At 42.0% G+C, this 57,671-nt stretch carries 45 protein-coding genes and 1 riboswitch (1 of these 46 cut by a window edge); of the genes, 33 read left to right on the top strand and 12 right to left on the bottom strand.

What is annotated here, in order from left to right:
• Positions 1-44: 44 nt before the first annotated feature.
• From N483_RS00890 to N483_RS00900, 3 genes are all read right to left on the bottom strand, one after another.
• Positions 45-1,130: a methyl-accepting chemotaxis protein gene (locus N483_RS00890; RefSeq protein WP_023398109.1), complete on the bottom strand. Its 1,086-nt coding sequence runs from the start codon at positions 1,128-1,130 to the stop codon at positions 45-47.
• A gap of 240 nt (positions 1,131-1,370) precedes the next feature.
• Complete coding sequence (locus tag N483_RS00895) at positions 1,371-2,213, bottom strand: GGDEF domain-containing protein (RefSeq protein ID WP_023398108.1); 843 nt, start codon at positions 2,211-2,213, stop codon at positions 1,371-1,373.
• A gap of 292 nt (positions 2,214-2,505) precedes the next feature.
• Positions 2,506-2,928: a DUF3429 domain-containing protein gene (locus N483_RS00900; RefSeq protein WP_023398107.1), complete on the bottom strand. Its 423-nt coding sequence runs from the start codon at positions 2,926-2,928 to the stop codon at positions 2,506-2,508.
• Positions 2,929-3,166: 238 nt separating this feature from the next.
• Between N483_RS00900 and ahpC the strand changes: the two genes are divergently transcribed.
• The 5 genes from ahpC to N483_RS00925 all read left to right on the top strand — a co-directional run bounded on the left by ahpC (position 3,167) and on the right by N483_RS00925 (position 9,354).
• Positions 3,167-3,736 (top strand): alkyl hydroperoxide reductase subunit C, encoded by a 570-nt coding sequence (gene ahpC / locus N483_RS00905; RefSeq protein WP_023398106.1) that lies wholly within the window; start codon positions 3,167-3,169, stop codon positions 3,734-3,736.
• 107 nt (positions 3,737-3,843) lie between these two features.
• Complete coding sequence (gene ahpF / locus N483_RS00910; RefSeq protein ID WP_023398105.1) at positions 3,844-5,412, top strand: alkyl hydroperoxide reductase subunit F; 1,569 nt, start codon at positions 3,844-3,846, stop codon at positions 5,410-5,412.
• A gap of 278 nt (positions 5,413-5,690) precedes the next feature.
• The gene (locus tag N483_RS00915; RefSeq protein ID WP_023398104.1) at positions 5,691-7,565 is read left to right on the top strand and encodes a motility associated factor glycosyltransferase family protein; all 1,875 of its coding nucleotides are present in this window, start codon (positions 5,691-5,693) and stop codon (positions 7,563-7,565) included.
• A 22-nt stretch (positions 7,566-7,587) separates the two neighbouring features.
• Complete coding sequence (locus N483_RS27205; protein ID WP_023398103.1) at positions 7,588-8,349, top strand: hypothetical protein; 762 nt, start codon at positions 7,588-7,590, stop codon at positions 8,347-8,349.
• Positions 8,350-8,610: 261 nt separating this feature from the next.
• A complete protein-coding gene (locus N483_RS00925) occupies positions 8,611-9,354 on the top strand; it encodes a hypothetical protein (protein ID WP_023398102.1) in 744 nt (247 codons plus the stop codon).
• 47 nt (positions 9,355-9,401) lie between these two features.
• Here the strand turns inward: N483_RS00925 and N483_RS00930 are convergent, their stop codons facing one another.
• Positions 9,402-9,869, bottom strand: coding sequence for a DM13 domain-containing protein (locus tag N483_RS00930; protein WP_023398101.1), 468 nt, complete (start codon positions 9,867-9,869; stop codon positions 9,402-9,404).
• 661 nt (positions 9,870-10,530) lie between these two features.
• Between N483_RS00930 and N483_RS00935 the strand changes: the two genes are divergently transcribed.
• The 4 genes from N483_RS00935 (at position 10,531) to N483_RS00950 (ending at position 20,937) form a co-directional block, all read left to right on the top strand.
• Positions 10,531-13,701, top strand: a complete 3,171-nt coding sequence (locus N483_RS00935; protein ID WP_023398100.1) for a glycosyl hydrolase family 18 protein — start codon at positions 10,531-10,533, stop codon at positions 13,699-13,701.
• A gap of 66 nt (positions 13,702-13,767) precedes the next feature.
• Positions 13,768-15,378 (top strand): lytic polysaccharide monooxygenase, encoded by a 1,611-nt coding sequence (locus N483_RS00940; protein WP_023398099.1) that lies wholly within the window; start codon positions 13,768-13,770, stop codon positions 15,376-15,378.
• Positions 15,379-15,401: 23 nt separating this feature from the next.
• A complete protein-coding gene (locus N483_RS00945) occupies positions 15,402-18,044 on the top strand; it encodes a glycosyl hydrolase family 18 protein (protein ID WP_023398098.1) in 2,643 nt (880 codons plus the stop codon).
• Positions 18,045-18,165: 121 nt separating this feature from the next.
• Entirely contained in the window at positions 18,166-20,937 is a 2,772-nt protein-coding gene (locus N483_RS00950; protein WP_023398097.1) for an Ig-like domain-containing protein, read from the top strand.
• A 52-nt stretch (positions 20,938-20,989) separates the two neighbouring features.
• Here N483_RS00950 and N483_RS00955 read toward each other — a convergent pair whose 3' ends face one another.
• Positions 20,990-22,180, bottom strand: a complete 1,191-nt coding sequence (locus N483_RS00955) for a DUF418 domain-containing protein (protein WP_023398096.1) — start codon at positions 22,178-22,180, stop codon at positions 20,990-20,992.
• A gap of 176 nt (positions 22,181-22,356) precedes the next feature.
• On the opposite strand from N483_RS00955, the gene N483_RS26820 reads away from it, so the two are divergent.
• Positions 22,357-22,530 (top strand): hypothetical protein, encoded by a 174-nt coding sequence (locus tag N483_RS26820; protein WP_023398095.1) that lies wholly within the window; start codon positions 22,357-22,359, stop codon positions 22,528-22,530.
• 77 nt (positions 22,531-22,607) lie between these two features.
• Here the strand turns inward: N483_RS26820 and N483_RS00960 are convergent, their stop codons facing one another.
• The gene (locus N483_RS00960) at positions 22,608-23,855 is read right to left on the bottom strand and encodes an alpha/beta hydrolase-fold protein (RefSeq protein ID WP_023398094.1); all 1,248 of its coding nucleotides are present in this window, start codon (positions 23,853-23,855) and stop codon (positions 22,608-22,610) included.
• Between the two features lie 171 nt (positions 23,856-24,026).
• Here N483_RS00960 and N483_RS00965 point away from each other — a divergent pair, with 171 nt between their 5' ends.
• Positions 24,027-26,084, top strand: coding sequence for a winged helix-turn-helix domain-containing protein (locus N483_RS00965; protein WP_023398093.1), 2,058 nt, complete (start codon positions 24,027-24,029; stop codon positions 26,082-26,084).
• Positions 26,085-26,130: 46 nt separating this feature from the next.
• Here the strand turns inward: N483_RS00965 and N483_RS00970 are convergent, their stop codons facing one another.
• Positions 26,131-26,688 carry a TetR/AcrR family transcriptional regulator gene (locus N483_RS00970; RefSeq protein WP_023398092.1) on the bottom strand — a complete coding sequence of 186 codons (558 nt, stop codon included), beginning with the start codon at positions 26,686-26,688 and terminating at the stop codon, positions 26,131-26,133.
• Positions 26,689-26,767: 79 nt separating this feature from the next.
• Here N483_RS00970 and N483_RS00975 point away from each other — a divergent pair, with 79 nt between their 5' ends.
• Positions 26,768-27,301: a dihydrofolate reductase family protein gene (locus tag N483_RS00975; RefSeq protein ID WP_023398091.1), complete on the top strand. Its 534-nt coding sequence runs from the start codon at positions 26,768-26,770 to the stop codon at positions 27,299-27,301.
• A gap of 50 nt (positions 27,302-27,351) precedes the next feature.
• Here the strand turns inward: N483_RS00975 and N483_RS00980 are convergent, their stop codons facing one another.
• Positions 27,352-28,299, bottom strand: coding sequence for a LysR family transcriptional regulator (locus tag N483_RS00980; protein ID WP_036975173.1), 948 nt, complete (start codon positions 28,297-28,299; stop codon positions 27,352-27,354).
• A 123-nt stretch (positions 28,300-28,422) separates the two neighbouring features.
• Between N483_RS00980 and N483_RS00985 the strand changes: the two genes are divergently transcribed.
• Genes N483_RS00985 through N483_RS01000 form a run of 4 tightly spaced genes read left to right on the top strand, consistent with a single transcriptional unit; the run spans position 28,423 to position 35,200 of the window.
• Positions 28,423-29,595 (top strand): efflux RND transporter periplasmic adaptor subunit, encoded by a 1,173-nt coding sequence (locus N483_RS00985; protein WP_023398089.1) that lies wholly within the window; start codon positions 28,423-28,425, stop codon positions 29,593-29,595.
• A 9-nt stretch (positions 29,596-29,604) separates the two neighbouring features.
• Complete coding sequence (locus tag N483_RS00990) at positions 29,605-32,733, top strand: efflux RND transporter permease subunit (protein WP_023398088.1); 3,129 nt, start codon at positions 29,605-29,607, stop codon at positions 32,731-32,733.
• A 2-nt stretch (positions 32,734-32,735) separates the two neighbouring features.
• A complete protein-coding gene (locus N483_RS00995) occupies positions 32,736-34,154 on the top strand; it encodes a TolC family protein (RefSeq protein WP_023398087.1) in 1,419 nt (472 codons plus the stop codon).
• Between the two features lie 38 nt (positions 34,155-34,192).
• A complete protein-coding gene (locus N483_RS01000; RefSeq protein ID WP_036975295.1) occupies positions 34,193-35,200 on the top strand; it encodes a zinc-binding dehydrogenase in 1,008 nt (335 codons plus the stop codon).
• Positions 35,201-35,233: 33 nt separating this feature from the next.
• On the opposite strand, the gene N483_RS01005 is transcribed toward N483_RS01000, so the two are convergent.
• Positions 35,234-35,755, bottom strand: a complete 522-nt coding sequence (locus N483_RS01005; RefSeq protein ID WP_023398085.1) for an acyloxyacyl hydrolase — start codon at positions 35,753-35,755, stop codon at positions 35,234-35,236.
• Between the two features lie 238 nt (positions 35,756-35,993).
• On the opposite strand from N483_RS01005, the gene N483_RS01010 reads away from it, so the two are divergent.
• The 16 genes from N483_RS01010 to N483_RS01095 all read left to right on the top strand — a co-directional run bounded on the left by N483_RS01010 (position 35,994) and on the right by N483_RS01095 (position 49,890).
• Positions 35,994-36,632, top strand: coding sequence for an ABC transporter substrate-binding protein (locus N483_RS01010; RefSeq protein WP_023398084.1), 639 nt, complete (start codon positions 35,994-35,996; stop codon positions 36,630-36,632).
• 982 nt (positions 36,633-37,614) lie between these two features.
• Positions 37,615-37,938 (top strand): DUF5992 family protein, encoded by a 324-nt coding sequence (locus tag N483_RS01015; RefSeq protein WP_023398083.1) that lies wholly within the window; start codon positions 37,615-37,617, stop codon positions 37,936-37,938.
• Positions 37,939-38,698: 760 nt separating this feature from the next.
• On the top strand, positions 38,699-39,319 hold the full coding sequence (locus tag N483_RS27415; protein WP_023398082.1) for a hypothetical protein: 621 nt from the start codon (positions 38,699-38,701) through the stop codon (positions 39,317-39,319).
• A gap of 452 nt (positions 39,320-39,771) precedes the next feature.
• A complete protein-coding gene (locus N483_RS01025; protein ID WP_036975171.1) occupies positions 39,772-40,227 on the top strand; it encodes an NUDIX hydrolase in 456 nt (151 codons plus the stop codon).
• Positions 40,228-40,283: 56 nt separating this feature from the next.
• Positions 40,284-40,514, top strand: a complete 231-nt coding sequence (locus N483_RS01030; RefSeq protein WP_023398080.1) for a hypothetical protein — start codon at positions 40,284-40,286, stop codon at positions 40,512-40,514.
• A 216-nt stretch (positions 40,515-40,730) separates the two neighbouring features.
• Positions 40,731-40,940 carry a hypothetical protein gene (locus N483_RS01035; RefSeq protein WP_023398079.1) on the top strand — a complete coding sequence of 70 codons (210 nt, stop codon included), beginning with the start codon at positions 40,731-40,733 and terminating at the stop codon, positions 40,938-40,940.
• Between the two features lie 484 nt (positions 40,941-41,424).
• Positions 41,425-41,952, top strand: a complete 528-nt coding sequence (locus N483_RS01040) for a hypothetical protein (RefSeq protein ID WP_155250721.1) — start codon at positions 41,425-41,427, stop codon at positions 41,950-41,952.
• A gap of 588 nt (positions 41,953-42,540) precedes the next feature.
• Entirely contained in the window at positions 42,541-43,578 is a 1,038-nt protein-coding gene (locus tag N483_RS01045; RefSeq protein ID WP_023398077.1) for an alpha/beta hydrolase family protein, read from the top strand.
• A gap of 712 nt (positions 43,579-44,290) precedes the next feature.
• Positions 44,291-44,485 (top strand): hypothetical protein, encoded by a 195-nt coding sequence (locus tag N483_RS01055; RefSeq protein ID WP_023398075.1) that lies wholly within the window; start codon positions 44,291-44,293, stop codon positions 44,483-44,485.
• A 153-nt stretch (positions 44,486-44,638) separates the two neighbouring features.
• The gene (locus tag N483_RS01060; protein WP_023398074.1) at positions 44,639-45,229 is read left to right on the top strand and encodes a class I SAM-dependent methyltransferase; all 591 of its coding nucleotides are present in this window, start codon (positions 44,639-44,641) and stop codon (positions 45,227-45,229) included.
• A gap of 711 nt (positions 45,230-45,940) precedes the next feature.
• On the top strand, positions 45,941-46,459 hold the full coding sequence (locus tag N483_RS01070; RefSeq protein ID WP_036975166.1) for a hypothetical protein: 519 nt from the start codon (positions 45,941-45,943) through the stop codon (positions 46,457-46,459).
• 235 nt (positions 46,460-46,694) lie between these two features.
• Positions 46,695-47,288, top strand: a complete 594-nt coding sequence (locus N483_RS01075; RefSeq protein WP_023398071.1) for a Crp/Fnr family transcriptional regulator — start codon at positions 46,695-46,697, stop codon at positions 47,286-47,288.
• Between the two features lie 175 nt (positions 47,289-47,463).
• Positions 47,464-47,904: a hypothetical protein gene (locus tag N483_RS01080; protein ID WP_036975165.1), complete on the top strand. Its 441-nt coding sequence runs from the start codon at positions 47,464-47,466 to the stop codon at positions 47,902-47,904.
• A 130-nt stretch (positions 47,905-48,034) separates the two neighbouring features.
• Positions 48,035-48,550: a GNAT family N-acetyltransferase gene (locus tag N483_RS01085; RefSeq protein WP_023398069.1), complete on the top strand. Its 516-nt coding sequence runs from the start codon at positions 48,035-48,037 to the stop codon at positions 48,548-48,550.
• 76 nt (positions 48,551-48,626) lie between these two features.
• A complete protein-coding gene (locus N483_RS01090; RefSeq protein ID WP_023398068.1) occupies positions 48,627-49,133 on the top strand; it encodes a hypothetical protein in 507 nt (168 codons plus the stop codon).
• A 424-nt stretch (positions 49,134-49,557) separates the two neighbouring features.
• Positions 49,558-49,890, top strand: a complete 333-nt coding sequence (locus tag N483_RS01095) for a hypothetical protein (protein WP_023398067.1) — start codon at positions 49,558-49,560, stop codon at positions 49,888-49,890.
• A gap of 504 nt (positions 49,891-50,394) precedes the next feature.
• Here the strand turns inward: N483_RS01095 and N483_RS01100 are convergent.
• The 3 genes from N483_RS01100 to N483_RS26515 are packed head-to-tail and all read right to left on the bottom strand — an operon-like array spanning position 50,395 to position 56,630.
• Positions 50,395-51,621: a DUF1552 domain-containing protein gene (locus N483_RS01100; RefSeq protein ID WP_023398066.1), complete on the bottom strand. Its 1,227-nt coding sequence runs from the start codon at positions 51,619-51,621 to the stop codon at positions 50,395-50,397.
• A 29-nt stretch (positions 51,622-51,650) separates the two neighbouring features.
• Positions 51,651-54,821, bottom strand: coding sequence for a DUF1592 domain-containing protein (locus N483_RS01105; protein ID WP_023398065.1), 3,171 nt, complete (start codon positions 54,819-54,821; stop codon positions 51,651-51,653).
• A gap of 12 nt (positions 54,822-54,833) precedes the next feature.
• Positions 54,834-56,630 (bottom strand): cellulose binding domain-containing protein, encoded by a 1,797-nt coding sequence (locus tag N483_RS26515; protein WP_023398064.1) that lies wholly within the window; start codon positions 56,628-56,630, stop codon positions 54,834-54,836.
• Positions 56,631-56,861: 231 nt separating this feature from the next.
• Positions 56,862-56,944, bottom strand: a riboswitch (cyclic di-GMP riboswitch).
• A 240-nt stretch (positions 56,945-57,184) separates the two neighbouring features.
• Between N483_RS26515 and N483_RS01115 the strand changes: the two genes are divergently transcribed.
• On the top strand, positions 57,185-57,671 hold the beginning of the coding sequence (locus N483_RS01115) for a DUF3320 domain-containing protein (protein WP_023398063.1). The gene runs 4,286 nt beyond the window's last position; 487 of the gene's 4,773 nt are visible here — the first part of the coding sequence; its start codon is at positions 57,185-57,187; its stop codon lies beyond the right edge, outside the window.

The following is a 57,671-nucleotide window of genomic DNA, read 5'->3' on the forward strand; positions in this document are numbered from 1 at the left end:
TATAAAAGTCGTCAATCGAAGGAAAAATATATCGTCTAACTGCATTAAGTGTTTCTAAGATCATCCAACAAATGCATAACCTCTACGCTGGCTTGCTCCATTCTATTGAGCTGTTGTACTGCCCCCTGTTTGTCACCATCTTGGAACTTTTTAATAGCCTCTACACCGGATCTGTGTACTTCTTTGTGTGGCTGCTCTAGGCGCTTATAAGCAGAGTTGTTTGAATATTGTTTAGAGCCATCTCCTAGGAACCATTTACCAAGGCGACACGATGTATGATCGGCAAAATTGCCGACAGTTTTATTACTGCTTCCCATGATCACGGCGTAGACTTCGCTTTTCCAAACGACGTGATCAAGTTTCACTGTTTGAATAAAAGTCTGCTGGGTAGCATTGGTGATAGTTTGCTTCATTGAACCGCACGTATTAACAATGTCTCCATATTCATCATTTAGGTGCTCAATACTGTGAGATAAATTTTTATTTGACTCTTGGATCACTGACACATCTTTCACTGTAAGTTGGGTTGTATCAATGATCTTGGTGACTAACTCTGATACTTCGTTAGCAGATGCGCTGGTGTTATTTGCCAAAGCTCTAACTTCATCTGCTACAACACTGAATCCTCTGCCAGCTTCACCCGCTCGTGCAGCTTCAATTGCAGCATTAAGTGCTAACAAATTAGTTTGATCTGAAATTTTGGAGATCGTTGCGACAAAAGTGTGAATATTGTCAGCCATATGAGATAGGCCTGAAATATTGTCGGTCATACTCGACATATTTTCAGAAAGCTGGCTCATACCAGCCAGAATGTTTGCTAGTGACTTTTCTGACGTTTCGAACGACTGATTAACTTCTGCTATGGCTGCGCTGTCTTGCTCTATATTTTGAAAGCTGTGAAGTACCGTCTCTCTGATCCCTTCTACTTGGCTCATACCGGATAGAGCACACTGCAAGAGCTGATTGTCGGTATTATCATTTAGCTGCTGTTGTGCTTCTATCAACTGTGATTGTAGTTGGTTGTTTTCAGTTGTAAGGCGCTCATTTTCTTGTACTTGTTGTGCCAACTCACGTTTTAATTGCGAAAGTTCTGCTTTTATTTCTGAGCTGGAGAATAAGTTGGTTAGCACGAGTCAATCTCCTTTGTAATATGAGTGCATAGTGTATTAGGTATGTGTCTGAATGATTTGATAATGACACATCAACAAGCGACGGTTTGCTATGAATTTTTCGCAATACGCCAGCTTTAACATCTTAATGATGCCATTTAACCATAAATGTTTTAATAGTACTCTATTTTTTAAGCCTTAAATCAAAGGGTTTTATGTTGGGACTGCTTTTATTGTACTAATGAAAGGCATGGTAAGATGTTAACTGACCCGAGGTTTAGAGCGAACAGACTTAAGGCGTTTGTTACTGTACATGGCCGCATCAGCGAGATGTAGTAATTTATCAGGGGCAATTTCTGTGTCTGTAGCAGTGAAACCAATGCTAATACCGACACCGTATTCAAAGACTTCTTCTAAAAGCTTTTTGCGAAGTTGCTCGTCATTGTCTGTATCAAAACTACCAAATGCGACAAACTCATCACCCCCGATCCTAAAACAACGTTCTTCGCCAAACTGTGTGCTCAAAGAGTGTGCTACTTTTTTCAAGATTAAATCGCCACAGCTGTGCCCAAATTTGTCGTTGGCGCATTTAAAATCATCTAAGTCAAAATAAAATAAAGTTGTATGTTGCTCGCAAAGTGTCTTGAATTGGGTAAAGCAGGCTCTGCGATTTCCTATCTGAGTGAGTTCATCATGGGTTGCATCAAATTTAAGCTTTTCTTCCAGTCGTCGTCTTTGCACAATTTCATTGTTGAGTTGAGATATGGTGTCTCTTTGTCTGACTATCATGGTGTACAGTGCATAGCATATGAGTAAAAAGCCAATCTGTTTAAGTGACGTGTCTAGCGCGATAACTGGAAATATGTCCACGGCGATAAAATCGTCCAGCAGATCCAGCAGTAAACCCAAACAGTATATAGACCATGCCCATATTAAAATGTTGTTCTTTAAATGCGGTGCTGAATAAACGATCATCGTTGAGGCGATAGTAAACCAAAACAACTCCTCTAGTGAGTCCAGCAGATCACCAGGTTGCTCTCTCATCCAAAGATAAAAGGTGAACACAAATAGCCCTATCACCCCGTAAAGCAGCTTTTGAATCATGTATGCACTCCTAACGCTACTCTTTAACTTATAGCAGTATTATTATTGATCTGCTTAGTTGCGAACTAATTTACCGCACTGATTCAAATCTTTGAATTAAATAGTTGTCAAATGCTCAATAAGAACCTTGCAGTACTTCGGCAGGTACCGGATTTTAAAAGAGGATTGTTGGGCCGGCACCTGAACACTGTTCGATAATGTTAATTGATTACACTCGAAACGTGTAGCTTTTTTACATTGCATTAAAGGAATAGTTATGGTGCCGCCATGATTGTGAGGTTAAACGTTTATTCTATCTCGTCAATTCAATTGCTTGTGAAATCATAAATAGGTGCGATACAAAAACAACAGAGGTAATGACAAAGCGCATTTGTTTGTAGTCTTTATGTGTTTCTTGCCACTTAGGCATACTTTTTTCAAACCAAAGTACCAGCCAATAGCTAGCGGCAAGGTAGCTAAGTTGTGCGGTAAAAGAAACCAAATAAAGTAAAGGAAATGGAAGTACAACCACCACCGCCAAAATTGCGTGGGCCTTTGGTTGTTCCCCTGCGCGCCACATGGTCCCTGCCATAAACGCCAGAATGCCCATACTGTAAAAACTGAAAACACCGACCAGGGATTCCGAGCTTCCCAACATTAGTGTTGCTGCAATGCAAAGTAAAAAAGGCACAAAGCCCAAATAGCCTAATTGAATATGGTTAAAGTACGGGTGCATAAAAACTCTTAATTAGTTTGATTTAGTCAAATATGTGGGTCCATTGAGGTCACCACTATTACTACGAGTAGATTATACCTAAGGTTTACAATGGGGTTGAGTTTATTTAATCAAATTTATCGATAGCAATGATAGTTTTAATCAATTTTATTTAAAAGTGCTAAGTCTATATCTTTGTATTCAAGCAAGGCGAGGGTACTCGCAAAGACAAAATACAAACTTAATATAGAGGATAGCCATGAGCACTTCATTGATTAATACAAAGCTTTTACCTTTCAGCGCAACTGCATACCACAAGGGTGATTTTGTTGAAGTTTCAGAGCAAAATTTACTTGGTAAGTGGAGCATTGTTTTTTTCTACCCTGCGGACTTTACTTTTGTGTGTCCGACAGAGCTTGGCGATTTGGCTGACCACTATGCACAGCTTCAGGAAATGGGTGTTGAAGTATACTCTGTATCAACAGACACTCACTTCACACACAAAGCATGGCATGATGCTTCTGACACCATCAAAAAAATTGACTTCCCGATGATTGGCGACCCGACAGGTAAAATCACCCGCAATTTCGGTGTGATGATTGAAGAGGAAGGCCTCGCACTTCGCGGCACGTTTGTTATCAACCCAGAAGGTGAAATCAAAGTTGTTGAAACACATGATTTAGGGATTGGTCGCAGCGCAAAAGAGCTATTGCGTAAAGTTCAAGCTGCTCAGTACATTGCAACACATGACGGCGAAGTTTGCCCAGCATCATGGCAGCCAGGTGAAGAGACATTAGCGCCTTCTTTAGACCTTGTGGGTAAAATCTAATTTGACTCACACCATACCTGCCAGCATTTGCTGGTAGGTATCACTTGAATTTGCATCCCTTAAATCAAGCAACCATGTGCGTAGCGTTTCAATGAGGAATTATAAATATGTTAGATGCGCAAATTAAAAGCCAACTAAAAGAGCACTTTAAGAATATTAACTCGCCTGTGGAGCTGAGAGTCGCGCTGGACAGCAGTGATAAGTCCAATGAATTGAACTCACTCGCACATGATCTTGCTGCTTTGAGTGAACACCTAACAGTGGTTGAAAACTATGATATTAACGCGAGAAGACCTTCTATGGTGGTCAGCTCCGTTGAATCAAAAACACAACTCAGTTTTGCGGGTGTACCTATGGGTCATGAGTTTACCAGCTTGGTTCTTGCGTTACTGCATAGTGGCGGTCATGCAAGCAAATTGGACCATGATGAAGTTGAGGTAATTAAGGCAATTGATAAAAACCTGAATTTCGAAGTGTACATATCGTTGAGCTGCCAGACTTGCCCACAAGTTGTGCAAGCTCTCAACACTCTGGCGGTAAACAACCCCAAAATTACAACAACTATGATCGATGGCGCACTATTCCAGCAAGAAGTTGAAGAGCGCAACATTATGGCCGTTCCGAGCGTCTATCTCAATGGTCAGCTATTTAGCCAAGGTGCAATTGGTTTGTCAGACATATTGAAAAAGCTAGATCAAAACTCAGCTCAAAAAGAAGCCGAAAAACTGAGTAGCAAAGCTCCTTTTGATGTTTTGGTGATTGGTGGCGGCCCAGCAGGAGCATCAGCCGCGGTATATGCCGCGAGGAAAGGCTTAAATACTGGCGTAGTTGCAGAGCGGTTTGGTGGACAAGTTGCCGACACAATGAGTATCGAAAACTTTATCTCTGTTAAAGAAACAGAGGGCCCCAAATTAGTCGCCCAATTGGAGCAACACGTTAAACAGTACGATGTGGATGTTATGACTGGTAACAGAGTTACGCACATTGAAAGAAGTAATTATTTGGATATTGAGCTAGAGAATGGGGCTAAATTAAAAGCGAAGTCTGTAGTGATATCAACGGGTGCACGTTGGCGTAATGTTAATATACCAGGAGAGCAGGAATACAAAGGTAGAGGTGTTGCATATTGTCCGCATTGTGATGGACCTTTATTTAAAGGCAAACCTGTTGCGGTTATTGGTGGGGGTAATTCTGGTATCGAAGCGGCAATAGATCTCGCAAATATTGTTGAACATGTCACCGTGCTTGAGTTTGCCAGTGAACTTAAAGCAGATCAGGTATTGATCAATAAAGCTAAGAGTATTCCAAACATTGATATACGCACGAATGTGCAAACGACGGAAATACTCGGCGATACGAATAAAGTGACCGGTTTACAATATTTAGATCGGGATTCAGGCGAAGCGCACTCAATTGTGATTGCAGGTGTATTTGTACAAATAGGATTAGTGCCAAACTCAGAATGGTTGCAAAACAGCGATGTTGAAATAAACCGGTTTGGTGAAATAGAAATTGATAATAAAGGGTCTACAAGTATGCAAGGTGTTTTTGCGGCAGGCGATGTGACCACAACCCCTTTCAAACAGATAGTCATTGCTATGGGAAGTGGCGCGACTGCTAGTTTAGGTGCGTTTGAGTATCTAATTCGAGAATTGGACCCAGCTGTCGCTGCATAGATTTCCCTTTATAGCTGATTGTTCAGCTAGGCTTTATTCATTGCAATATACCCATGCAATGTTTCTCCAGCCACGCAATTGCGTGGCTTTTTTTATTAATAAAATAAAAATTATTATTTTATTAATAATTTCAGTCTTCAAATCCCTCGTTTTGTGTAGCAATTAAGTCAGTGTAAGTTAATGAATTTTAAAAATTAAAATTAAGTTATTAATTCTAAATTACTAACTGATATGTTTGGTGGCCTTCCTCTATTTTTTATTGACGAAAAAGCAGATTGGTGGAAAAATTATTAGGCTATAACTATTTGGAATTTATAAACTATATGGAACTATTTGAGCAAAACTTGGCGTACCTTAAAAGGTATTTTCCAAATCCTTTCTATAATCGCATTTGTTCTAAAAAACTTTCCCAGATATCTGAATTCCAAAGTAGCTTTTATGGTGAACACGCTGAAGGTAAATGTTACAAACAAGTTGATTTATTCCTTCAACACCCGGCCCATTTAAGCCTTAGTTTTTCAACCAATACTTACGAATATACACATCAACTTTGTATTAATAATTTAAATAGTATTGCGGATAATTTGGGAAGAAAAAGTAACTCAAAACCGCAACGTGGTACATTGATTGTTTTAGGACTCGGTGCGGGCTATCACATTCCAAAGCTTCTTTCAAAAATACGATACACGGATGTGATAGTCGTAGAATCGAGTGCCGAGCATTACGCGATGGCATGTCAACATATTAACTTTGCAGCTTTACATGCAGAGTGTGAAAGTAGAGCGGGTTCAATCAACTTTTTCAATATAGAGAGTTACGACCAGTTTCTTAGCGAAATGAAAGGCCTCATAGACCAAAATGGCGTTCATTTACTATCCGATATCAGCCTGTATCGTCATTACAGTACGCCATTGACGGACCAAATATTTAGCGAGTTTAAGCAGTGGCGCAATAGCTTTGCAAGCATGTGGGGCTTTTTGGAAGACGAGTTACTTGGTTTGAAACATACAAGCGAAAACCGTTTAAACTCGACAGTTTCTTGCCACGAAAATGTTTTTTCTGAGTTTGAAAGTTTTCCAGTCGTGATTGTTGGTAATGGGCCGTCATTGGACAAAAGTATAGATGAATTAAAAAAACAGTCAGATCATGCATTTATTGTCTCTTGCGGAACATCTCTAGCACCTCTAATGAAAGCTGGGATCAAACCTGATTTTCATATAGAAATGGAGAGAACTTCAGTTAATTTTGAAATCAAAGAGGCTGAACTGGTAGATCCAAGTAACAAAGATGTGGTGCTTATTGCACTTAGTACCGTTTACCCCAAATTGCTCACTCAATTTGATAATAGAATTGTCTTTGCAAAAGGCAATGATCTCGGAGCTGAGCTTGCCAACCTTTCTGGAGATGGGTGCAAAGCGCTTTATCATTGTAACCCAACGGTAACAAACATGGCCGTTGCGTCATTTATTAGAATGGGTTTTAAAAACATTATATTACTCGGCTGTGATTACGGATATGTCGATCACCAAAAACATCACAGTCAGCTGTCGAGCTACTATGAGCCAACCAATTTACTTTCTAATGTTAATTTTGACAATGAAATGAAAGTTAAAGGCAATTTTAGGCCATTTGTATACACTTCACGGATTTTTAATGAGGCTCGGGCTGCTCAAGAGAGACTGCTTGGATACAATCCCTCTGCCACAGTAACCAATACAAGTGATGGTGCGCATATTAAAGGGACGCAGGTTGCAAACTTTGAAGATTTGAAATTTGATAAAAAATCTAAATATAAATTAATGCCTACGGTTGTCGCGTACGCTAGTACTCATTCTGGATCTCAGCTGAACGTTGGCGAGTACTTTAATGATGCGTGTGACAAACTGAGAATATTAAAGGCGCAGGTTGGTGGCGCTGATTCAATTACCGAAGTAAAAGGACAATTGAATCGATTTATCTATGAATTGCGTAAAGAACGCCAGTCGTTTGTTTATCAGCTGCTGCTGTGTGGTTCAATAAAGTACATTGTCGCGACAATCGCAAGCCACATAAACCATCTGCCATTGAATGTATGGTCTGATTACGATGTTAAAGTTCGCATCGAGCTGAGCGCCATGCTAGATAAATTAATATATGAATTAACACTCCAATAGCAACGTAAATTAAGGGAATTAAATGAAATTCGACTTAAAAACAGTCCTTCCAATTGCACTTGTTGCAGTTCACTCTGGTAATGCAGTTTCACAAACTATTGATTTTTATACTGCCGACCAAAAGCCTGTTGAGGCGAGTGCAGGTTTTGAAAGCAATCAATTTGATAGTCAATTTTCGGCAGGTGATTCATTCGGTGCAGGCGATTCATTCGGTGCAGGCGATTCATTCGGTGCAGGCGATTCATTCGGTGCAGGCGATTCATTCGGTGCAGGTGATTCATTCGGCGCAGGTGATTCATTCGGCGCAGGTGATTCGTTCGGTAGTCGTCCCATAGACTTTGAAGCTTTCCCAACGGGCGAATTAAACTCTGATACTCACGGTTATATCCATCATGGTGTTCTTTACCTAGAGGTTGATAACAACAATGATGGTAATTATTACGACTATATGAAAGTGTGTATTAAATCAAATGACCGCGTTATATCAGGTGCACATTCTCAATTTGATCTAATGGCGCTCCAAAACCGCTATATTCTTCAAGGGGCTTATCAGCCGATGAGTCTTTACGGCTCAGATTATGGCTATTTAGAGCTTGATTTAACTTTTGACTTTGGCCATGTCAAGGAGTCCATGGTTCTGTATAAGTACAGCGGCGGCAAATATGAGTTTAATGGCTATACGTTGATTAATGGTAATCATGCTGGCACATTGCGCGCTTATTATAAAGGCTCAGATATGTATATCGCTGAAGGTTGTGAATATACGACAGGTTCCAGATTTTAAGCCTAATGTAATCTAGATGCTATTAAGTACTCCCAAAGTTAAACTTTTGGAGTACTTTTACTCGTTATTTTAGAACGAGTATTTTGCTTATTTCTTGCTTATTAGATAACAAAGCAGGTTGTTGCATGATTATGGTGTCAACTAGTTTCCCCCCAGATTGAGTTGCATCGATTTTAAAGCCCCTTGGGAACTCAGTGACACACAATAAGGACTTAGTATTCCAATAAACCATCTAACCGTAACAACAATTAAGGGATTTAAATGAAATTTAACATAAAATCAGTTTTACCTATTGTGCTTGTGGCCGTTCATTCAGGTAAGGCCGTTTCACAAACCATCGATTACTTTAATGCTGAGGAACAACCAGCTCATCTGAGTTCGGGCTATGAAGGATCTGAGTTAAACAGCCAGTTTGCAGCAGGTGACTCATTCGGCGCAGGCGATTCATTCGGCGCAGGTGACTCATTCGGCGCAGGCGATTCATTCGGCGCAGGTGACTCATTCGGTGCTGGCGATTCATTTGATGCTGGCGATACCAATGCTGCGAGACCAGATGACTTCGTTCCTTTCCCAACTAATGAGCGAGACCCGTTGGATGGTAATAGAATGCACCGTGGTGTTCTGTATATCGAAGGTAATGAGATTGGCAGTGGTGGTGATTATGAAGATTACTACAAAGTTTGTGTTAAGGCTGGTAAACGTTTGGTTGTAGTATCTAACTCCAAATATGACAGCATGTATAAACACATTAACTTTATGGGTAAGGGGACCTATAAAACGAGTTATTTGGGGCAAAATGACTTTGGTCGATTGCGTATAACTCTGCAGCATTACTATGAAAATAAAAAAGAGAAAATCTTGTTAGATAGAATCGATACTTCTTCTTATGAGTTTTATGGTTACACCAAGAGAGGTAATGAATACACTAATTATATTAGAGCTTACTATAAGGGGCTGGATGCTTATATCGCAGAAGGATGTGAGGATCACCTAGGGCGCTATTAAAATAGTGAGGGCCACTTAGGCCCTTTTCATTAGACTTAGAAAGTGTATTATTGATAAGTTCCTGCGGTTATAAATTCTCCGAATGTCTCACACCATACAACAACCGTTTTAAATTTACTTACGTCTACATCCTTCGGTACATCGACAATAAAGCCATTAAATGACGTGACAGCAGATACAAATTGCATTGTATTTTTATGCTGTTCAAACTCAGCTTCATTTTCGACAAACGTTGGTGATAAATAAAGACGGTAGTCAGGGCCTGGCGCTAACCTACCTTCAAAGCCTATTGTATGTTCACCAATAAAGACATCTCCTTCACCAAAGTGCAAAAAGTCAGAGCCTTTTAGGTCTTTACTAAAAACTGCGGTGAATTTTGCTTGATTCGCAACTTCGGATAAGGCCGTTTGTGTAGGGGAGGGTGGGGCCATCATAATTGGAAGAGAGTACACACCTAGTGCAAAGCCCGCACAAAAAACCAACATGGTAAACAAAATTTTAAACAAAAATCGCATGTCAAAAATGCTCTATCAAATAAAAGTAATTTAACCTTAGCGTGATGGTTCTAAGAGTCAAATGTACAAATGTTTTATTTGTGTTAACTGTCGTGTTAATAAGCATTTATTTCTCTAATAAAACTACTTTCTAGTTAAAATGTCTGATTGACAACTCTCTATATTATTTGAAGCGTTCAGCTTTATTCTCAAAGTTTCAATAAAACCATGAAATTACTAATTTATTCTTTGTTTAAACAAAAATGTAATTTTAGTTATTTTTAATAGTTCCCTATTTGGGTCCTTTTTCAATTGTGAAATAAGTATAAAAAAGTGCTGTTATTAATTTTAAACCATAGAAAAAGGTATTGAGTTCTGGTTTGTCCACTTTGTAATGTAAATAAAGGTAAACGGATTTAATGTAAATTATGTAAACTTTACAATGCGCCTATTTGTTGTGATTTTATCAACAAGTTAATCAATTTCAATATGTTATGTATCCTGCCTTTTTACTAAAAAACGTGTTTTTTCTAGTTATTTGGTTTGTGTTTTTTAATTTTAGCTAATCCCTTGTGATGGTGTTTTGGATCGGTACAATCGCCGCTGCTCAGTATCGCATTAGGTAATTATGTTACTGAATGTAATTTTATAAACAAAAAACATACAAATTAGGAATAATCAAATGAGCGTGTCTAAATCCTCGAATAAGGTACTCAAGCTCAGTGCCATTACAATGGGTTTGATCAGTGCATCGGCTTTTGCTGAAGTGAACTGTGACAGCCTTGCGACTTGGGAAGCGGGTAAAATTTATGTTGGCGGCAACCAGGTGCAACAAGATAACGTTGCATATCGTGCCAATTGGTGGAACCGCTCTTCACCAAAGCTAAAGTCCGGTCAGTGGCAAGAGTGGACAAAGCTTGGAGAGTGCAGTGGCTCAGAGCCAATAAACTTAGCGCCTTCTATCAAGCTACTTAAACCAATTGCAGATGTTACAGTGGCTGAGAATGAAGAAGTGATCATCGACTTTTCAGCCAGTGATAGCGATGGTGAAGTAAAGCATGTTGCGATTTATCATAATGATGCGTTGGTGAAAGTGCTAAGCCAAGCGCCATATCGTTTTACGTGGCAAGCAAAACAAGGCAAACACGAATTTCATGGTGTGGCATTGGATGATGATGGCGCAACTGCGAAATCGGTGAGCCGCAAAGTCAGCGTTGAGGCACTTCCACCTAAAGATCAAAATACCGCCCCGATTGCTCGTTTAGCAGCACAATTGCCAAGTGAGTTGGAAGTGGGTAGTCAGATTGTATTTACTTTGATTGCAAATGATAAAGAGTCAGATACTTTGACTCAATCACTCTCTGTGAATGGCATCGAAGTAGTGAGCACATCGCAAAATGAGTTCGAATATACATGGACAGCCACTGCAAAAGGCCCACAGACATTCGTCTTAGTCGCTAAAGATGAACACGGCTTAGAATCAGAAAAAATAAGCAGAACCTTTACGGTGAAAGCAAAAGATGATGGTCAAGGTTCACATGACGACTGTCGTCCAGCTGGCTTATACCAAACTCCCGGTATAACGCCGTCTTACTGTGATATTTATGATAGTGAAGGCCGAGAAAAAATGGGCGCAGATCACCCAAGACGTGTGATTGGTTACTTTACGAGCTGGCGCCACGGTAAAAATGATCAACCTAGCTATCTGGTTAAAGACATACCATGGGATAAAATCACTCACATCAACTATGCGTTTGCTCACGTTAATGACAAAAATGAGATCAGCATAGGTAATCCAAATGCACAAGGTAACGCGGCAACTAACATGACTTGGCCAGGCGTTGCAGGTGCAGAGATGGACCCTAGCTTGCCATACAAAGGCCACTTCAACTTACTGAATAAATACAAAAAGCAATATCCACACGTGAAAACCATGATCTCGGTTGGTGGCTGGGCTGAAACGGGCGGTTATTTTGACGAAACTGGTAAACGCGTGAATAACGGTGGTTTCTATACGATGACCACAAATGCTGATGGCAGCGTAAACCATGCTGGTATTGCTCAGTTTGTGAAAAGCTCAGTTGAATTTTTAAGAACCTATGGCTTTGATGGCTTGGACGTAGACTATGAATATCCATCTTCGATGAAAGACTCAGGTCACCCTGAAGATTTCCCGGTCAGCAATGCCAGACGTGCAGGGCTAAACAAGTCTTATCAAGTGCTGATGAAAGAGTTACGTGAAGCCCTTGATAAAGCGGGTGAGCAAGATGACAAACATTATATGTTAACGATTGCTTCTCCGTCATCTGGTTACTTACTACGTGGAATGGAAACGTTCCAAACAGCGCAATACCTAGACTTTGTCAATATCATGTCTTATGACCTGCACGGAGCGTGGAATGATCACGTTGGTCACAATGCACCGTTGTATGACACGGGTAAAGACACAGAGCTGAAGGTGTGGAATGTCTACGGCACTAAAGAGTTCGGTGGTATTGGTTACTTGAATACAGATTGGGCGGTGAACTATTTCCGTGGTGCGCTGCCTGCTGGTCGTATCAACATTGGTATTCCGTACTATACCCGTGGATTCAAAGATGTGCGTGGTGGTGACAATGGCCTTTGGGGTCGCGCACCACTGCCAAATCAAAGCAACTGCCCGAAAGGCACGGGAATTGGTGAAAAGAACAAGTGTGGTAACGGCGCAATTGGTATCGACAACCTATGGCATGACATTGAAAATGGTCAAGAAGTTGCCGCAGGATCGAACCCACTTTGGCACGCTAAAAACCTTGAACACGGTATCAACCCAAGCTACCTAAAAGTATATGGCTTAACGCCTGATACAGATGCCGATGATGTTCTGCGCGGTGACTATGTGCGTCATTACGACGACGTAGCTGTAGCGCCTTGGTTATATAACGCAGAGAAAAAAGTATTCCTTTCAATGGAAGACTCTGAGTCTATGAAAACCAAACTAGACTACGTTGTTGATAAGGGATTGGGCGGCGTGATGTTCTGGGAGCTGGCAGGTGACTTTGACTACCATGCTGACAAAGGCGAGTACTTCATGGGCTCAACAATGACAGCGCTAGCATACAACACCTTTAACCAAAGTGGTGTTGCTTATGATACGCATGTTGGTGATGGCACATTTACTACGCCAAGCGAAGCGGTTGATATTGCATTTGAAGCGAAAGACTTCCCTATTGGCGACCAAAACTATCCAATTCGTCCAACATTTGCTTTTACCAACAACTCAGAAATCGACCTGACTGGCGCAACGATCACATTCAATGTACCAACGTCAACTTCAGCAATTTTCAAATCAAATTGGAATGCGCGCAAAAAACTGGGTATGCGTGTTGAACATGATGCTTCGAATTCTGCTGGTAATAACATCGGTGGTTTTGAAAATGAATTCCATCGTTTTTCAATTACCTTCAAAAATGAGTGGGGCGGTCAGCTTGAGTCGTTTGCGCCGGGCGAAACCATCAATGCACAAGTGATGTACTACATGCCTATCACGGGCCCTGTGAACTTTACCATCGAAAAAGACGGCAAACAGTACGCATTTGCCTCTGAATACCCTGAATTACCAGTCGCTAAAAAGCATGTTCCAAATCCAGGTGATGGTGACAAAAACCCGCCAAATGGTCAGCAGTGTGAAGGTGTGAAAATTGAAAACATCAACACTTACCCTAATTGGCCTCGCACTAACTGGGCTGGCGATCCGAGCCATGCTGTCGGCGGTGACATGATGATCCATAACGGCGCGGTTTATAAAGCCAAGTGGTGGACAAATGGCACACCAAGTAACGGCGGTGCTTGGCAGAAAGTGTGTAGCCTGTAACGGCCACGTTTATTCCCAACCAGAGTGATCTGCGGATCACTCTTACAATCAATAAATGAGAAAACTATGAGACAACAAGTAACCTTATGCGCGCTGGGCGTAGCCTTAGGTGTGGGCGTTATCGGTAAAGTGAATGCACACGGCTATATGGATTTTCCCAAAGCTAGGCAAGCAATCTGTCAGGAGCAAGGTGGATTTTGGTGGCCAAAAGATGGCTCAAAAATCCCGAATGCAGCATGTCGTGCCGCATATTTGAAATCTGAGCATGTGCAGTTTATTCAAAAGCATGAGTTCGCAACCAATACAGCAGACTTTCGTAACCAAACGGCAGTAGAGGCTAACATTCCTGATGGCACCTTGTGTGGTGCGGGTGATAGCCAAAAAGCGGGAATGAATATTCCATCTACTGAATGGCAAACAACGGAGATCACGCCAAATGCTCAGGGTAAAGTGAAAATCCGTTATCGCGCAACGACGCCCCATAACCCTAGTTTTTGGCAGTTCTACTTAACTAAGCCGGGCACTGAATTTAAGCAAAAGCCGCTTGCTTGGAGTGACTTAGAGCTAGTCCAAGAGCACGGAAACATTGCGTTTTTTATGGCGCCAGATGGTAAGCGTTATTACGAAATGGAAGTGGCAATCCCAGAAAAGTTTGCAGGTGATGCGATTCTGTATAGCCGCTGGCAGCGTGACGATGTAGTAGGAGAGGGGTTTTACAACTGTAGTGACGTGACCATAGTACGCAGTACAGATCCAACACCAACGCCAGACACATGGTATCCAGTAGAGTACTTTGTAAAACAGGGCCAAGAGGCAACTGCCGGCGATACAGTGTGGGTTCGAGTGTTTAACGGTGATGGAAATGAACTCATTCAAGAGCGCTTCGACGTCACAAAGACCAATGCAAATCAGTGGCAAGCACAGTTTGCGTCTAACCTGACGACACAGTTTGCCGATATTATTCGCATTGGTGTGAAAGATAATACCGGCAACATTGTATTTAATCCAAACGCAATCTCCAGCAATCAGGTATTCGTATCTGATAAATCATATAGCTACAACCTATCGGTGATCTCAAAGCCGAAAAATACAGCACCTACGGTACATACACCTGCGCCAATCACGATAGATGAGGGGCAGAGCAAGCATTTGCATGTCCATGCATTTGATGACGAGCAGCCAACGCTCGACTTTGACTGGCAGCTACCAAGTGCATTGAGCTTCACAGGTTCTGGTTCAACCATCACGATCACTGCGCCAAAGGTGGACGCAGATACTCGCTTTGACGGCAAAGTGACCGTGTCAGATGGCAGTTTAAGCAAAACAGTACCACTGGTTGTGAATGTTAAAAACATCGATACCGATCCGGGGACGCCAGACAAACCGACAGACGATACTTGGCAGCCAAGCAAAATCTACACAGCTGGCGACACCGTGGTTTATCAAGGCAAAACTTACCGTGCTAAATGGTGGGTACGTGGCCAACTTCCAACCTCAAGCCACGCATGGGAATTAGTGCCGAGCGGCGATGATTCGGATGCAGGTAATACGTCATGGCAGTCAAGCAAAGCCTATCGCGGTGGCGAAATTGTAACTTTTAACGGTGAGCGCTATCAAGCTCGCTGGTGGACTCGTAATCAACAACCAGACCAACATTCTGTTTGGAAAAAACTATAAATACATCAAAGAGGTAATTCGAAATGTTTAAATTTTTAACCACAGCAGCAGCCGTTGGCGCTGCCCTTGCAAGTGCCACAGCTGTCGCTGCGCCTTCAACACCAAGCATCAACTGGAAGCCACAAAACTACTCATTTGTTGATGTAAATATCTACGGCCGCGGATCATACAAGCAACTTATACAAGCTAAGGATGTGGTCGATATCCAAATTGAATGGAACGCGTGGTCAGGCAAAGGCGGTAATAGCTATAAAGTGTATTTTGACAACAAAGTTGTCAACGAAGGCACATTAGCTGAGGGCACGACGGGCGGCACTATTCGCTTCCCTTATCACAAGTCGGGTCGTCATGAACTGAGAATCGCGCTTTGTGATGCATCTGGTTGTTCAATGTCTGCTTCTAAGCCCATTGTGATTGCCGATACTGATGGTGGTCACTTAGAGCCACTAAAACTGAATGTGAATCCAAACAATAAAAAGTTCGATACAGACTCAAATACCGTTGTCGGGGCTTATTTTGTTGAGTGGGGTATTTATGGCCGTAAGTTTGATGTCACGCAAATTCCCGCAGATAACTTAACTCACTTACTCTATGGCTTTATTCCTGTATGTGGTCCAAATGACTCACTGGCTGAAATCGAAAATGGTAACAGTTTGAGAGCGCTAAAGCTGGCATGTGGCAGCTCAAAGGACTATGAAGTGGTGATCCACGATCCGTGGGCTGCGGTGCAAAAAGCACTGCCAGGGATCAGCTCAAAGGACCCAATTCGCGGTACTTATGCACAATTAATGGCACTCAAACAGCGCAATCCAGACCTGAAAATTTTGCCTTCAGTGGGTGGTTGGACATTGTCTGATCCGTTCTTTGATTTTGACGTAAAAGCAAACCGCGACACTTTTGTGAACTCGATGCGTGAATTCTTAAAAACATGGAAATTCTACGACGGTATCGACATTGACTGGGAGTTTCCGGGCGGTGATGGCGCGAATCCAGACTTAGGTTCAGATAAAGACGGTGAAGTTTATATCATCTTGATGAAAGAGCTTCGCGAGATGCTTGATGAACTTGAAGTAGAGATGGGACGTGAGTTTGAACTGACTTCCGCGATTGGTACGGGCTACGACAAAATCGAAGATGTAGATTATCAGCAAGCCGCGCAGTACATGGATTATATCTTCGCCATGACTTATGACTTTGCCGGTGGCTGGAACAATGTGACCGGCCATCAGACTGCGATTTACTGTGGTTCACACATGTCTGCAGATGAGTGCAACGGTACGGGCGTTGATGATAAAGGTGAAGCGAGAAAGGGCCCAGCGTATACGCTAGATAACGCCATTAAACTGCTCTTAGCGCAAGGTGTGCCAAGCGAAAAACTAGTAGTTGGTACAGCTATGTATGGCCGTGGCTGGGAAGGTGTTTACCCGCAAAATGCGCAAATTGCAGACAACCCAATGACAGCACCTGCCAATGGCAAATTACGTGGTTCAACGTCTCAAGGTGTGTGGGAAGCAGGCGTAATCGATTACAAGGGACTCAAAGCGCACATGATTGGTCATGATGAGCAAGGTATTAACGGTTTTGAAGTTGGGTACGATGAACAAGCTGAAGCAGCATATGTTTGGAATCGCCAAAAGGGTACCTTGGTTACCTATGACAGCCCTCGCTCTGTGCGCGCAAAAGGTCGCTATGTACGTGAGCATAACTTAGCAGGTCTATTCGCGTGGGAAATTGATGCAGATAATGGTGACATCTTAAATGCAATGCACGAGGGGCTTGCAGGCAAGGTGACTAACCCAACGCCTGTTAATAAAGCGCCTGTTGTTTCATTAACCAGCCAGATTACGTTAAATGCAGGTGATATTCACGTTTTGACGGCACAGGCGACAGATCCAGAAGGAAAAGCACTTACTTTTTCTTGGCAAGGTGACGCCGCTCTGAACCTGCAAAGTGAGAATGACAGCGTTATCGTCACAGCGCCTAGCGTGACAAATGACTCTGTATTTACAGTAAACCTAGCTGTAAGTGATGGTGCAAACACTGTTAACCGTACGGTTAAAGTGATTGTCAAAGCACCCGTTGTAGAAAACAAAGCGCCAGTTGTTGGCACTATTTCAGCGATTACATTGGATGAAAATACCACTAAATCAGTAAGCGTAACGGCAACCGATCCGGAAGGAAAAGCACTGAGCTTTGCATGGCAATTACCGGGCCACACTATAGTGGGGACTGGCAATGCAGTGACTGTAAAAGCAGGAGAAGTATCAAAAACTGAAACACTCACAGGCACAGTGGTTGTGTCTGACGGCGAGCACAGTGTCACGCGTCAGTTCAATGTGACCGTTAAAAATGTCGAGACAGATCCTGAGCCAACGCCGGGCGACGGCAAAACAACTTGGGATGCCAACAAGGTATACACCGGCGGAAATACAGTTTGGTACAAAGGTGTTCAATACAAAGCGCGTTGGTGGACCCGAGGTGCTGTGCCTAGTAATGGCGGTGTATGGGCGGAGATCATTCCAGATGATGGCAAAGTGCGCGATTGGCGCAGTGACCTAGTGTATACCGGTGGAGACAAAGTGGTTCACAACGGTGAAACCTATCAAGCTCGCTGGTGGACACGTGGCCAAACCCCTGGCAGCAACTCAGTATGGCGCAAGCTGTAACGGGTTAATCAAGTGAGTTAATTCTAACCGAGTTAATTCTAACCGAGTTAATTCTAACCGAGTTCATTCAGGTGCATGGATGCACCTTCTTACTATAACAACAAGTACAGAGTAAAAATCCATGTTTAAAGCTAAAAAAGTCGCGCTACTGGTCGCGGCAAGTGTTGGTGTATTTTCAACCGCTGCTGCATTTGCCAGTGAGCCTGTGAGCCTGCACAACAATGAACAACTAAAAGCGAGCATCAAGTCTCAGTTGTCACAGCATCAAAGCTTCTTTAGAGCAAGCTCTACAGATCAGCAAGGCGAGCTTGAGTTTGTAACCCATCAAAAAACGCACGATGGGCGTCATATGCGACGCAGTCAGTATTACAAAGGTGTGCGTGTATATGGGGGAGAAATTGTCACTCACCATGATGAACAAAACTTCTTAAGTGTGTGGTTTCAACCTGAAGGGGAGATCACCTCTATCAGCGGCTCAGTCGTGCCAAATTTGTCATTGGCTACCGTCAAAGCGAGTATTACTGACAAACAAGCCATTGAGTTTGCAAAAGAGCAAATCGCTGAGTTACTTGCGACGTCAGATGAACAGGCAGAGCTGGTGATTTACCCTCATCAAGGGAAAGCAAAACTCGCTTATTTAGTCACTGTGTTTGCAGAGACAGAGCATGCGCCGAGCCGACCTGAGTTTGCAATCGATGCTCACACCGGTGAAGTGTTATCTAGAATTGAAACCCTTAATCACTCTAAAATAGGCATGGGCCCGGGCGGCAACGAAAAAATCGGTAAGCACTATTACGGTGAAGACATGCCCAAGTTTCACGCCACCGACTTAGGTAATGGCACGTGTGAAATGTCCGATACAGATATTCGTGTGATCGATATGGAGCACGGTACAACCAATACCGAGACGTATCAATTCCCCTGTTATGAGAACACTCATAAGCATGTAAATGGTGCGTACTCACCGCTAAATGACGCGATGTTCTATGGGCAAGCGACTATAGATATGTTTAACGATTGGTTTGATAGCCGCGCATTATCGGGCGATCTTGTAATGCGTATTCACTATCGTAAAGACTATTTAAATGCATTTTGGAATGGTAAAGAAGTCACATTTGGTGATGGCGACTTGGACAACTATGGAGTATACCCATTTACGTCTTTGGGTGTGGTTGCCCATGAAATCGGTCATGGCGTGACACACCAAAACTCAAAACTGGTCTATAGCAATATGTCTGGTGGTGTGAATGAATCATTCTCTGATATGACTTCTGAAGCACTTGAATGTTTTATGAACCAAAAACCAGATGGGATGTGTGAAGTTGACTGGTTGATCGGCGCCAGCATCTTTAAAAATAGAACGGCGCTACGTTACATGGAAAACCCAGAGCGCGATGGCAAGTCTATCGGCCATGCCAGCAAATTTGAACTCGGCATGGGTGTTCACCACAGCTCAGGGGTATTCAACCGCGCTTTTTACTTGCTTGCAAACAGTGAAGGCTGGGGTGTCAAAAAAGCCTATGAAGTGATGCTACACGCAAATAAAAACTTTTGGGTTTACAATGGCAACTTTGAATCTCTAGCGTGCGGTGTTACAGGTGCAGCTGCGGACTTGGGATACGATACCAAAGCGGTTGGTGACGCATTTAAAGCCGTTGGTGTATTCGCTTGTACAGAAAACAAAGCGCCCACCATTTCAATCACCAGCCCAGATAGCAATGGCCGATATAAAATAGGCAGTAATATTACGCTCAAAGCCAATGCTGATGATGAGTATGGAGCGGTAGAAAAAGTAGAGTTCTTCGTTAACGGCACGCTGCACAATACTGATCTAGAAGCGCCATATGAGAGTGACTTTAGTAGTGATAAAACAGGGCTGTATACGGTAACTGCCCGTGTAACAGACAACGAAGGTTTGTCTGCGGATGCCGCGCCGCTGTCATTTAACCTGATTGACCCGAGCCAATGCCAAACTGCACCATGGCAAGGTGGCAAAGTGTATACCCAAGGTAATAAAGTCGCTTTTGATGGTTTTGAATACGAGGCCAAGTGGTGGAACCGAGATCAAAACCCAGCGAGCAATTCAGGCTCTTGGGGTGTTTGGAAAAAAGGGCTTGAGTGTGGTGGAGCGACCGATAAGCCAAATAAAGCACCAAGCTTGAGCATGTCAGCACCTTCTAGCAATACAACTATCGAATTAGGTGAGTCCGTATCTGTGAGATTTAGTGCCAGCGATACTGATGGGGAAGTCGCCAAGGTTGCAGTAAGTGTTAATGGTCAAGCGTTAACTGAACTAACGCGCGCGCCTTATGCCTTTAACTACCAACCATTGGAAGTAGGTGCATATAAACTTAGCGCGGTAGCATATGACAATGATGACGCTCAATCTGCTGAAGTTAGCCGCGCCATTACAGTGACACAAACACAGCCTGAGCCAACACCAGAGGCGCCGAGTGTTAGCTTAATCACCCCGGTAAACGGCAGTACATACAATGTAGGTGAGCAAATTGCGCTATCAGTGGTGGCAAGTGATAAAGATAATGACTTGAAACAAGTTGCTTATTTTATCAATGGCAAACAAGTGGCGGTATCAAGCGTCGCACCATACAGTGCAAACTTTAAAGCAACGTCAGCTGGCAGCTACAGTGTATTTGCCATTGCAACAGATGCACAGGGCCTGAGCACGCAGTCAACAACTCATCGCTTTAAAGTGAACGCCAGTAAGCCAAGTTGTGATGTACCAGCGTGGCAGGCAAGCAGTGTATATACCTCTGGTAAACAAGCCAGTTTAGATGGGCAGTTATACCAAGCTAAGTGGTGGACGCGTAATCAAAACCCAGCGCAATACTCTAGTCGTTGGGCGGTTTGGAAACACCTAGGCGAGTGTAAATAATCTCCTCTTGAAATCGACCAAAGGGCCGGACTACCGGCCCTTTTTTATCAATTTACAACGCTTTTCGCCACATCATCTCTATTGGACCTTGTTGAAATTGATTAAGCCACCACAGCCCAAAAGATATTTGCGCAGCTAAAATGACAGCACCAAATACACCAATCAAATAAAACGGTAAAGTATTCATCAGTGCTAAGCCATACCCATAAAACAGCATGACGCAGAAAGTGGTTTGCATTAAGTACATGGTGAGTGACATGCGCCCTAGTGTGCTAAGCCCAAGTGCAACCTTACAGTGACATTTATCGATTAATTTGACGATGCAAGCAAGGTAAGTGAGTGCCAAAAATAAGCAGCCTAGGTGATAACACACACCTTGCATAAAACCAATTAAGTTAAGAGAAAACGGGCTGCCTGTCATGGCTTTGACTACGGCGTACACTAAATTCAGTAAAAGCCCTACAAACGCTAAAAAAGAAGTTGTTTGCCACGAAATGACGATGTTGATACGACCATGTTTCATAAACGTTCTGACAAAATAAATCCCAAGCAAAAATTGCCCTAGAACTTGAAAAGGCCTTCCCGTAATGAGATAAGACATTGGTCTTGGGATAGCGCTATAAATGTTTGCAATAAACACGTCCATGAATTCGGTTGAGGTGCGCATGTTTAGTAGGCTGGTATGTTCATAACCGAGATTTGATTTTAAGCTTAGTGCAATCAATTTTAGAGTTGACCAAAAGCTGGCATCTTTGCTTATCATGGCCATAAGGTGAATGAGCAAAGGTATAAATAGGAGCGTGAGGGCGATAAAAAGTAAGCGCGGTGCAGATAAGCGCATAAACCAAGGCAGTGTCATACCTAAAAGACTATACAAAACAAGAATATCACCATGCCAGATAAAAAACATGTGGATGAGGCCAATAAACAATAATACACCCATTCTCTTGCGCCAATACGAAGCAAAATTAGCACCTTGCTTTTGCGCATGAATTAGAGCAAATCCTGCGCCAAATAATATGGCGAACACGGTATAAAACTTACCTTCCACCAGCCAATCAATGACAAAAAACGAGGCTCTATCAGCAAAAGGGAGTTGACTGATCTGCACATAATTTAATGAATAAAATCCAAAAAAGCTCATTAAATTAGCAAATATGATGCCGCATAAGGCAAACCCGCGAATAGTGTCTAGGAGCGGTATCCGACCATAATTTGGCATAGGTATGTGTGGCATGACCATGATAGCGTCCTTTATCAATTAGTAATTGTTATGTTATCTCAATAAAAGAAGATTATGACTATATGACGTTTTTGTGAACTTGTTTGTTTATTAGACGATTGTCTAGTGCCTGTTTGTGCTAATTAGCGACACACTGGTTCTGCCAATCTTGGCTCAACAAAGTAAAGGAAATAACAATGAAATTAAAAATGAACAAAAAGAGCGTAAAAAACCTTTCTCAGACAATGGCTTCATTAAATCAAGAAAAAACTCGTCAAATCGCTGGTGGTATTTCCGCAATGGGCTGCGGTCCAATCTCAGATCCAAACTACTCGTGCCCAGTTTCTGTTAATGGTTATAAGTGTAATTAAGCGCTTGAATGACAGTAAATAGGACCTGACGGAACAGGTCCTCATGGGTTACAAACTAATTATTTAAGGGGTCGAGTTTACTTTTTTGTCAGTGTTTCTATTTTACCCGTTAACCATTCCTTTCTTCTGGTATTTGCCGGCTCAGATAGTGTCAACGCTTTACGATATAGTGTCAGTGCCTCTTTTGCTTCACCTTGCAATTCTTTACTGACGGCAAGTCCTGCGACAGCTGACGCAGAGCTTGGCGAGTGTGATATCCAATAATTAAATAACTCATCAGCTTCGCCATAGCGACCTTGACCTCGTAAGCGCTGAGCAATAGCGCGAATACAGGCTGCATTATTGTTTAGGTTTAAGTTGGGGTAGACCTCAAAGCCCACTTGTTTACTGAGCATTTGATAATGCGCGAGGATATCTGTCAGTGTTTGATACCCGTTATTTGTGAACTCGATGAATTTAATACCTATATCCCAATCTTTACGCGGAAATACAAAGCCAATGGCGTTTAATAAGCCGGGCACTATCATGGGGTAGTGACCATAGTCATCAATGTGTTCGACTTTTAACTTAAATGTTTTTGAATAAGGGGCGAGCGCTTCTCGAAGTTGTTTGGCAAGTGTATACCTGACTGGGTTTCTCTCTGCTTCTCGTTTTGCTGACGCGACATAGAGAAAGCCAGCTCTGTCGGGGGTCTTCTCGAAGCTTTTAGCGATTGCATCAATCATGGTGGTGTCAGGTGTATAGCCTAACCCCAGTACATCGGTTGCAGCAAATAGAAAATGCGCGTTGAATAGTTTAGGCGCTGCGTTTAAGGTATGTAAACCAAATGCCGCTGTGGGCGATGCTCCGATGAAAATACGGAAATCATTGATGCGGTACTGACTTTTTAAAAATGGAAACAGCTCTTTTTGCAAGTAGTTAATCATATCCTGCGAGCGTCCTTGTGAAAAGCCTTCTACGTCGCCCGTCCATCCACTATAACTTGCATGCAATTTAGGTCCCCATGCAAACCTATCATGAGAGTGAATGGATACGATAATAGCTTGTGGCATGGAAGCGGTGTCGCCGAGGTGGCTTAAAACACCATTTGTTGCCTCAGAGACCAGCCAACCATCGAGCGTAACAACCAGTGGGTAGGTACGTTTTTCAGATGTGGTGTGATAGTCCGAGGGTAAATACACATCAAAATTTGGTGTTTCCTTTATATATTTGGAGGAAATACTGAGCGTTTTGCCAACGATAAGTGGTGTTTCTGTGATTGGTTTTACGCTAGCTTGCGTACAAAAAGCCGCGATGAAAAATAATATGTACCATACAAATTGCATGTTACGCTCCTGAATTATTATTGTGATATTTGAGGCTACAGTGTGACAAACTGAGCAAGGGAAACATGAAATTGGCCTGAAATTATCTTGATATCTTTATGAAATTATTGCTTATTTGTGTTTTACTAGGGGTATAAGCGAGCACTGATAAGAAAAGCTAGGCTAAAATACGTGCGACAAATAATAATAAACGAGCGGATCATTGATACCGCGAGAAATCAAATCTCCTATAAAAACCAACAGCTGATCTTGCCGCCTAAAGTGATTGCGGTTTTATATTGCTTGGCCAAAAGGCAGGGGCAAGTGGTCAGCCATGATGACATGATTGACGAGGTTTGGAAAAGCGTCGTTGTATCACCAAACTCATTGCAGCGTGCTATTGCAGAGTTGAGAAAGGCACTTGGCGATGACGGTAAATCGCAGTCAGTAATTAAAACGCACTCAAAACAAGGGTATAGCCTTGAAGTGCCAGTTTTGTGGTGCGATCGACAAACCCAATCCACAGACGTGGTGCACAGAGACACAAAGAAAGCCGCAAAGCCTGCGCTTTTTTTGGTAATTGCATTACTTATGATCAGTTTGATTGGTGTGTTTTATTTTGCAAAGCCGCAGAGTGAGGCGATCGAGTTTACCCAGCTTACTTCTTTGACTGCCAGTGATGTACAAGAAGGCGCGGGGCTCTTTTCACCGGATGGTAAATACTTGGTATTTTATCGTCATTTGGCGCATTGCGAGAGTGAGCTGTGGGCTAAAGATCTTGTTAGTGAGCAAGCTGTTAAGCTCACACTGAGCGGCGCTAAGTTCTCGGGGTTCACGTTTTCTCCAGATGGAAAAAAGCTGGGCTTTTTGCAAAACCGAGCATGTGAGCAGGAGTCCAATGAGTATGATCACGCTGTAAAAAACTGCTGGGATTTGGTGGCAATCGACTTTGCTGAGGCCCTGAATAATCCACAAACGCCTCATGTCCTAAAAACATGTAAGTCGACCAAGATGTATCACCCTCAGTGGTTAACTTCAGATTCAATTGCCACACTAGAGACACAAAGCAACCAGTTGCGTGTTGCGATACATAATACAAGCGATCACCAAGTTGACACCCTTTTTGAAGATAAAAACTTACATTTATATGTCTTAAGGTATTCACCCACTCATCAATTGTTGGCTGTGATAGGGTTTAACAAAGAAGGTGGGCAAGTATTGAGTTTGCTGACGCCTTCTGGTGAGCTCGCAGCGCAAAATATCATAGATTTTCCCGCGTCATTTGATAGCAGTATACGTATCTATCCCAATTTTGATCCTGATTCACAAAGGCTGCTATACGGTAGTGGCAAAGCTCTGTTTGAACTGAACTTTGATGGCAAAGTAAAACCTATTACTCTACCCCTTTATCAAGATATTTATAGCATTAATTTCCACCCACACACCAATGCTATTGTGGGAACATATGGTATTTACGATTCGGATTTAGTCTCTGCGTCTATTGAGCTTGATAAAGTGTCAAATGTGTTCGTCTCTCAAAGTCGCTCTACTAGACGAGAGTGGGGTGGCCAATTTAGCCCAGATGAAAAATATTTGGCGTTTATTTCATCGAGAAATGGCAGTGATCAAGTCTGGTTCTCTGGTGGTACACAATCAAAACGTATTACGCAAATTAAAGGCCCTGAACGAGTACTCGCGCTTCAGTGGTTACAAACCAGTAAAGGTATAATTGTTGCGACTAACCAAGCGCTTTATCAGTATGATTTACGTGGCCAGCGCAGGGTTTTAGTGTCTGACAAAGACATTGAGGGTTTGTACCGCTCTAGACTCCCAACTCACAGTTTGATTGCGTATAGAGAACGGGATGAAACACACCTCGCTACCTTATCTCTTGAAGGAAAGTTAGAGATTTTACTTAAAACAGCGGTTCAAGATGCAGTGTTGCTAAAGCCCCAATCGTTGATTTATCAGGATCTGAAAGGCCATTTTTGGCGTGTAGAACAGGGGCAAGTAGTGGCCTTATCAGTACTAAACCAACATGCTCACAAAGCTCAGTTTATTGAACGCGACGGCTTTTTGTATGGGCTTTCTAGCGCTAATTGGCTATGGCGTTATGATATTAAGCACGCACACTACCAGCTGATTAAAAAGCTTGATGCGAATATATTATCTATTGCTGATGTAGGTGACTCACAATTGCTGTTTGAAAAGCTAATATCACAACAAAAAGAGATAGTGATGATTGAATAATTTATAGCGCAGTAAGCTATGTAAGCGTGGGGTGCTCTGCCAAAGATCAGCCCTGCTTAATTCCTGCTATTAAAAATCTAAGAGGCTTATCAATATCGTCAATTTTCAGTGTGTTTCCTTTGTCGCAGCTCATAGCGAGTGAAAACCCGTGTAGATAGTCTACTAACAGATGCAAAAAGACTTCAAACTGGCTGCTATCTAGTGCTAAGACGCTGATAATTTTCTCAAACCGACCAATAAATACCTCTGCTGGACTGTCAGATTTCATGCTTAATAAAGTGTGTAATAGTCCATCATACTGGCTCAGTATCGCAAGGTAACTTTTGCATAGGGCACTGAGCTCCTGTTGCCAATCTTCTGTGTTGTGTGGTGTATAAATATCTTCAATTAGCGAGGTGGTAATGGCTTCTAACAGGGCATCTTTGTTTTTAAAGTAATGGTAAATCGCCATCGCATCGACCCCAAGTTGTGCTGATAATTTGCGGATACTGGGAATATTGCCTGTTGTTGCCATCATATTTTTAGCGGCACGAATGATAGCTGTTTTACTTAGTGCACTTTGTGATTTTTGGGGACGGCCGCGCTTTTTCGCATCATTGCTCATATCTAACTCAATATTTGACGGTTTAATTCTACAGCGTAGAATAACTGCGTTTATTACTTAAATCAACTAAGAGGAATTCATGGCTAATATCGTATTTATTGCAACGAGCTTGGACGGTTATATCGCAGACAAGAATAATGGCATTGATTGGCTGCATTCAATCCCCGGTACTGAAGGGCTTGATTTGGGATATGAAAAACATATCGCTTCGATAGATGCGTTAGTGATGGGACGAAACACCTTTGAGCTCGTATGCGGTCTTGACTGTGATTGGCCGTATACCAAACCCGTATTTGTGCTGAGCAATACGTTGCAGGCCATACCTAATGGCTATGAAGATAAAATAAGATTGGTCAATGGGGAGCTGCCGCAGCTTGTAAAACAGCTAAACGACGAGGGGTTTGAGAATCTTTATATTGATGGCGGCGTGACAATACAGAGCTTTTTAAAAGCAGATATGATTGACGAAATGATCATCACCACCATCCCTATTGTATTGGGCAGTGGCATACGCTTATTTGGCGAGCAATCACAGGCACTTAACTTTGCATGCACATTTTCTGAGCGGTTTGAAAATGGCATCTGCCAAAACGCTTTTACAAGAAAGCGCTAGGCCGGTCCGATGCAAAGGGTGAGGTGATATGTCCTCAACCTTTGTGGGTTTTACTTGGGTTGGTATATCTCGTTTATTCTAGGAATATTATGCTCCCAGCGTGGGATGGGTTCACCAATATAATGTCTTGCTGCGTCTAAGAATAGGCGTGTTCTCACAGGGAGATCTCGGTGAGGATACACCGCATACATGGCACTGTAATCAGGCAAATTGACGTCGGTTAGCATAGGGACCAGCTGTTCGTGGTCAACGTGATCGGCAAAGAAAAATGCAGGTGCCGTACAAAAGGCATTGTGAGATAGCACTTTTTCTAACAGCGCCTCACCATCATTTGATTTGAATACGGGATTGATGGGTTGCTCTCGTTGCTTTCCTTTTTCATCAATGTAACTAATCGACTCAAAACGAATATGATTACTTGTATAGGCTGCAGCGGGCAGCTCGGCTAAATCTGCCATCTTTTTTGGCTCACCATAGGTTTCGATAAACTGCGGCGTAGCTAGAATGAGCATACGATTGCGAGCTATTTTTCTGGCAATTAAGGAGGAGTCTCTAGGTTCACCAACACGAAAAGCCAAATCGAACCCTTCGGAGACCATGTCAATCACTCTGTCATCTAGTCGCAGCTCTATTGTGACTTGCGGAAAACGCTTTTGAAAGTCATTGATGACGGGCATTAGGTAGTATTTACCTAAATAACTCGATGAAGTTATTCGCAATAACCCTCTGGCTTCTTGGTGGTAGTTTTCAGCCATTTGCACTGTGTCTTGCAGCAGTAACCTAAGCTCTGCTGCCTTTTTTACCATTTCTGCACCAGCGGCGGTTAAGGAAAATGAACGGGTTGTACGATTTAATAATCGAACACCAAGCTCTTCTTCCAATTTACTGATTTGTTTAGATATAACAGAGCGGTCAATGTTTCTTAGTTCAGCTGCTTTTGAAAAAGAGCCTTGCTCAACAACTTCTAAAAGCATGATTAAACGACTAGTTGTATCCATTATTGGCATCACTAAAATGACTATTGGTGCCATTCTGGCATTAATGTTTTTAAAAAACCACTATTTTTAGTCATTAATAACAGGCGTACGATGTCCACATATTAATTTCCAGCGGAGCAACAAATGAAAAAGTTAGGTTTATCACTCAGTGCAGTGGCCCTTGCCCTCGTTTTAAGTGGTTGTGGCCAGTCTAATGCACAGCAAGGACAACAGCCGCCACCATTAACTATTGACGTTGCAAGCGTGCAGCTTGAGCAAGTTCAGTCTTGGCATACATTTACTACACGCCTCGAAGCCCCAGAACGTGTTTTGCTTAAACCTCGTGTATCCGGTCAGATTGAACGTATGGCATTTACCGAAGGTGAACGTGTCAACAAAGGGCAATTATTATTTAGCCTTGACCCGAGACCTTTTCAAGCACAAATTGACACTTTACAGGCACAGCTTGTAAGCGCTGAAGCAAGTTTAGAGCAAGCTCGCGGTGAAGCTGAGCGTGCAAATCGTTTGGTGGCACAAAATGCCATTTCTACAGAAGAAGCAGAGCAGCGTAGTGCGACACTTCGTAGCGCAATAGCCAACAAAAATGCCATCGAGGCACGTCTGCAAAATGCGCAGTTAGATTTGGAGTTTAGTCAAGTTTCTGCGCCAATCAGTGGCACTATTTCTCGCGCGGTAGCGACCAAGGGTAATTACGTTAAAGCGGGTGAGACGGAACTGACAACCATTGTTTCTGATGATGAAATTTACGCCTACTTTGATGTTGATGAGCGTACTTGGAGTCGCCAATTTGCTGATGTGTCTGTTGAAGATGAAATTTCAGTGCAATTGCAGCGCCTAGGTCAAGCAACGCAGGTATCAGGTAAGCTTGATTTTATCGACAACGAAATTAACCCAAATACCGGAACACTGCGCGTGCGTGCAGTATTTGATGCACAACAACATAATCTTAAGCCAGGTTCATTTGCGCGTGTATCAATCGGTGCACAAAATGCACAGCAAATGGCTATCGTCCCAGAACGCGCAATTGGCACAGATTTAAAAAACCGATTTGTATTAACCATTGATGAAAACAATGTATTGCAATATCGCTTGGTTGAGCTAGGTGAGCGTTATGGCGCATTCCGCGCAATTAAATCGGGCCTAGAAGCGGGCGATCGCATTGCGGTAAATGGTCCAGCGCGAGTGGGGCCGGGTATGCCAATTACACCAAATTCAGTCAGCTTAGCATTTGAAAATACTCAGTTTGTCTTAAAGCAGTCTGAATCAGCACCTGTTTTACTCAGTGCGGCAAACTAAGAGAGCGTTATGAAATTTTCCCACTTTTTTATAAACCGGCCTATTTTTGCGGCCATGCTGTCGATGATTTTTATCATCACAGGAGCTATTTCTCTGTTCCAGCTGCCGGTCAGTGAATATCCAGAAGTTGTACCACCAACTGTGGTTGTCAACGCAACATACCCTGGCGCAAACCCTAAGGTTATTGCGGAGACGGTGGCTACGCCCCTTGAACAGGAGCTAAATGGCCTTGAAAATATGTTGTATCACGGCTCGCAAGCAACCAGTGACGGTCGCTTAACGCTGACTGTAACCTTTGCACTGGGCACAGATCTTGACCAAGCGCAAGTACAGGTACAAAACCGTGTAAACAATGCGTTACCGCGATTGCCGCAAGAAGTACAGCGTTTGGGTGTAACTGCTCAAAAGTCGTCGCCTAACCTCGCATTGGTTGTACATTTAGTTTCGCCAAATGGCGAACAAGACACTGCTTACATGGCTAACTACGCCGATTTATATATCAAAGATGAATTAAAGCGCTTACCCGGTGTTGGTGACTTACAGCTATTTGGTGGTGCTAAGTATTCGATGCGTGTGTGGTTAAACCCAGATGCCCTTGCTGCACGTAACCTCACTGCTTCAGATGTGGTTAATGCGCTACGTACTCAAAACCAGCAGGTCGCTGCAGGCTCATTGGGTGCACAACCGACGCCTGAAGAAAACCAATTCCAGATCTTATTAAATGTAAAAGGTCGTTTAGGCAGCATTGAAGAATTTGAAAGTGTTGTAATTAAAGTGGGCGAGAATGGCGCACTAACTCGCTTAAAAGACATAGCGCGTGTTGAGCTTGGCCAAGAAAACTATGCACTGCGTGCCATGTTAGATAATCAGCCAGCATTGGCGATGCCGATTTTCCAACGCCCGGGTACCAATGCAATTGAATTGTCGGACGATGTGCGCGAGACCATGTCACGTCTTGAGAAAACGTTCCCAGCGGGTATGACATACGAAATTGCCTATGATCCAACTGTGTTTGTGCGTGGCTCAATTGATGCCGTTATCATGACGTTAATGGAAGCGATCCTACTGGTTGTTGTCGTGGTGGTGGTGTTTTTACAAACTTGGCGTGCGTCTATCATCCCTCTGATCGCCGTGCCAGTATCATTGATTGGTACGTTTGCTGTGATGCAAATGTTAGGTGTCTCTATCAATACCTTATCTTTATTCGGTTTGGTATTGGCAATCGGTATTGTTGTGGATGACGCCATTGTTGTGGTTGAAAACGTCGAACGTAATATTGCCGACGGTCACAGTCCATATGAGGCAACTAAAATTGCCATGACCGAAGTTACAGGCCCAATTATCGCCATCGCATTTGTATTGTGTGCGGTATTTATCCCAACAGCATTTATCACAGGCTTGTCTGGTCAGTTTTATAAGCAGTTTGCATTAACTATTACTATTTCAACGCTGATTTCAGCATTTAACTCACTGACGTTGTCGCCAGCGCTGTCAGCTATTTTGTTAAAGTCGCATGATGCACCAAAAGACCGACTAACCCGTATTTTGGACAAGCTATTTGGCGCGTGGTTATTCAAGCCGTTCAACCGTTTATTTGATAAAGGTGCAAAAGGTTATGAAGCCGTCGTTAAAAAGCTGATTCGTATGAGTGTGGTTGTGGGCGTGGTATATCTTGCATTGGTTGGCTCTACTATTGGTTTGTTCCAGTCGGTACCAGGTGGGTTTATTCCACAACAAGACAAGCAGTACCTCGTTGCCGTTGCGCAATTACCTGATGCTGCGAGCTTAGAGCGTACAGAAGAAGTCATTAAACAGATGCAAGAAATTGCACTTGAAGTACCGGGTGTTGCCCATACGGTTGCTTTCCCTGGTCTATCTGTGAATGGCTTTACCAATAGCACCAACAGCGGCATTGTGTTTACTCCTTTGGATGATTTTGCCGATAGAAATGACCCGAGTTTGTCAGCGCAGGCAATTGCGATGCAGCTTAATATGCGTTTTGCAGCCATTGATGAAGCCTTTGTGGCAGTATTTCCGCCGCCGCCAATTTTAGGCTTAGGCACAACGGGTGGTTTTAAACTGCAAATTCAAGACCGAGCAAACCAAGGGTTTGAAGCACTCTTTGCTGCGCTGCAAGCGACCATTGGTGCTGCTCAGCAAGACCCAGCACTAACCGGCCTTTACTCAAGCTTTAGAGTACAGGTACCGCAAATGGACATTAATATCGACCGTGAACAGGCGCTTATTCAAGGTATTCCATTACAGGAAGTATTTGATGCGCTGCAAGTTTACCTCGGTTCTGTATACGTTAACGATTTCAACTTGTTTGGCCGTACTTACCAAGTGAAAGCACAAGCTGACGCTGAGTTTAGAGCCAAGAAGGAGCAAATAAATAACCTTAAAGTACGTAACGCTGCTGGCAACATGGTACCTCTGGGTTCTGTTGTGACTGTAGAAGCGACGACCGGTCCAGATCGTGTGATGCACTACAATGGGTACGTGACAGCAGAGCTTAACGGTAGCCCAGCGCCGGGTTACAGCTCGGATCAGGCGCAACAAGCAATTGAAAAAGTGCTTGAAAAAACGCTGCCTGAGGGCATGGCTTTTGAGTGGACAGAAGTGACGTATCAGCAGATCTTGGCTGGTAATACTATGGTGTACGTATTCCCCTTGGTTGTGGTACTGGTATTTATGGTACTAGCGGCGCAGTACGAGAGTTTACGTTTGCCACTGGCAATCATCTTAATCGTACCTATGACAATATTCTCAGCGCTAGCAGGTGTATATATGCTAGGCGGTGACAACAACATATTCACGCAAATTGCATTGATTGTATTAGTTGCGCTGGCATCGAAAAACGCCATATTGATGGTGGAATTTGCCAGAGACAAACATGTTCAGGGCGCGACACACATAGAGGCAATTATTGAAGCATGTCGTTTAAGATTGCGTCCAATTTTGATGACATCTATCGCCTTTACCGCCGGTGTTATACCGTTAGTATTGGCATCTGGAGCGGGTGCAGAGATGCGTCAAGCCATGGGTAACGCGGTATTCTTCGGCATGATAGGTGTCACGGTGTTCGGCTTGCTATTTACCCCAGTGTTTTATCGTCTAGTAACGCCTAAGGAGCAATAAACATGCGAGCAATTAAACTGTCTATTATAAGTCTTGCTGTGGCCTCTGTGGTTGGGTGCACTAGCACATCGTATGAGCAAGATGTAGCGGCAAGTCAGCAGACGTTTAACACTAAAGTTGAAAACACGCAGGCACTGGCAGCAGTGACTATGTCTGATGAAGCCAACTGGTGGCAGCAATTAGATGACAATAATTTAAACCAATTGGTGGCTGACGTGATGTCAGCTAACCAAAACCTTAAGGCCTCTGCAGCGCGCTTGCGCGCTGCAATGGCGGGGCTAAATGAAGCACAGCGTGCACGTTTACCGCAAGGTAATGTGAATATTACCGCGCAAAGGGGCACGACTTTACTTCCAAACGGTACGCAAAGTAGCGTTACTGAGTCACTAAACGGTGGTGGCGCGCTGACATGGGATGTTGATTTATCTGGACGCATTGCGAAGCTTGCCAACGCGGCGTCAGCGGCAGCCGAATCACAGCAAGGGCAATACCAAGCCTTAGCGGGCGAGTTAGTGACAACCAGTATTCAAAGTTATTTACAATGGCAAGCGCTGCAACAGACTCAGCAGTTAACTGAAGCACAGCTAAAAGCGCTGGAAGAGTCCATAGCGATCATTGAGATCCGTGTTAAAGAAGGCGTAGCCACTGAGCTTGAGCTTAATCGTACCAAGTCACAATATTTTGAACATAAGCAGCGGCTACCACAAATAGCGACTGAGCTTGCACAAGTTGAGCAAACGCTGGCTGTATTGACCAACAAATCGACAGATAATCTAGGCCTACTTGCGCTTAATAAGTCGCGCTACGAACAGCTTGCGATTACCGTGAATTTGAGCTCGGCCTCAGATGCCTTATTACAACGCGGTGACGTGCAAAGTGCCATTGCAACGTTAAAGCAACAAAGTTACTTGTCGCAAAGTGCTGAGCGTGCCTTATACCCAGATATTAGTTTTTCGGCGTTTGCGGGAGTATTGAACCCAACGGCTATAAACTTTAGTGATACCCAGTCAAACTGGCAGGTATCACCTACCCTGAGTTGGTCGCTGTTTAGCTATCCACAACTGCTGGCTCAGCTGGATAGACAAGAGGCGATCACACAGGCCAGCTATTATGACTATCGCCAAAAGCTTACCAATGTACTTGCGCAAGCTGAGTATTCACTCCGGGCTTTATCTCAAGCAAAAGTGCAGCTAAATTATGCACATGAGCAAGTTATAGCGGCAGAAAATGCGTATTTGCAAGCAACAGCGGGATATAAAGAGGGACAATTGGGTTATCTTGAGTTGTTGGATGCGCGGCAAGATGTTTTAATAGCGCAACAATCGCAAATGGCCATGAGAAATATGCTACTAAGTTCGTCGGTAAGTGTATATGGTGAATTAAACGGGCAATGGTCTAAGGCTTTAGTTGCGAGCATTTAATGCTCGCAAACGCGCCACTTTTGGAGAAACAAGTAACTATGTCTACCGAACAAACTAAGATGAAGGCCTTGGAGCTACGCTCGCATGGGCTTGACTTTGATTTAGTCATGAGCGAGCAGGCGATGCCAGAACCAAGTAGCAATGAGCTGCTGGTAGCCATTGAATATGTGGCACTCAATCACTTAGATGCGAGAATGGCAAGGGATGGGTTTAGCCAATGGGAATACCCGCATATTTTGGGCCTTGACGCTGTTGGCACTGTGGTCAAAGCAGGTAAGGGGGTGTTTCCTAAAGCAGGGGCGCGGGTTTTATTTAATGCAAATTTAGCCCAAAAAGGAATGTTAAAAGAGTTTGCCGTAGTGCCAAACCATGCAGTGTCTGAATTACCTACGGATATCAGCCCTGAGGTGGCGGTTATCTTACCTAATGCAGGTATGGCTGCGTTGCTTGCGATTGAAAAGTTAAAGCTTACAGAGGGCGACTCTTTGGCAATTAACAGTGCACAAGGGGCGGTGGCGCACTTTGCAATTCAGTACGCAAAGCAAAAAGGCGCACAAGTATTTGCTTTTGCACAAAAGGAACATCACAAAAGGCTGCGTAAGCTCGGTGCAGATTTTGCCTTCGACTGTGAATCAGACAGCGTTTGTGATCAAATCAAACGTGAAATAGGTCCTGAAGGATTCGATTGTATTTTAAATACATCAGGTGGAGATTCTTTTATCGAAGACCTGAGACATTTGCGTTTTTGTGGTCGTATTGCCTGTTTAAATGGTTTTGGTCATATCCCGGAAGAGTTGCTGTTTGAAAAAGCGCCAAATATTGGAGTGGTGTCAATTGGCGGTGCTTGGTTGGCAAACAACTTATGTGCACAACAGCACTTATGCTTTATGGGCCAAAAGTTACTAGCGGATGTGAAGTCAGGGCAGCTTAAAGTGCCTGATATCGAGCTCATAGAGTTTAGTGCTCAAGCCGTAAAAGATACTTTGTCGTGTTTGCTTACTTCTTCGTGTCAAAAGCGGCCAGTGATAAAAATAGAACACGCATAAAAAAAGCCACAACCTAGGTTGTGGCTTTTTCGTTTAGAACTTTGCTGAGTACGATAAAGATAAAAAGTCCAGCCCTGGGTTGGGGCTTTTAAACCCCGCGTTAGAATAATGAATATATCGCATCGCGATATTGGCATCTCCTAAGTCATAAACAAATCCAAGCCTGTCTTCAAATTGATAGTGAGTGCTGACGTTCTTACCTGCAAACTGCGTATCTTCTAATAACGCTACGCCAATGCCAAATTCAATGGATAAAGGCTTGTTGTAGACGGTAGTGATAGGGTATTGGATCACAGGGGAGACGGCCAATACAAAATTTTGATCATACTTGCCGCTGTCGCCAAACCGCCAAAAGTTAACGCTTGATTCAAAATACATATTAACTAGGTGCCAGTTTTCTGGTAGCCAGTCATTGGTATGATATTGATATGCAAGCTTAACACCTCGAACATCACCCTCACCATGAATGTAATGTATGCCATAACCGTGGGATGTACCGGCCATTGCCGAAGTCGACAAGGCTAAAGAAAAAAGAAGGCTAGGTATGTGTTTCATAGAGTACTTCTCGATAACCATTTTGATGTATTTTGCGCGTTCTTTTTGTGTCTAAATAGAAGTGTTAAAGCACCTTATTGGTGCTTTATTGGCATCATTTTGATAGTCGTTTGTTTTTATTTGATATTTTCAATTTGTGCCGTTATGGCATCAATCATTTGAGGTTTTGTTGACATATTTATCGGTAAAGGAGGTGTACAATTAGCTTAATCGCACCTTAACGACGAAAGAGAACATCATGACTAACAACTTGTTAAAAGCACTTACTTTCTTAGTTGGACTGGCAATGAGTTTGAGCTTTTCAGCGCATAGCCAGCAAAGTGTCACGTCGTACACGCAGCTTGATACTTTGGCCCATGACTTGAGTTTGCAATTTAAGGATGCGACACAACAATTGGCTGCACTACCCGACGTAGAGCGAGATCAAAGGGCGAAACAACTGGTTAATGCACAGCTTGTTCCTCATCTCGACTTAGAGTTTTCGTCCTTAAAGCTACTTGGCAAACATGTTCGGGGGCTAGATAGACAGCAAACCGCAGAATTCACCAAGTTGATAGAGTCTCAGTTAGTAAACATGTATGCGCAGGTGCTTATTGACTATAAAGGGGCTGATGTAGCGTTAAAGACTTTGCAAACCAATCAGGGTCGCAAGTTTGCCGAAGCAGCGATTGAAATAGAGAAAGCCAATAGCGAACGTTCGCAATTGATTTTTAAATTTAAGCAAGATACACAAGGTCAATGGCGAGTTTATGATGTGGTTTCTCGACATGTATCGCAGTTGAGTGTAAAACGTCAAAGTTTAGTATTAAAAATCAGCAAAATTGGCTTTGAACAACTAAATCATGAACTTAGACAGTCACAAAGAAATGAAATTTAGTTGGTTGTTTTTAAAAGGATACTAAAAAACTTACACCAATTTAGTATTCAGTGTACGCGATAAATATTATGAAAACGTCCTTACAATCGCTTGATTTAAACACTGTCATATTAAGCTTAGGTCAAATAGCTCTAAACGGAATAAGTATAGAAAAGTAGTGTTAAAGCCATTTTTTATACGAATGCAATGCTTTTTGCTTAGAGCTGGCTAAAGATATACTCAAGTTTTTGCACCTTGAAATATAACCCTCTAACTGGTTTCAAAATCAACCTACTGAGTACCACTTAATTGCGATTAGGTGGTGCTTTTCATCTCTACCTTTCACTCATTTTTCATTCCGTTACCAGTTTAGAATCAAACAAGTATGGGGAGTTCGTATTTCGACATGTGAAAATGTGTGGGATAGACCACGCAATACAACTTCAAGCCCGAACTGAAGTCGCAATTGAAACAGCATGATTGAATTTACTAAGTGGGGGTTTTAGACCTTTGGTTGGTGAATTTAAAAAGAAAAAACGCTGAACACGCATAAAACAGTCATAAAATTAAAGGAAATACTGATTATTTTTCCTATGCAAAATTGTTATTTTATCAATTTAATCGATAGGCTATATACATGACGCATAAGAGTATTAAATTTTAGACGTACTTACTTCTCATAGCGCCCTCTAGATTAATTGGTTTGATAATTAAAAGTACTTCAGTTGGTTGGGTAAGAACACTAAAAGTGGTTTCGAGTTAGCGCCTTGATTATAAGAAACACTCGGTCATGTTTGAGGGTTTATGCTGCTAACCATAACTAATTAAGAATAGGTCACGAAGAGGCTAAGTCTATGGGGGTAATTCACATATAAATTAAAGTCGGTATCTTTTATATTTAATTTAATTTATTATCATGGCGTTTAATGCTAACTTTACTAATTTTAAAGTCATTAATTTGTAATTTTTGTAGGGAAATTAAGTTGTTTTATTGGAGAAATTTATGAAAAAAATGCTTTGTTTGAGTTTGTTTATTTTACCCCTCTATAGTGGTGCAGGAGAACTGGTTCGGAATGCCGTAATTACTGAGGTTGCTAGTTCTAGTGGCAATAAAGATGTTTTTTATGTGAAGCTAAGTGGAGGCACAGGCCCATGCGCCAATGGATCTGTTGAGTTTCCCGCAAATAAGTCGCAGTCAGAGCAATCCTATAATCAAGCTTTTTCAATTGCACTCGCAGCGTCAATGAGTGGCAAAAAAGTTAGAATACACAATTACTCGAACAATGAATGTGGCCAAGCAAACTTTATTGGTATTTTTACAGACTAATAAGTTGATTTAAAAGTAAAAGAGAAGGTGGCGACCGGATAAGTTTTTACTTGATAGTGAAAATTACTTCAAACTGAAGATACGCCAACCTATTCAGTTTAAATCTGAAAAGTTCATTTTGTAACCAAATTACCTTGTGGGAATTGAACATGATTTATATTCAATCCCCTTTACCCCACTATGACAACTTGATGTCAGGCCGTATTGGGTAAATGTGTTCGGATTAGACTATTTTCATACTTTTCTTATTTTTTCATACACGGCACACATACTTACTAGCTAAGATTTTCAATAGTTCCTAGTTGGTGCGCATGCTTTATTTATGTTGGTACATAATCATAGTTAATTAATCTAAATGCTCGATATGGCTAGTTACTATTCTATTATCTGTGTCTGCTGAACTAATTTAGGTCGACAAAATCTTTCACCTATCATGCATTTATTCCACTACCGTTAATTTTAATGTCGTTTTAATAAACTTTATTGTGCACCAAATAATCTTGAACGCTTTTCCCAGACTGAGCAACCAGCTTGCCCAACAAGTGTCATGACTGCAACTCTTGTCGCAAATAACAAGGTTCTATCTTTTAGTTTTATAGTAGTGCTTACAGATACAGGGCTGGTTACGAGATGAATTTAATTGCTAATATCGAAATAAAAAAGTAAAGTTGGCATGGTTTTAGGCACGCTAAAATATGTCGATTAGTAAGGTTTTTGGCCGCTGTCGCGCATATTCAGCCGCTTGTGAGGAGTAATACATATGGCTCGAAAAATAGACTTTTCTACCTATTCTCTTAATGATTTGTATCTGTCTGCTCGGGCAATTGATCGCGATAAGTACCCTGAAAGGGCAAAGGAAATCGATAGGTTGATTGCTGAAAAAGAAGAGTCGAATCCAGATGCACACATGAAAAAAATCTCATTTAGTACCTATCATAACAATGCGATATACAACATGATTATGTTTGTGTTTTTTGTCTTAATTCCAGCTATTTTTACATCAGTATTCTTATTTAATGGGTCAATGAGCCTCATATTTGCGCCAATTTTCACAATAGTTTATGGGTTTACCTTCTTTAAATTTTGTCGTTTGGACGTGCCTGATGCGGTGTATGATGATGGAGATGCTTTATTGTTCATAAACAATAATAAACAGCGACGGGTAGAACTAAAAGAGATAGTCAAAGTGAGGCATGAAATGTGGTTTAGGCACTTGATACGACTTGAAGTACGTGCTGAAGGAGCATCCGAATCAGAGTGCCTGTTTATGCCAGATACGAATTCCAAGCTTTTTTCTGTCAACCCTATAGTCTGTGAACTAAATAAAAGAGCAAATGCAGCTAGACGCGCTAAACAATCAGAATGTAAGAGGCAACGCTGATTTTTATCGTTCTTCAGCATGCTCCCTATACAGTTGGCTTATTGATTTAACCTGACGTACAAACATCAAGTTTTTAGACACTCTGAGGTTCTTACTTCACGTTCAGTTTTCCAATTGGAGCATGTGATAATTTCGATTCCTCCCAATGTTTGTAGAAAAACGCAGTATATGATCTCTATCCTTTGATAGCTGATAAGTCCAACTGTTGGGTGAGGGAACGCGCATGCACCATAAATAGCTGAACGGGAGATGTCCCTCGGTTTTGAACCAACGTAAATCATGTTATTGGCGGGGAGTTTGGACATTGAACATTCAAAATTAAACTATTAAGTTACTAAAATTATTAAATAAAGTTGACTTTGTTAGCGGCGGATGTCTCATCTGAATAAAGGAGACATCCAAAAATTCACGCTAGTGTACAGCTATGAACTAAGAACTATAGGAGTAAAAATTTGAAAACAAGACAATGCTCAAGGCTAATGATAGTGAATGAACAAGATGAATTGTTGTTGTTTCAATATAAGGACGAACATAAGAGCGAACCATTTTGGGCCACAGCAGGTGGAGAACTAAAAGAAAGTGAATCTTATTTAGGCGCAGCCAAAAGAGAACTGTATGAAGAAACCGGATTAACAAATGACATCGGTGAATTACTTTTGGAGCGGGAAGATATTTTTGCTGTAGCGAGATCTACCCCTGCAATATGGCAAGAAAAGTACTATTTAGTTAGGTGTGCTACTAACAGTAAGGTGTTTGCCGCCCAGTGGACTGAAGAAGAAAAGTCCACAATCCAAAAATGGAAATGGTGGTCACGAGAAGAGATGGAACAAGAAGGTATTGACGCTTTCAAGCCTGACTGTCTACCGGCATTATTTGATACTATTTTAAACAGCAAATTGAGTGAGTAATAGACTGTTTAATAAGATAAAATTCAGATGAGCTTATATAATCTCGAGGAATTTAAGTGAAATTAAAGGTAATATTTCTGTTCATGCTACAAATTACCTCGAATTCGCTGAGTGCAGAGTCTGTTTCTGAAAAGTTCTCTATTGAGTCAGAAGAAATGAGAGTTATAGAGTTTGAGCTTGGTTATTCAGAGCTAACTGCAAAAAATCAATTGAAACTGGATGAGCATGTAAAGTTCTTAAAGAAATTTCCTTCAGTAGTTTTGCATATTAAAGGGGGGGGCAAGTGAGGCTGAGCCCAGTGGAGGGAGTTCAATTTCTTTAGCCGCTGATAGGGCTACTGCCGTATCAAATTACCTAATTGAAAACGGTGTTTTACACTCACAGTTAGTTTTCTGCGCTTCAGTAAATGAGTTTAATTTCATACATGCTGTTTCTTTCCAAGCAGAATCTAAACGTCTATTAGCAAGGCTTAATGTGAATAAATACAAGGGGGAGTATAGCCGGTGTCTAACAATAAAAAAATGACAGATGAAGAGTTTTCTAAAATGATTAGCTTGTTGGCTAAGTTCGCAAATACCGAAATGGATCAGTTTGCGGTTTGGAAGTTTAAAAGCGAATTTGGAGACGTGTTTATCAATATTTCTCTCCATGCTCACTTCGATAATTCGATGTATAATGATGTGACAAATGCAATTAAAAAGTATTATTGGTAAACTTGGCATAACAGGCTTTTCAGGTAGCTCCCCAAAGTATGTCGCTCCTATTCTATTCCGAAAATATAACTCAAATAAAAATGGCAAACCTAACATTTACTACTCATAGGGTGACCTTTTTTAAGGGAGCTATATAGCTAGTGGTTATGGTAGTTGTAACAATGACTCTTTGCCAAATTAGTACCGATATAGTTAATATAGAAAAAGAATGGAAAGAAGTGACGGTGCTATCAAGGAATTTAACTTAAACTATTTACAGTTTGGTTTATTCATTTGTCATTTTATATTTTTTTGTTATAAAAGAGTCTTTGATGTGGAGTTAAATATACGGTTTCCCGCACATTCTTTTGACTAAATCTTTTTGTTGAGTAAAAAATATATCAATCGGACCAAAAGTGGACGCAAAACAGACGGATTGTGCTCTTTTAGCCAGCTAATCTTCGCCGTTGAATAAAGGTATTAACTCCTTGAGGGATATTGAACATTGAAATACGTTAGAATGGTTTTTGAAATTTGGGGTTATGTTTCTGCAATAATCGTATTTGGCTTTGCTATATCTGTTTTTTGGCACTTTGAAAAACCAGAGAAGATTGACAAAGCGACCTTTGCCGAAGTAAGAGTATCCCTCAACTGGTCAAATTTGGGAGAAGACAGCTTCGAAAGAGTTTTACATAGTTACGAAAGCCCTACGCTCAGTATAGATGGTGATTTCGCAAAAGCATATGCCATTAAACTGTCTAAAATACCAACGGGAATAATTGACGGAGCCTTTACTAGTTGGAAAGAGCTCCCCTTGAATAGTGAAATACTTAATAATGCTCTGGAATTGGCTATGGCAGCAGGCAACCCAAATGTCAAAAACTGGCTACCCAAAAAAGGTGAACTCATTTCACCTCGGTATTTGGTTAATTTTAATCGATTGACTTATTATGGCCATTACACTGAATACGTAAGTGCCTTTATAATCGATAGGCAAGATAAAATTCTATATCACCTTGAACACAAGATATAGGGCCTGGAACCTGCTCACGCTAGCGCTCTTCATGGATATGGAACGCTTTTAACTGCTTATATCGACTTTGTTGAACATTACAGACGTATAATTAGTCTATTATAGATGGCTATATAGTTTGCCTTGCTTTCACTTTTGAATTTTTAGTCGGGTTTATTACGCTCTATATTGAAGTTCTAGTACTTTGATAGGATGGTGAAATACCTATTCTTGTATTATTTCTTGATTATATTTTATTACCATATCCAAATGAATTTTATTACACCGACGTACGAAAAAGCTTAAATGTATTGATTCTGAGCTATTTCGAGTTTCCAACATCCCGGAAGAATTCGAAAAGCTAACGTACGCATACATATAATTAAATCGAACAAAAAGGCACAAATCGGCTGTCTCGATATTAGTATAGAACAACAAAAGCACAGGCCAATACTGGTTGCACCAACACAAGCCGCGTTAAGACGTTTTTGTAGCAAAGAAGACAAACAGTAGCATATTGCTAGGCAACCAGTTACGACTACTCACAGTTTCTCACATAAAAAGCATTTATAGTTTCATTGACTTTACTTGCAAAGGAAACAGCTCGTCATGGAAAAGTATAATTATTGGGTATTATCAGCCGCCTTTATTTTTGCCACTTTATTATCTGCTTGTAACAATAATCGCGGGCAAAACGACCTTCAATATACAACGCATACCTTTGATTCACTCAATCACCATCTGGTTGGTCGCCTTTATAAACCAAAACATCATACCGCATCTGATCCTATCGTCATTTTTGTTCACGGTGATGGTGCAATGGACAGTACTGCGAAAAGTTTCTATATCCCCATTATTGAGTCATTGGCTGCAAAAAATATTGCTACGTTTTCGTGGGACAAACCAGGGATTGGCAAATCACAAGGCAATTGGTTGTCACAATCCATGAAAGATAGGGCTACCGAAGTACGAGATGCGATTCAATATCTCCGAGTTGCAGGTTACCAACAAAATCAGATTGGGTTACTTGGTTTTAGCCAAGCAAGTTGGGTATTCGCAAATTTGCACAGTGAATCGCAAATCAACTTTATGGTGCTTGTTGGCGGTGCTGCTAACTGGTTGTCTCAGAGCCAATACAGTATGTGGATCCGTTTGGTGGACGAAGGAAAAATTAGTGTAGATGACGCAGCTGCGTTGGAGCGTATTAATCTGCTAAGCGCGGCAGAGTATCAGCTTATAAAAGCAGGGTATGACCACTACTTGTCAGCCGCTTTACATCAGGACCCTTATATGCCAGAGCCGATAAAAGACGAAGCGAGATTTAACTTTGTTAGAAAAAACATTGATGCAGATGTCTTTGAAGGCTTTAGTAAACTTAATTTTCCCATGTTAGCCATATATGGCGATAGTGATGTGCATGTCGACATTGAACATAGCCAAGTTGAATTTGCACACGCTTTTGCAAGCTCAACGCAACCCTATGCCAGCCTAGAGCAGGTCACAATTCATAATGCCACGCACGGCTTGATGAAACCAGATTTACCACTAGATGCGCTGTTTTCTATAAAAAAGGAACACTTCTCGCCTAGTGCAATAGAAACAATGGTCGATTGGATTGATTTACAAAGAGATACCAGCGAGAAATAACAGTTGCTGACATAATACAGTTGAAAGCTTGATAATTGCCAAGGATAAGAGCTCTTCATATTCGGCCTGAGGCTTTGTTAGCTGTCTTGTGTCTGGCGCTGTTTCACTCCTAGATATAAGTAAGCACCCTAATATAGTGAAAAGGTGAAGCACTTCAGCTTTATCCTCTAAACTTAATATAATAAAGAGAAGTGCCAAGTTTACATGAACATATGGCTTAATTTGAAGATTGTTGTTATAACAAGTCAATGCAGTACAGGGGCCATCAACCGCTTGCTCTGTCGCACTTCGCTTTACAATTTTAACAACAAGCAATTATCAGCTCTGAATGGAACTGATAAGCATATTCAGAGGATCAGTTGACGTTTATATCTGTTATTTTTACATTGGTAATTGCTTAGCTACTATACAAATTAATGTTTAGGAATAAACAAGACTTGATAGAGTGGCCTTTTCATTTATCAGGCCAACGAGAGTGAGTGTCTACAGAAATGCGTTTCGGCAAAACATGTGTTCACAAAATAAATTAATTATTTTAGTGCTGCTGTCAGCAGGTGCAGGGTATTTTTTTATAACTGGCTAATTTAATCTCGTATGCTGAGCAGCTTGGTTAGGTTGTGGGCGAAAAGTAGCAAGCCTACGTATCTTCTATGCTAGTTTAATTATGGTACCTTCTAAATTTATCAAATGGTTAGTTTTTTGAGGAGTTCAAATGGGTAATTACGATAAAAATAATCAAACTCAAAAGAATCCAGTAGTATTTGGCCTTGGTATAGGGGTTGCTATTGGTTCAGGGATAGGTGTAGCTCTTGGAAATTTAGCGCTAGGTGTTGGAGTTGGTATTGCGATTGGTGCCGCTTTGGCCATAGAACAAAAGAAAAAACAGGGAAAAGGTAACGATGAATAGGCGAGCAATCAGTAGATAACAAGACCAATACATAAAAGGACGCAACATCGCCGAAAGTGCTGCTTCGTCGCTACGTTTAGCCAAGCCTTTTTCACCTATAAAGCGGGTGTTCTATTTCAAATTAACCATTTGAAACTACTTCAAGGAGATTTTATGTGGGATGAACGTTACGACACAGATGAATATGCATATGGTATTGAGCCGAATAACTTCTTAAGGGAGCAATTCAAGATGCTTCCAAAAGGAAGAATTTTGAGTCTGGCAGAGGGAGAAGGACGAAATGCGATATTTCTAGCAAAACAAGGCTACTGTGTTACAGCTGTAGATAGCTCCACCGTTGGTTTGGAGAAAGCCAAAAAACTCGCGAAAGCAAATAATGTATCAATTGAATGTATCCATGCAGACCTTAGTGAATTTAATTTCGGAGAAGACTGTTGGGATGGCATTATTTCGATATTCTGCCCACTACCTTCAAAGCTTCGTGAATTAGTGCACTTTAAAGTTGAGTCAGGCTTGCGGCTCGGCGGCGTTTTTCTTACTGAATCGTATACACCTAATCAGCTCCAATATGGCACTGGTGGCGGTGATTGTATAGATACTATGCAGACGAAAGAATCGCTGACCAAAGAATTTAAGCGGCTAAAGTTCAGTCACCTTATCGAAACTGAAAGAGATGTCATTGAAGGTACTTTCCACACTGGTCTTGCCTCAGTAGTTCAAGCAATAGGAAATAAATGTATATAACATGCCCACGCTTGGTTACTTTCAGGTGGCCCTCCGCTTCTGGTGGACGGTTGAAGACAATTTGTTAGGCTTGCAATGAGATATGACTGACTCCGACGTGATAGAGAATTTCAAAGAAGTTTGTAGACAAGAATTTAAAGGGGTTGCCAATCGAATTAGCTTGAAGGAAGTTGTATCACCCAAACGTAAAAATGACAACCTTAGCTTTTTACACAGCTCAGTGACAAAAAAAGATGGCTTCCCTTTAAAATATACAAAAGGAAAATCGCGAACAGTAAAGTGCGCAAACTTAACAAGCACATTAGTAAATGTTTATCTGAAGCATAGTCGCATTCATTATCGCTAAATTTTGTAAACTTAAGCTACCCATTATGCGGGTGTTATATACCCAAGAGTAATCATTGAATTTAGTGCCTAAGAGTTTGAAGTAAGCTTTTAAAGCTCAACGTCAAGAATGCGCGCAGGGCGGGGTTATTGGCTTTCAACTAAGGGGGAGTTATCGGCCCTAAAAATGATTTGCACGAAAGTTATGATTTAATGCAAGTAACCACCAGATTGAATTACGGTCAAAACTATTTTGAGCCCGCAGGTAGGTTAGTGTATAACAACTTAATTAAAAAATGGACGAACAAAGCTTGGCTTAGTTTGTGTGCTACCTATTTTAGCCAAGTTTGATTAGCGATACATGCGGGCATTAGGGTTACTATTCAAATGAGAGTTTTGCTTTTAATTCTTTCCATAATTGTCTCATTCAAGATAAACGCAAGTAATAATGAGCGCCTTACCTTTAGTGAATGTAGGTTTTCCATCGTAATAAGCGATGATTGGCATCTAGTGTCGAATCCTTCTAAGAAAAATAAATGCCAGCTAGAAATTCAAAACCCTAAAATAAATGGGAGTTTAACAGTGGCACTTGGATACGATGAATTTCTGAAAGTTGCTAGCGAAAATGGGTTCGATTACTTCAATAATTCATGGGTTTCATTGGGAAGACAAAGTACCTTTGATAAAGCTACGTTCATAAGGTTTACCCATTGGGAAGGTCTGAAAGGAACAATGGCGATTGGGTGTCATAACGAAACCGGCGGTTATGTAGGAATGTGTCCTTACGAGACGGCAGTTCTTCGAGAGTCAGATACGCCTGATGGCGCGGTCTTGATAATTAAAGGCAGGGCTGAAGAGTCGAGATACCTTGAAGAAATTTATAAAACATTAGCTCCAGAGTATTAGTAGATAAAATAGATTCAGCTAAATTTTGCTTCTTATCGCGGCGTTAAATTTGGAAGGATACACTTGAAGGTTTTTTATGTCAGATAAGTAAAAGTCATCTTTAATGATACTTTTAATTTGGTGTTGTACAAGTATTTCGAACATCGCACTTTACTTGACTATATTAATTTACTGTTTAACGCAATACAATAAATCGAACAAGTAATGGGCGTTATATTTAAAAGATTATAGGTATATGAAATACTTTAAGAAAATGATCGAGAATTATATCCCAGTCAATGATAATGAGTGGGCTGATGCGTGCGCAATATTTGACGTAAAACATGTCAAAAAGGGAACGCGGGTACATCATGCTGGCGAAGTATTTAGTGAGATATGGTTTATTAAACGTGGCTTAGCGAGATCATTTTTAAATGATATGAATGGTAAAGAACATACTTGGCAGCTCTATTTTCGCGGAAAAAGCAAACATGGTTTAAACCACTTTATGGACGATAGTGTCAGCTTTTACGAAAAAACAGGGTCAATGCTCAATTTTGAGACTCTAGAAGATTCGGTTTTTTATGTAACGTCTTTGGAAGCACTTGATAAGTTTATATCACAAGATAAAAAATGGGGGCGTTTAGCAAGAATATGGATGCATAACACTTATTATTCGGCTACATACAAGCGTGTCCTGTCTCTCATGTCAGAGACTGCTGCCCAAAGATATGACCGTTTACTTGATGAATACCCATTTATATTTAACCAAGTTAAGTCATATCACATCGCTTCGTATCTTGGTGTCGCTCCCCAAACATTGAGTAAATTAAAAAATGAATCTAGGTGAATGAATTTTAGTATTCCGCTGTTTACCATGTGTTTTTTCTATGGAGGAGATGAACAGTGAATACCTTTCAAAAATTTAAAAACCAGCAGGGACAAAGTTCCCAGCTTTACATCCGAAACGCCAGAAACGTAACTATCGCCAAAGTGCCGAGTGTCATGTGTAGCTATGGAGCATCATGATGGAACTGACACAAATAGGTGCACAACTGATCTTTATTGGGACTGTCTTTTTTCTTTTCGGTTTAATACAAGGAGCCCTGATACCGTCTGTGAAAAATTCCCGAATGGCTCTTTCTGGTCACTTGACAGCTGTCCAGTGCGCAATGGCACTGGTTATCTTTGGTGTTATCTGGTCGCTGGTAGAACTGCCTTTATCCTTAGATATTTTTGTGGCTTATGGCAGTGCATTGGGGTTCATACTTATTTGGCTTGGGATAACTATTGCGTCTGTGACTGGTGCGAGTAAAGCACTTCCAATCGCTGGTGCTGGATTTTCAGCTACTGTTACTACCGAGCTTATGGTTAAGATTATGGTACGCACGGGGTCACTGCTATCACTTATTACCTGCAGTTTGTTGGTTCTTGGGTTATTTCCAATACTTTGGCAGTCGCAATAAATGCATAACGAAGTCATCCAACCGGCCTATTTACATCTCGATTTTTGGGTTTGGCACAAGCGCCAGTCTAACCTCAAGAACACTCTGAACGTCGTCGGTGGATGGCGGCGTAATACATTCAAGGAATCGTATGATATTTAAAAAAATAGAAGAAATACATTGGAATAGAATTATAGAAATTCAGGATGAATCTTATCGAGAGATTGGCACTGAAGAATTAGATGTACTCAAAAGTAAAAATGCGGCATCTCCTGACACCTGCTTTGTATGTGTGTCAAAAAGTGGAGTGGTGCTCGGGTATTTGTTAGCCCACCCATGGCGTGGAACTTCCCCTCCCAAGTTGTTTGAACCTTTACCAAATATTACAGACTGTGAGTATTTATATCTTCATGATATGGCTATAAGCCCTCAATCGAAGGGGCAAGGAATTGGTCGAGCGGCGGCCTTAAAATTGATTGAAGTAGCAAGAAATAAAGGAATGAACAAAGTAATGTTAGTAGCGGTACAAGGCTCTGAAAGCTTTTGGGCGACAATTGGTTTTCAAGAGGTTAAAGGCGTCAGTGTATGTTCTAGTTATGGCGAAAAAGCGCAATTAATGGAGAAAGTGTTAGCTGTATCAATGTATCAATGGGGTCAGAGTCGTTGATTTCGCGCCGCTTACATTATAGCTAAGCAAATTTAGCATTTTAACAGAGGTGCTATGCTCAATTAGGGAGTTGATATTGAAAACAGAATTGATTGTTGAAGGATTAGAGAATTTTTATGATCTTTGGTCTTGCGGTGTTTCAGGTAATGCGCTCGAAGTGGCGAGAAAGATATCGGAAATCGAAATATGTGACCTTCAATTAGCAAAGAAAATAATTAAAGAGCCGGTTCACCTTAGAGTTGAACTTGGACTGGATATGGCTCTGGATGAAAAACACTACTTTGAACGTACGGGACTAAAATGCAAGCTTGTTCATGTGGGCCCAGATTTACTTAATCAATATAGCGTTAGTGAAACTGAAAAATTTATTATTGATGCTGTTGGCTGCATCCAGAATGCCAATATTCGAGAAACTAAGAAGGGGACATTTAGCTTATTTTCAAATGATGAATTAGTTGAGGTGGAGTATGAAGAAGATAACTTTTATCTCTATTTAGCATCTCTACGTTATTTGGCGCTTAAAAATAAAGTGGAGCATTACAAAGCGGTAAACTTTCCCTATCAATGGGGTCAGAGTCTTTGATTTGACTGCGGAAATACCAATATTCGGTCAGTGCCGATTATATTGTAAATAATAATCTATCAATGGGGTCAGAGTCGTTGATTTGAATTCGGAAATACCAATATTCGGTCAGTGCCGATTATGTTGTAAATAATAATCAACAGCCACCTTTTTTCTATCCATACATGAGTACTGGCTACTTTTTTTGCGTTTAAGCATGTTATTTGGTTTTGCATAGCATTACTTACCATCAGCTAGGAGTGTAACTGCTCCATTTTTTGTTCGATGGAACGATAATATTGGACTCAATAAATGACTGTTTACATGCGTTAGAGCCCATGTGATTATTGGGGCTTGTAATTTAAAGCGCTCTGTCGGAATTTATTAAGATTATATAGACGAGAATATACAACTAGGTATTTTATCAGTTAAAGGAGATTATTTCATGGGAGAAGATAACGATTTTTTTATTATTTACTCTGCTTTTCATGGAGCTGCGAGTGTAATAGGTGTAGCAAGTATTGTAATTGCCTTCGTAGCAGCATACAAATTTAGTAAGGTTAAGCAATTACCTTGGGGAAATGTCTTACTTTACTCCTTAGTAGTATCCCTTGGGCTTTCAGTTGCGGAGTGGGTAACGATCGACTTATTTTTGGAACCTTCTGCTGAAAGGGTTGTATTAGCGGAGAGTATATTTCTCTTTATATTGACCATCCCTTATTTGGTGGGTTGTATTGCCATTTATAAAATTGCTAACCATATTAGTCAGAATGAATAATAAAGCACCAAGTTGCTTCCTTTAGAGTGTGTTGTTACCACGTGCAATTGCCCTTTATATTTACATTCAAGTTACCAAAATGGTTGAACGATAGTGAAGTTTTTTATTTTATCTCTAGCTCTGATTTCGATAGTGTCAAATGCCCAAGAAAAGAAAAACACAGGCTTTAAAAATGTTGGTAGCGCTTGTTTTAAATAACCGGCATGGCCTTACGAAAGTATCACCGATATTTGTGTGTCTTTGAGCTAAATTCCGTGAGCCCTTTCTTTCCAGAAAACCGGCGCATGGAGGTTATAAAGAACTTTGTTAAGTCTCTGACGGCATTGAATTAACGGATCTAAAGGATGACATGGATCATGCTATGTTTTTGATTGTCTACCGTATCAGTTGTGTTTAAAACAGGCCTTACCAGGTAAGACAAACAGCGATGTTAGTTTTAAACTAGGTTTAACCAAAACAAAAGTATAAGCCCCCAAATAAAGGGGCTTATACGGTAATTATCTCCTAAACAATAATCCCTGGGATCTCCTTTCCAAAGCCAAGGTCAACGCCGCAGGCCTTTGCTGCGGTATGAAGTACATCATGTTGGTTGTAACCTGAGCCCATATTACTGACTACGCCCCGGTTTATACGTGCACCGCCACCTGCCATCAAGTAAGAACAGGGGTTTGCAGAGTGTTTATCTGCATGTCCCATATCCGAAGTTTCTAAAACGACTGTGCTATCGAGTATGCCTGCTGCTTTTAGCTTTTGGATCAAGTACGCACTTAAGCTACCTAGGTGGCTGCGCATTTCGGTATAGTAGGGGTAGTTAGGTTGGCCGTTGCTCCCGCCATGTATTGCATTATGATAGTGGCCTTGGAAATTCAGCTCGGGAATACGAAATTCCGCTTGGTGGTTACCAAACGCCAGAGATACAGAGCTGGTCAAATTGCATTGTAAGGCTGCCACGGCAATATCAGCCTGTAAGCGTGCCTGTTGACTGAATGTATCAAAGGTCAAAGGGAATTCAGTACTATCTGGAGCAATACCGCAAGACACGCCGCCATATAAGTCATCTAAGCGGCGCTGGGTATCTGAGATCGCATCGAGGTGGTCATTCATCCTTTGCACCTCATAACCTGCGAGCCTGTTTTTAATCGCATTGGCAGCCGACATGTGTGCATTCATGATAGGCGTTTTACTGTTGCTGCCTTGTGCACTGCCAAACACCATTTTAAATACGGTGAAAGGGTTCTCCTGGAATGGCAAATGATTACGGTTGTCTTTGGTTAACTGCCCTTGGCCATTGCTGTGAACGCCCAAATTTAGATAACGAAATGGTAGGTTTGGACCTAACGCATTCCCCATTGTGACGTCATAACTGTCACTGCCCCAATTTTGAGCAAGCAGGATTGGCATTCGACCATGTCCCGCGTTGGAATGTGACATGTTGACCATAAAGTTACATTCGGTTTTGACTGGTTCATAGCCTGCAGACATCACGCCTAACTGCATGCTTTCACCACTTCCCGTTGGGTTCCAAAGTGATGATATTGATCCTCCAGGTATATAAATTGATACGGTTTTATTCGGTAGCCCAGCGTTCTGCGCGTCCGCATCTCTTGCGTATAGCAAACCAGATACTAATGGCGAAGTACGGATCAGGGCGGTAGAAATCCCCGATGCCATAAACACTTTTAATAGTCTACGGCGCGACATCATCATGTTATTTAAATGTTCATCTTTCATTTTATTAACCTTATGTATTGTGACCCGCACTATTCATTTCTGGACCAAGCCTTGCGATAGCGCACAGACTTTAATGAACCAAACTTTTCTAACATGGCTCTTGGGCTATTTTGCATCATGGCGTTAGTGAGTGTGTTTATTTCGCACATGTAACCGATTTGTTCTGTTTCGGATAAGCGCTTATCTTCTTCGCTGGTTGGGTCGACTGAATCGTGACCAACCCCCATAACGTAGCGGAACATTTGTTGTGGTAGGCAGCTTTGAGCGGAAGATAGATCAGCGATCACAGCACCTAATTGTTTAGCGCCATTAAATGGAATTGATTCACTGACTTCTGCATATTTCTCAGGCGCGAAGAGGGTACCCGATGCATCTATCGTATTACCATTATTATCGGCACTTCTCACTTTGCCCACCGCGTCAAAGTCTTCCATTCCGAATCCCATCGGGTTGATATACTTTTCGTGACAAGCAGAGCAAGGTTGGCCTTCTGTTAAGCTGTGATATTTAAGTTTGTTTGTGGTTGCTGGGTCTTGCAGCATATCAGACAGCTCAGCCAGTCTTTGCTCTCGGGCTTCAAAAGTCCCCGCTGGTGGATCAGGCTGATCTTGACATAGCATACGACGGCGCACCCGCACTGAGCGTAGGATAGGGTGAGACTCGGCAACTTCAGCCCAGCGAGACATAAATGCACCATTGGCTAATATGCCACCACGCTCTGTGGTATCTACCTTTTGCAACTCGTCACCAGTTACACCTGCTATATTGTAGTGCTCTGCCAATAATTGATTTACAAACGTGTAGTTAGCGGTATAAAGGGAGCTGAAACTTTCATCAGGCTGGGTCATTATGTATGAAAAGGTTTCACTCATCTCGGCCTTCATTGCCGGCACCAATGCAGCAAAACCTGGGTAGAAGTTTTGATCTTTGGTTGCAACTTCTAAACTTCCTGTGCCTAACCAGCTACCTACAAAGTCTCCAAGCACAGATTTAGCACTTCCAGCAAGACGATTTGCATGGGCTATAATATTGGCTTCATCACGCAGCTCGTCACGCTCCGCGGCCTGCCAAAGTTGCTGATCAGGGGTTGAGCCAGTAAATGTGTAAGATAAGAATGTGGCCATCTCCCAAGATGTCAGTTCGAATGCGTCAGCATCTAGCTCTGAGTTATCTGGGTTGGGTTCTCCTAATTCATGACGATAGATAAATTGGGGTGAAGAGAGTAGCCCTTCTAAGGCGAGCTTCATACCCGCTTCAACATCTCCACCGTGGAAAAACCCAGTGGCTATCATTTTGTAATTTTGAGACTCCTCTTGCGTTAATGGACGGCGGAATATTTGCGGTGCCAGCTCGTCAACCAGACTGTTAGCACAGTCTTCATCAATTGTTGAACAACTTAAAGCGGGAGAAAAGTTATTCTCAGCTACCCACTCTGATAGCTCTTCAGCCACTAACAAGTAATTGCTGTAGTTAGATGGTTGCACACTGGCATGGGTATTGTTGATGAAAAAGCCGACTTGAGAGTCAGGGGATAAACCATCAGACACAGTAAAGTCTACACCTAGTAAGTCCTCGACCGTATTTTGGTACTCGGTTTGCGTTAATATCTTCAACTGTCTTGCCCCATATGCCACGGGGGCAATTCCTACATCACAGGTCAAAGGTGCTGGCCAAAGTGTTTGTAGATACGCAGCGATATCTGTTGCACATTGCTCATCACACGCACTTGGTGTGCCGTAAGGCATGGTGGTGACAATGGTGTCAATCAGGGTTTGTATATCTCGCTCAGTATCAAGGGCTGGAAATGAGCCCAAGCCGCCAGCTTCTGAGCCGTGACACCCTGCACACCCTGATTGATAAAGTTGCATACCTCGGGCAACGGGATCAGTTTGCGTGACAACCACACGCTCAATATTACTTGGCTCTGAAGGTACTGAGTTGTTGAGTGCAATCACTTTGTAATCAAACTCGCCCGACTCGGGCAAACCAGACTCAAAAAAGTTCGAGTTTGATGCCAGCTCGGCAGCGGTTTGCCAGCGGCCATCAAGGCTTTTAAAACGAACCAGATAATCGGTCTCGTTATTGCTGTTGTCACGCCAATTCAATTGCGCTTTACCATCGATTGACAGCACGCTTGCGCTGAGCTCTGTCGGCGCAACAGGTTTATCTGCCATCACAACTGGCTCAAAGCTGTCTTGCTCGGCAGACAAATAAGTGAGGTTAAAGTAGACAGGTACAGATTCACCAATGCCGGAGAGATTAGCGACAACACGTAAAGCTTCTATACCGTAATCCATATCAAAGCTTTTACTGTCGATGATAATAGGGGAAAGCGTGCTGACATTGACCTTGCCAGTAGCAAGTTTGACAACCAACACATCAAGGCTTAGCTGATGATTAACCCCATGTAAGCTCAAGTCACCAGTAATATTTTGAATGACAGGATGACCAATTTCCATGTTAGTTAAAAGCGCCGTGTCAATTTGAGCACTAAAATATGCAACGGGCAATAAATCCGTTTCAAACAATAGATCTAAAATTCGACTATTTCTGATATCTACACCAGTCGAGATGCTATTTAGATCAACTGCCAGTTTAACGTTTCCATCTGCGTCGATACTGCCAGACAGGGCCGGAGAGTCATCATTTTGCGTAATAAACTGATTGAGCTCCGCAACGTGATCTTTTTTTACGGACACATAACTCAGTGAAGAGGCTGTGCTATCGAGTTGCCACAAACCTGTTTCTGTCACATCATCGGGTGGCGTTGTGGGCGCTGAGCTTGTGCAAATATCACCGCTTAAAGTCATGGAGATGTTATCGGTTAAGCCATTTTTGTTGGCGACAAAACCCAAGCCAAATGACTGATTGGCATGGATAGTATGATTTTGTGACGTAATGGTACAACCCATGTCATTGCAGTCGAAATTGCCATTCCAGCTATTTTGCAGCGAAATGCCTTGATTCCACGTGAGCTCGATGGACCAATCATTAAAGCTTTGACCTGACTGATTTTCAATGACTATCTCAGCTTTAAAACCACTGTTCCAATTGTCTGGTATAGTGAAAGAGCACTGTGCAGCGTGAACCAAAGAGGCACAGGTCAGCAGGCTCACACTAGCAGCGAACTTGGCGATTTTGGGCGCGCTTGGCCAAATATCAGTCAAGGTAAAAAAGCGTGTTAAATTATTGCGTTTCATCTTCTTTCCCTCCTATTGCTGCGCTTCAAAAACGAGATTAAAGCTCACCGGCACGGCGTAACTGATCACAGATAAATTCGCCAGAGTTTTAAGCGTTTCAATGCCTGACTCCAAGCCAAAGTCTGTTACGTCTAGTACGATGGGGGTTAGGCTTTGCACCAAAATTTTATTATTCGCAAGGCGTCGAATTACGACATTCGCGTTAACTTCTTTTATGACGCCTGAAAGATTTAGCGTGGCTGAGATAGATTGTTTTTCAGTGCTGCCAACAGGGAGTGCAACTAACGCAGCATAGTCAATAGAGAGTAGGGCTTCGGCGGTTGGGAATGACTCTGTATCGAATAAAAATTCTTTCATTCTGCCATCACGGGTATCGTTACCGGTATCAACACTGTTCAGATCAATGGCTAATCTTGCTACCCCTTCAGGTGTAATACTGCCGCTGATATTATTAAACGTGTGCGCTTCAACTAGGTGCTGTTTTTTAATCGAGACAAAGTAAAGGCGAGAGCCTTGAGGGTTTAACACAAATGGTTCGCTTATGGGTGGTGTCTCTGGCGCTGATACTTGAATACTGATTGGATCACTTACCGTACTAATTACCCCGTCACTGACTGTTAAAGTGACATTAAATACACCTTCTTCTTCATAAACATAGACAGGGCTTGGCTCGCTTGAAGTCTGTCCGTTGCCAAAGTTCCAGCTAAAAGTCAGGGGATCGCCGTCTAAATCTGAGGATTCACCGCTGTCAAAGCTTACCGATAAAGGGTAGTCACCTGCTACCACAGAGGCCGATGCAATCGCTGATGGCGCGTGATTAATATCGCCGTCTAGCGAGCATAAACCGCCGAGGGATGGTGTGGTTGGGGTGTCATTTTCTTGCGCCTTTTGCGCATTAAAACCAAAATTTAAACTTTGACCAGGGTTGATTGTGCCATTGTAATTTTCATTGATTACTTCATAAGGGTTATTTCCACTGTGGCGACCATGCCAAACCCCAGTCAACTTGGTGTTATCTGAAAAAGCCATGAGCACTTTCCAGTTTGAAATGGCAACAGCTTCAGTATTGGTGATGGTAACTTTGCCACGAAAGCCTGAGATCCACTCTTGTTCAACTTCAAAAGTACATTGCGCTGACTCTGGCTGAGCGTCACTAATCGTGACTTGAATCGGAGCAGCGGGATAGTCTTTTGTACCATCACTGATAGTCAATAAAACAGAGTAAGCCCCAGCTTGCTCAAAGATATGCTGGGGGTTTATGTCATTTGAACTGTGTCCATCACCAAAATCCCAGCGATAACTTACATTGTCTGACGGTAAATTTGTCGCTTCGCTGGTAAAGTTGATTGTTGCGGGGGCTGTGCCTTGATTTTCAGACGCTGACGCCACAACCTTCACGTTATCATTTGGTGAGCTTCCCTCACAAATACCAAATAACCTTGGTGTAGTAGCGTCCTGTCCGTCACTTTTTTTGACGTTAAAGCCAAACGATTTGGACGAACTCGGATTGATAGTGTTGTTCCAGCTCAGGTTTTTAAATTGATATGGACTGTTACCGCTCAGTTGGGCTCGCCAAGCATTATTGATTGACTCACCGTGAATAAATTCTAACCCCACTTCCCAGCCATTGATGGCGGACTCAGTGTTGTTATACACGGTAACTTCTGCGGTATAGCCACTTTGCCACTCATTTTTAACCTTGAACTCGCATTGCGCAGCCAAGCCGTGTATGGGATGTCCCAAAGCCATTAGGCAGAGACCGATTTTTAAAAATCGGTGCTGCTTGCTATTGTATCTATGTTGTCTCATGAAAATTCCCCGAAACATTGCCATTTGACATGTTATTTCCTTGCTGCTCATCGCTGAATAAGCGAACGACCAGATCTCACAGGCGGCAATAGCTAGCGCAATACTCAGGTATAATGAAAAACCAAGGGTTGGGGATATGACATGATATGCCATAGGCGTGAATACCGATCGGCTACGCAACGCGCATACAAACCAGAAGTATGCACATTGTCAGCAATATAAGCGTTGGCATTCAGCAACCCCGCTATCTTAGTTTTCACCTTAGACCGGAAGCTTTGCGTCCCTTTCTTTCAAAAGGTTTGCTATTTTAAGCCTGTTAAAGCAAGTTAGCTTAAAAGCGCAATAACCGCAAAGCCCCAACTGCAACTTTCACAGTATTTGCACATTTCATCTTGATATACCCAAACAAAAGGGATTCTGTGAGACTTCTCTGTCTACAACCATATGATTTACTTAAAAGTGGCAAAACTGCATTGTGGATTCTACGCTTAGGTGTTGTCTCTATTTAATTCCTGATAATTCAAGGTCGGTTAGTTTATTAACAAGGGTTGTTTATGACGGTTGAGCAAAAATTGGAAAGTGCACGTCTGGAGTTACTTGATATGGGGCTGAGGGCAAACCCACAGCTAAACTATCGTAGCAATAGCAAAGCGATAGACATCATAGACGAGAAATCTGAGCAAATTTTTGAGTTGCTCGTTGAAAAAGAAAAAACGATGAGCTTTTTACCTTTGCCAAAAGCTTATCAAAAAAACATTTCAGACGATGATAAAAGTACTTTTTTTCAATCTGATGATGATACAGAGTTACCACCTCTAGATTTATACTTGGAACAGCAAAAAGGCGAATCCCGGTTCAATGATAAATACCTTCAAACTGGGTTTATGCCTGCCAAGCTTGATAAAGCACTTTTAAAGCTCGAGGCGGATGCGCACACAATGTTGCAAGAACAGGGTATTGAAGTGATGTATTTGGCTCTCGGTTTTTTGCAATGGAACGAACCGTCAAATACACGAGTATCACGATACGCGCCTCTAATTC

The sequence above is a fragment of the Pseudoalteromonas luteoviolacea NCIMB 1944 genome (genome assembly GCF_001625565.1).
In the GTDB taxonomy this organism is placed as follows: Bacteria; Pseudomonadota; Gammaproteobacteria; order Enterobacterales; family Alteromonadaceae; genus Pseudoalteromonas; species Pseudoalteromonas luteoviolacea_F.

Coding starts and splice junctions, on each gene's coding strand:
- N483_RS00895 (WP_023398108.1), bottom strand. CDS start 2,213: ATGATTCAAAAGCTGCTTTACGGGGTGATAGGGCTATTTGTGTTCACC.
- N483_RS26515 (WP_023398064.1), bottom strand. CDS start 56,630: ATGAGACAACATAGATACAATAGCAAGCAGCACCGATTTTTAAAAATC.
- N483_RS01075 (WP_023398071.1), top strand. CDS start 46,695: ATGAAATACTTTAAGAAAATGATCGAGAATTATATCCCAGTCAATGAT.
- N483_RS00900 (WP_023398107.1), bottom strand. CDS start 2,928: ATGCACCCGTACTTTAACCATATTCAATTAGGCTATTTGGGCTTTGTG.
- N483_RS01055 (WP_023398075.1), top strand. CDS start 44,291: ATGGGTAATTACGATAAAAATAATCAAACTCAAAAGAATCCAGTAGTA.
- N483_RS00925 (WP_023398102.1), top strand. CDS start 8,611: ATGAAATTTAACATAAAATCAGTTTTACCTATTGTGCTTGTGGCCGTT.
- N483_RS00945 (WP_023398098.1), top strand. CDS start 15,402: ATGTTTAAATTTTTAACCACAGCAGCAGCCGTTGGCGCTGCCCTTGCA.
- N483_RS01010 (WP_023398084.1), top strand. CDS start 35,994: ATGACTAACAACTTGTTAAAAGCACTTACTTTCTTAGTTGGACTGGCA.
- N483_RS00970 (WP_023398092.1), bottom strand. CDS start 26,688: ATGAGCAATGATGCGAAAAAGCGCGGCCGTCCCCAAAAATCACAAAGT.
- N483_RS01000 (WP_036975295.1), top strand. CDS start 34,193: ATGTCTACCGAACAAACTAAGATGAAGGCCTTGGAGCTACGCTCGCAT.
- N483_RS00960 (WP_023398094.1), bottom strand. CDS start 23,855: ATGCAATTTGTATGGTACATATTATTTTTCATCGCGGCTTTTTGTACG.
- N483_RS00950 (WP_023398097.1), top strand. CDS start 18,166: ATGTTTAAAGCTAAAAAAGTCGCGCTACTGGTCGCGGCAAGTGTTGGT.
- N483_RS27415 (WP_023398082.1), top strand. CDS start 38,699: ATGGCTCGAAAAATAGACTTTTCTACCTATTCTCTTAATGATTTGTAT.
- N483_RS00940 (WP_023398099.1), top strand. CDS start 13,768: ATGAGACAACAAGTAACCTTATGCGCGCTGGGCGTAGCCTTAGGTGTG.
- N483_RS01070 (WP_036975166.1), top strand. CDS start 45,941: ATGAGAGTTTTGCTTTTAATTCTTTCCATAATTGTCTCATTCAAGATA.
- N483_RS27205 (WP_023398103.1), top strand. CDS start 7,588: ATGAAATTCGACTTAAAAACAGTCCTTCCAATTGCACTTGTTGCAGTT.
- ahpF (WP_023398105.1), top strand. CDS start 3,844: ATGTTAGATGCGCAAATTAAAAGCCAACTAAAAGAGCACTTTAAGAAT.
- N483_RS01005 (WP_023398085.1), bottom strand. CDS start 35,755: ATGAAACACATACCTAGCCTTCTTTTTTCTTTAGCCTTGTCGACTTCG.
- N483_RS01015 (WP_023398083.1), top strand. CDS start 37,615: ATGAAAAAAATGCTTTGTTTGAGTTTGTTTATTTTACCCCTCTATAGT.
- N483_RS01105 (WP_023398065.1), bottom strand. CDS start 54,821: ATGAAACGCAATAATTTAACACGCTTTTTTACCTTGACTGATATTTGG.
- N483_RS01045 (WP_023398077.1), top strand. CDS start 42,541: ATGGAAAAGTATAATTATTGGGTATTATCAGCCGCCTTTATTTTTGCC.
- N483_RS01085 (WP_023398069.1), top strand. CDS start 48,035: ATGATATTTAAAAAAATAGAAGAAATACATTGGAATAGAATTATAGAA.
- N483_RS00985 (WP_023398089.1), top strand. CDS start 28,423: ATGAAAAAGTTAGGTTTATCACTCAGTGCAGTGGCCCTTGCCCTCGTT.
- N483_RS00935 (WP_023398100.1), top strand. CDS start 10,531: ATGAGCGTGTCTAAATCCTCGAATAAGGTACTCAAGCTCAGTGCCATT.
- N483_RS00930 (WP_023398101.1), bottom strand. CDS start 9,869: ATGCGATTTTTGTTTAAAATTTTGTTTACCATGTTGGTTTTTTGTGCG.
- N483_RS01080 (WP_036975165.1), top strand. CDS start 47,464: ATGATGGAACTGACACAAATAGGTGCACAACTGATCTTTATTGGGACT.
- N483_RS00980 (WP_036975173.1), bottom strand. CDS start 28,299: ATGGATACAACTAGTCGTTTAATCATGCTTTTAGAAGTTGTTGAGCAA.
- N483_RS00955 (WP_023398096.1), bottom strand. CDS start 22,180: ATGGTCATGCCACACATACCTATGCCAAATTATGGTCGGATACCGCTC.
- N483_RS01100 (WP_023398066.1), bottom strand. CDS start 51,621: ATGAAAGATGAACATTTAAATAACATGATGATGTCGCGCCGTAGACTA.
- ahpC (WP_023398106.1), top strand. CDS start 3,167: ATGAGCACTTCATTGATTAATACAAAGCTTTTACCTTTCAGCGCAACT.
- N483_RS00975 (WP_023398091.1), top strand. CDS start 26,768: ATGGCTAATATCGTATTTATTGCAACGAGCTTGGACGGTTATATCGCA.
- N483_RS26820 (WP_023398095.1), top strand. CDS start 22,357: ATGAAATTAAAAATGAACAAAAAGAGCGTAAAAAACCTTTCTCAGACA.
- N483_RS01060 (WP_023398074.1), top strand. CDS start 44,639: ATGTGGGATGAACGTTACGACACAGATGAATATGCATATGGTATTGAG.
- N483_RS00990 (WP_023398088.1), top strand. CDS start 29,605: ATGAAATTTTCCCACTTTTTTATAAACCGGCCTATTTTTGCGGCCATG.
- N483_RS01095 (WP_023398067.1), top strand. CDS start 49,558: ATGGGAGAAGATAACGATTTTTTTATTATTTACTCTGCTTTTCATGGA.
- N483_RS00995 (WP_023398087.1), top strand. CDS start 32,736: ATGCGAGCAATTAAACTGTCTATTATAAGTCTTGCTGTGGCCTCTGTG.